Annotated in this window: 21 protein-coding genes (1 of these 21 running past the window's edge); 9 read left to right on the top strand and 12 right to left on the bottom strand. The window is 48.7% G+C overall.

Annotation, left to right across the window (positions count from 1 at the left end; translation table 11 throughout):
• The 5 genes from ACN0VA_RS15160 to ACN0VA_RS15180 form a co-directional block, all read left to right on the top strand.
• A partial coding sequence (locus ACN0VA_RS15160; protein ID WP_417821968.1) for a beta strand repeat-containing protein occupies positions 1-2,131 on the top strand: 2,131 nt, incomplete at its 5' end.
• 87 nt (positions 2,132-2,218) lie between these two features.
• Positions 2,219-3,856: a TolC family protein gene (locus tag ACN0VA_RS15165; protein WP_417821969.1), complete on the top strand. Its 1,638-nt coding sequence runs from the start codon at positions 2,219-2,221 to the stop codon at positions 3,854-3,856.
• A 6-nt stretch (positions 3,857-3,862) separates the two neighbouring features.
• The gene (locus ACN0VA_RS15170) at positions 3,863-4,627 is read left to right on the top strand and encodes an efflux RND transporter periplasmic adaptor subunit (RefSeq protein ID WP_417821970.1); all 765 of its coding nucleotides are present in this window, start codon (positions 3,863-3,865) and stop codon (positions 4,625-4,627) included.
• Positions 4,624-5,961, top strand: a complete 1,338-nt coding sequence (locus ACN0VA_RS15175; protein WP_417821971.1) for an efflux RND transporter periplasmic adaptor subunit — start codon at positions 4,624-4,626, stop codon at positions 5,959-5,961. Before ACN0VA_RS15170 ends, ACN0VA_RS15175 begins: the two co-directional genes overlap by 4 nt.
• Positions 5,962-5,970: 9 nt before the next feature.
• Entirely contained in the window at positions 5,971-8,094 is a 2,124-nt protein-coding gene (locus tag ACN0VA_RS15180) for a biotin/lipoyl-binding protein (protein WP_417821972.1), read from the top strand.
• A gap of 46 nt (positions 8,095-8,140) precedes the next feature.
• On the opposite strand, the gene ACN0VA_RS15185 is transcribed toward ACN0VA_RS15180, so the two are convergent.
• Together ACN0VA_RS15185 and ACN0VA_RS15190 are read right to left on the bottom strand one after the other, a co-directional pair.
• Entirely contained in the window at positions 8,141-9,754 is a 1,614-nt protein-coding gene (locus tag ACN0VA_RS15185) for a cyclic peptide export ABC transporter (RefSeq protein WP_417821973.1), read from the bottom strand.
• Positions 9,751-11,376, bottom strand: coding sequence for a cyclic peptide export ABC transporter (locus ACN0VA_RS15190; protein WP_417821974.1), 1,626 nt, complete (start codon positions 11,374-11,376; stop codon positions 9,751-9,753). The genes ACN0VA_RS15185 and ACN0VA_RS15190 overlap by 4 nt, the downstream gene beginning before the upstream one ends.
• 162 nt (positions 11,377-11,538) lie before the next feature.
• Between ACN0VA_RS15190 and ACN0VA_RS15195 the strand changes: the two genes are divergently transcribed.
• Together ACN0VA_RS15195 and ACN0VA_RS15200 are read left to right on the top strand one after the other, a co-directional pair.
• On the top strand, positions 11,539-12,324 hold the full coding sequence (locus ACN0VA_RS15195) for a thioesterase II family protein (RefSeq protein ID WP_417821975.1): 786 nt from the start codon (positions 11,539-11,541) through the stop codon (positions 12,322-12,324).
• On the top strand, positions 12,321-13,070 hold the full coding sequence (locus tag ACN0VA_RS15200) for a 4'-phosphopantetheinyl transferase family protein (RefSeq protein ID WP_417821976.1): 750 nt from the start codon (positions 12,321-12,323) through the stop codon (positions 13,068-13,070). Before ACN0VA_RS15195 ends, ACN0VA_RS15200 begins: the two co-directional genes overlap by 4 nt.
• Here the strand turns inward: ACN0VA_RS15200 and ectB are convergent.
• Positions 12,981-14,294 carry a diaminobutyrate--2-oxoglutarate transaminase gene (gene ectB, locus ACN0VA_RS15205; RefSeq protein ID WP_417821977.1) on the bottom strand — a complete coding sequence of 438 codons (1,314 nt, stop codon included), beginning with the start codon at positions 14,292-14,294 and terminating at the stop codon, positions 12,981-12,983. The genes ACN0VA_RS15200 and ectB overlap by 90 nt on opposite strands.
• A 173-nt stretch (positions 14,295-14,467) precedes the next feature.
• Between ectB and ACN0VA_RS15210 the strand changes: the two genes are divergently transcribed.
• The gene (locus ACN0VA_RS15210; RefSeq protein ID WP_417821978.1) at positions 14,468-16,279 is read left to right on the top strand and encodes a hypothetical protein; all 1,812 of its coding nucleotides are present in this window, start codon (positions 14,468-14,470) and stop codon (positions 16,277-16,279) included.
• A 273-nt stretch (positions 16,280-16,552) separates the two neighbouring features.
• Positions 16,553-20,233 carry a bifunctional proline dehydrogenase/L-glutamate gamma-semialdehyde dehydrogenase PutA gene (putA, locus tag ACN0VA_RS15215; protein ID WP_417821979.1) on the top strand — a complete coding sequence of 1,227 codons (3,681 nt, stop codon included), beginning with the start codon at positions 16,553-16,555 and terminating at the stop codon, positions 20,231-20,233.
• 64 nt (positions 20,234-20,297) lie between these two features.
• On the opposite strand, the gene ACN0VA_RS15220 is transcribed toward putA, so the two are convergent.
• The 9 genes in view from ACN0VA_RS15220 to ACN0VA_RS15260 are tightly spaced (at most 30 nt apart) and all read right to left on the bottom strand, a layout consistent with a single transcriptional unit that may run on beyond the window.
• Positions 20,298-25,994: an SDR family NAD(P)-dependent oxidoreductase gene (locus tag ACN0VA_RS15220; RefSeq protein WP_417821980.1), complete on the bottom strand. Its 5,697-nt coding sequence runs from the start codon at positions 25,992-25,994 to the stop codon at positions 20,298-20,300.
• Positions 25,995-26,024: 30 nt separating this feature from the next.
• A complete protein-coding gene (locus ACN0VA_RS15225; protein ID WP_417821981.1) occupies positions 26,025-26,669 on the bottom strand; it encodes a hypothetical protein in 645 nt (214 codons plus the stop codon).
• Entirely contained in the window at positions 26,666-27,883 is a 1,218-nt protein-coding gene (locus tag ACN0VA_RS15230) for a hypothetical protein (RefSeq protein ID WP_417821982.1), read from the bottom strand. The genes ACN0VA_RS15225 and ACN0VA_RS15230 overlap by 4 nt, the downstream gene beginning before the upstream one ends.
• Positions 27,880-32,640 carry an amino acid adenylation domain-containing protein gene (locus ACN0VA_RS15235; RefSeq protein ID WP_417821983.1) on the bottom strand — a complete coding sequence of 1,587 codons (4,761 nt, stop codon included), beginning with the start codon at positions 32,638-32,640 and terminating at the stop codon, positions 27,880-27,882. The genes ACN0VA_RS15230 and ACN0VA_RS15235 overlap by 4 nt, the downstream gene beginning before the upstream one ends.
• Before the next feature lies 1 nt (position 32,641).
• On the bottom strand, positions 32,642-38,296 hold the full coding sequence (locus ACN0VA_RS15240) for an SDR family NAD(P)-dependent oxidoreductase (protein ID WP_417821984.1): 5,655 nt from the start codon (positions 38,294-38,296) through the stop codon (positions 32,642-32,644).
• Positions 38,293-41,751 carry an amino acid adenylation domain-containing protein gene (locus ACN0VA_RS15245; RefSeq protein ID WP_417821985.1) on the bottom strand — a complete coding sequence of 1,153 codons (3,459 nt, stop codon included), beginning with the start codon at positions 41,749-41,751 and terminating at the stop codon, positions 38,293-38,295. The genes ACN0VA_RS15240 and ACN0VA_RS15245 overlap by 4 nt, the downstream gene beginning before the upstream one ends.
• Positions 41,748-53,504: an amino acid adenylation domain-containing protein gene (locus ACN0VA_RS15250; protein WP_417821986.1), complete on the bottom strand. Its 11,757-nt coding sequence runs from the start codon at positions 53,502-53,504 to the stop codon at positions 41,748-41,750. Before ACN0VA_RS15250 ends, ACN0VA_RS15245 begins: the two co-directional genes overlap by 4 nt.
• Positions 53,505-53,513: 9 nt before the next feature.
• Positions 53,514-56,819, bottom strand: a complete 3,306-nt coding sequence (locus ACN0VA_RS15255; protein WP_417821987.1) for a non-ribosomal peptide synthetase — start codon at positions 56,817-56,819, stop codon at positions 53,514-53,516.
• 15 nt (positions 56,820-56,834) lie between these two features.
• Positions 56,835-57,671, bottom strand: partial view of a PhpK family radical SAM P-methyltransferase gene (locus ACN0VA_RS15260; protein ID WP_417821988.1) — the 3' portion only. 870 nt of this gene lie beyond the right edge of the window; 837 of the gene's 1,707 nt are visible here — the last part of the coding sequence; the start codon falls outside the window, past its right edge; it ends in the stop codon at positions 56,835-56,837.

Genomic DNA, 57,671 nt, shown 5'->3' on the forward strand with positions numbered 1-57,671 from the left:
GACGGATACGGCGGATGTAGAACGCACGTCGGCAACCTCCTTTACGCTCACATTAAGTGCGACGGATAAGGCGGCGCTGAACCAGATTATGAATAAAAACGGTACGTCTTCAACGGGGGCAACGACCTATAATGTGGCGCTTGCCGATGATTGGAACACAAATGTCACGGCTGGTAATACGGCGGATTTAACCGGGAATGCGGTAACTGTTTCTAACGTGGCTGTACCGACGATTACATCTGCGACGTATGATATTGCAACCAATCAGTTGGTGGTGACGGGAACGAACTTCCTGAAACGCAGCGGTGCAATAAACGATATTGATGTCAGCAAGCTGACCATTACGGGTGAAGGTGGGGCGACTTATACCCTGACCTCGGCCTCTGATGTAGAAATTACCAACGGGACGACCTTTACTATTACCTTGTCGGCCACCGATGCCGCCGGGGTAGAAGCCTTGACATCCAAGAACGGTACCTCGGCTGCGAATGGCACGACCTATAATCTGGCGGCGGCCGAAGATTGGGCTGTTGGGGCCGACAGTGCGGTAACGACGGTTGATGGGACCAGCGGTGTAACCGTTTCTAACTATAATGCTCCGGCAATCACGTCTGTGGCCTATGATTATGCTACAGGGACATTGACCTTGACGGGAACGAACTTCGTTTCAAAAACAGGGGCTGCAAACGATATTGATGTGTCACTGTTAAGCCTGACAGGGCAGGGCAACACGGCTTATACGTTGACGGATAGCGCGGATGTGGAAATTACATCCGCAACCAGTGCGGTAATCACTTTGAGTGCAGCCGATAAACTGGCCGTCAATGGTTTGCTGAACAAAGATGGCACCACATCGGCAACTGGGGCGACAACGTTTAATCTTGGTGCGGCTGACAATTGGATGACAGGCGCGTTTGCAAGTGTGGATATTGCCGATGCGACAAACGCTGTGACCGTATCTAATTATGCGGCGCCGGAAATTACATCGGCAACCTATGACAGGACAACAAAAACATTGGTGGTGAGCGGAACTAATTTTGTGAATAAAACAGGGGTTGCAAATGATGTCGATGTTTCGCAGTTGACCTTGACGGGTAAGGGAGGTGCAGGCAGTTCCTATACCTTGACCTCAGCCACAGATGTTGAAATTACTTCAGCCACTGAATTTACAATTGTTTTGAATGATACGGATGCCGCCGGTGTGGCGGCGTTACTGGATGCAAATGGAACAACAGCAACGGATGGGCAAACATATAACTTGGCCGCTGCGGGCAGTTGGCTTGCTCAGGTTCCCGTCGATATTTCGGATAACACTGGAAATGGTATCACGGTTTCCAATGTCCCTGAGAATTCTTCCGGCCTGAATGTCAGCCAAATTGGCGGCGACGAAGGATCGTCTGAAGATACAGCTGGTAACGAGGGGAATACAAATGGCAATGACGGTAATGGAGCAGATGATAATGGTGCGGGGAATGTGAATACCCCTGCCGGTGAAGTGAACTTCGGTAACGGCGGGGACCGGACAACATGGAATGAGGTTGTTAATCGTGGTGGATCCAGTTCGTCTGTTATTGATGACCCAAGTGCCGGTGTTGAAGGGATGACCATTGTACGTAATGCGGTTACCGGAAATGACGCGGCCTTAAATAGTTTTTATGGCACAGGCCGTGTTTCTTCCTCCAATAGTGGCGGCGCGGCAGGTGGTCGTGCTGCAGGAGGTATAGCAGGTCTTGGTGGTGCTAATTCTGGATTGTCTGGTTTAGCAGGCTCCGGCGGTGGCTTGAATGGCCTCGCCAATGGAGGCGGCTTTGGAGGCGGCCTTGGAGGCGGCCTTGGTGGTGGTTTCGCCGGTGGCCTTGGCGGCGGATTTGGTGGTTCGGGTGCGGGCGATCCCGGTTTGGGTGGTGTTGGTGATGGTGGTGCCTCAGGAAATGATGTCGGTGAACCCAGTGGGGTTGGAAATGGTGCACCAGTTGGGGAAGATCAACCTATCGGTGATGAGCGTCTGCCTGGTGGAGAGCAGGCGTCACAAGCGCCACAAGGGGGCCGGATGAATTTCTCGGCTCAGTTGGCAAATGCTTCTGGCGCAAATGATCTCAAAGTTGTAAAAGCACTTCTTGAAGCAGGTTAATATAAATGACGATTGTGCAGAAAAATTGGTTGAAGGAACAGTCCTGTGAATGACGTTCAAATGGGATCTCTTGAGGGGAAACAAAAAGTGAAAAAGTTTAAAAAGGTATTTTCCAGCACATTGTTAATGTCCAGTGCGTTGGTCTTGGCGGGATGTTCTGTGACGCCGGAACCGTTGACGATGGAAGATCATCTTCAACGGATTGAACGGGATTCAAAAGCCCTGTTTGCCAATCAGGAACAGATCGAAGCACCGATTACGCTTTATGATGCGATGGCGCGGGCATTAAAGTACAATTTGGACCAACGCTTAAAACTGATGGAAACAGTCTTAAGCCGTAAAAACCTGACAATGGCCAATTTCAGCCTTCTGCCTCAGATGACTGTCGAAGCGGGTTATACTGGGCGTGATAACCATATGGGATCCAACAGCCAGTCGTTAAGCACCGGGCAGGAATCACTTGAAAGTTCCACGTCTTCGGATCGTGAATTAAAATCGGCGAGTTTGGGATTTACCTGGAATGTTCTTGATTTTGGACTGAGCTATGTTCGGGCAAAACAACTGTCTGATCGTGTTTTAATTTCTGAAGAACGCCGCCGCAAAGTCGTTCACAATATCATTCAGGATGTTCGGGCGGCCTTTTGGGATGCGGCATCTGCCCAGCGTTTGCTGGATCGGATTGCGCCCTTAACACAAACGGTCCAAAAAGCATTACAAGATGCGAAAAAAGCCGAACGGAGCGGTCAGGAAACGCCATTAGCCGCCTTGCGCTATCAGCGTGAATTACTGGATAGTTTACGTCAGCTAAAAATTATGCGCAGGGAACTGCATACGGCGAAAACCCGCCTGAGCACCTTGATGAACCTGAAGCCGGGAACGGATTTCAAACTGGATACGGGTAATGTTGGTTTTGAGGTTCCCGACCTTCAGCTTCAAGATGTTGAGCGTCTGGAGAAAATTGCCCTGTTACATCGCCCGGAATTACGTGAAGAGGCTTATCAAGCACGGATCAGTCATAACGATGTCCGCAAAGCTTATCTGCGCATGCTGCCGGGGCTGGAATTGAACACAGCTTGGAACTTTGACAGCAATTCTTACGCGTGGGAACAGACATGGTGGTCATGGGGGACGTCTATTAACAAAAACCTGTTTGAAGTCTTTACAGGACCAGAAGCCATTGAACAGGCCGAAGGTCAGGTCGATGTTGTCGATTATCGTCGTTATGCACTCAGCATGGCGGTGATGAGTCAGGTTCATGTGGCTTTGGCAGGATATATGCAGTCGGTTGATGAGTTTAAAACGGTTTCCGACCTATATCGCGTTGAAGATAGTATCAAAGGTAAAATTCAGGCGAACGTTCGTGCCGGTAGCGCTGGTAACCGCGAAGCAATTCGGGCAGAACTGCAAGCGGTATTATCCGAACTGCGCCGGGATTTGGCCTTTACCGACATGCGCAATTCTGTTGGGCGTTTGTATTTGACCTTGGGGGCCGATCCTTTGCCGGATACCATTGAAAATACGGACGTTCGCACGTTGGCTGGGGCACTTAAAAAGATCAATGAAGATTGGTATAGTGGTCGTATCGCCATTAGCGATGGTTCCGAAGTTAAAAAGGCAAAAGAAGCCGCGGACAATGGAGCCAAAAAGCAGGTTGAACAGGTGAAAAAGTCTGAACAGGATGACGGCGATTTTTTTAATGCGTTGGCGTCTTGGTTTGCCGGATAAACAGGCATGAATTTGACAAAGTCTTTAAGTCTGTGTGTCTTTTGGGCGGGGGTAGTGTTTTTAAGCGCTGCCCCCGTTTATGCGCAGGAGTTTTTACAGGCACGCGCCCTTTTGCAAGCCGTTCATCAGGTTAAAATTTCCAGTGAAATTCAGGCGAAAATTAATCATTTGGATTTGCTGGAAGGAGATCGTTTTCAAAAAGGCGATGTCTTGGTCGGTTTTGAATGCAGTTTGCTCAAGGCACACGTCAGGGTAAAACAGGCGATCTTAAAGGGTGAAAAAAAGACATTAGCCAATAAAAAACAACTGATGACATTGCAATCGGTTGGTGAACTGGAAGTCGCACTTGCCAGTGCTTCGGTCGAGAAAGCGCAAGGTGAGTTGGACATTGTGCGATATGCGACCCGACAATGTGAAATTGCAGCACCGTTTAATGGGCGTGTCGTCAAAAAAAATGTGAACCCGTTTGAGATAGTCGCACCCGGTGATGTTTTATTAGAGATACTAGATGACAATACGTTGGAAGTTGCCTTGGTTGTGCCGTCCAATTGGCTCTCTTGGTTAAAGCCGGGAACACCGTTTAAATTGAAAATAGATGAAACGGGGGAACAAATTGCAGCAAAAATCGTTCGAACAGGGGCGTGGATTGATCCGGTAAGCCAGTCTATCAGTGTTTTTGGCGAAATTAATAATGTTGAGGCGACCAAAAACTTACTTGCGGGTATGAGCGGAAGCGCTGTTTTTGAAAATACAGGCACGACGACACAATGACCAATACGACGGGTAATTTCCAAAATACCTTAATGACCTTGTTTCAGTTGGAACGGGAATTACGACAGGCAAAACAAACATCCGAGCTATTTTATATTTTGGTCAATCGGGTCCGTAGTTTAAGCCCGTTTGATAGTGGTGTTGTCTTTTCAATTGATGGTGGGAAAGCGCGTGCTGAAATGGTTTCCGATGTGGCGGTTCTGGATCGCAACGCGCCGTTCATCCATTGGATGGAACGCATTGCCACGATGTGTGCCCAAAAAGACGATGCGGCGACCCCTCATGTACTGGACCTGAATGCCTTGGGGGTCGCGCAGGATGAGGATATGCAGGAATGGGGGCATCCACAAAACGTTTGGTTTCCCTTGCGCACCGGTGAGGGACATTTGATCGGCGCTTTGTGGTATATGCGTGCACAGCCGTTTATGGAAAATGAATTGGCTTTGTTGGAGAAACTTTCAGATGTTGCGGCTCATGCCTGGAATGCGTTGATCCCTAAATCTGCGTTTTCATGGCACCGTCTGAAAAATAAAAAGATTGTGACGGCAATTGCGGTTCTTTTAATTGCGGCCCAATTCATTCCGGTTTCCCAATCTGTCTTGGCCCCTGCGGAAGTGGTGGCGCGTGCTCCGTCTGTTGTGAGTGCACCGATCAACGGTGTCTTGAAAGAAGTTTTGGTCAATCCGAATGCAGAGGTGAGTAAAAATCAGCTTTTAATCCGATATGAAGCGACCGAATTTCAAGGGCGTTTGGATATTGCACAAGAAGAATTGCTGGTGGCGCAAAGCGAGTTGTTAAGTGCGCAGCAAGCCGCTTTTGGCGATATACGGATCAAAGGGGAACTTGCCGTTTTGCGATCTCGTTTGCAATTGCGCGAAGCCGAACGCGATTATGCCCGCACACAATTGGAAAAAATTGAAATTCGCAGCCCGCGTAAGGGTGTTGTTGTTTTTCGTGATGTCGCTGATTTAGAAGGCATTCCTGTAAAAACAGGAGAGCGTCTGATGCAGATTGCCGATGCGCGCGATACGCAGTTGCGCATTGAATTGCCGGTTGGGGATGCGCTTTACTTTGACAGTGGGGCACGTGTTCGCTTGTTTCTGGATAAAGCCCCGCTCCATCCTGTTGATGCCACGTTACTGCGTTCCAGTTATGAAGCGGCCCCGACACCATCTGGTGTCTTGAGCTATCGTTTGGTTGCGGCTTTTGAAGAAACGGATAAACCGAGATTGGGTTTACGCGGTACAGCCAAGATCACGGGGGAAGATGTCCCGCTTTTTGTTTATTTATTCCGTCGACCGATGGCAAAACTACGCCAATATTTCGGTTTGTAGGGGGCAGACATGCTGGAGCAGGCATTAGACAAATTGCCGCCATTGCGTGAAGACTTAAGCCTTTTCCCCGGACCCGTGATGGGCAACGGTGCCCCCAGTTGGACCATCCATGATCCTGTGCGCAACCGTTATCATCGGATCGGACAGGAAGCGTTTGATATGCTCAGTTATTGGCATCTGGGTAGTGCAAAACAACTCATTGGGAACCTGTCGCACATGAAGGGTGTTTATTCACCAACACAGGAAGATGTTCAATGGATGGCGCACTTTCTTCACAGCAATCTGTTGGTGCAACGTGAAAGCCCGGAAGACATTGCGGGACTGCGCCGTATTGCACAAATGAGCAAATCCAGTTGGTATCGCCAGCTTTTGCATAATTATCTGTTTTTCCGTATTCCTTTGGTGCGCCCGCAACGTTTTTTGAAAGCGACACGACCATTTGCAGATAAAATATTTTCAAAAACTTTTTTGATTATCTTGTTGGTGCTGGGTGTCATTGGTGGATATTTGGTAACTCGCCAATGGGATGGCTTCTTAACGACTTTCATGCATTTCTTCACTTGGGAAGGAATGTTCTTTTATGGCCTTGCCCTTTTGTTTGCCAAAGTCTTGCACGAATTGGGGCACGCTTATACGGCGCAACGTGCGGGCTGTCGGGTTCCCAGTATGGGGGTTGCCTTTTTGGTCATGTGGCCGGTGCTATATACCGATACAACAGATGCATGGCGTTTGACGGACAAGAAAAAGCGCTTGCAAATTGGGGCGGCAGGCATGTTGGCCGAACTGGGATTGGCATTGGTGGCGACCTTTGTCTGGAATTTTCTTCCCGAAGGGTCGTTGAAAAGTGCGGCCTTTTTAATCGCCACCGTGACATGGCTGATGACTTTGGCGATCAATTTAAACCCTTTTATGCGCTTTGACGGTTATTATTTATTATCGGATTGGCTGGAGGTTGAAAACCTGCAAGATCGGGCATTTGCACGGGGAAAGTGGTGGTTGCGGGAGAAATTGTTCGGCCTTGGTGATCCTCCACCAGAACCTTTTAATGAACCGTTGGGCAAGGTGTTGCTGGTTTATGCCTTTGGCACATGGGTTTATCGCTTTTTCCTGTTTTTGGGGATTGCGGTTTTGGTCTATGCGTATTTTTTCAAGGTCTTGGGCATATTCCTGTTTTTGGTTGAAATTATCTGGTTTGTCGGCCTGCCCATTTGGCGCGAAATTCATGCATGGTGGAAAAGAAAAAACGATATGAAATGGAATGTGCAAAGTTTGCGTACGATGGGTGTCTTCGCGATGGTTGCGATTGCCCTGTTTTTTCCGTGGCAAGGGTCCGTTAGACTGCCTGCCATTGTAGATGCGCAAAATTCGGTTCGCGTTTTTGCCCCGTTTAGTGCGCGTCTGGAAACAATCCGGGTTAAACCGGGGGACGTGGTCAAACAAGGTGACGTGTTATTTACCCTGACCTCGGATGAGTTGGATTTTCAAATTTCACAGGCGCAACGCAAAATAGATCTGCGCAAAGAACTGGTGAAACGTGAGGCAGCAGGTGGTGCGGAACGTCAACGGATCCGTATTTTACGTCAAGATTTGGAAAGTGAACAAACACGCCTGCATAGCCTGATAAAAGGGCGGGACCTGTTGACCATCCGCAGTGAAATAGATGGCCGTATAACCGATTTTGATGACCTGCTATCCGTGGGAATGTGGATCAATCAGGATCATGTGCTGGCACGTGTCGTGTCATCGAAACAGGCGCGCATGATTGCTTATGTGGATGAAGTGCAGGTTGATCGTTTGATCAAAGGGGAAAATGCGACCTTTTTCCCGGATAATCTGCAAGGAGACAAGATTAAAGGCGTTTTGCAGTCGGTTGCGAACGTGAATACGGCTTTTATGGATCAGGCTTATCTGGCATCTGTTTTTGGCGGGGATATTGCGGTTGAACCGGATCGTCAAAAAAGGTTGGTGCCGACGCAAGGGATATATCGTGTAACGTTTGACGTGGCTGGGGATATGCCTGCACCGTCACATGTGATGCGTGGGTCGATCAAGGTTCCGTCCCATCGTGAAAGTCTGTTTGGCGCGATTGTCCGTTCTGTTTGGGCAGTTCTTATCCGGGAAAGTGCGTTTTAACAAATCCTCTTAACCCGTGAAGATGCCTTTGCGTTAAGTCACGAAGTCATTGCACAATTTTGCCGAAATCCATTTTTACCACACGATCAGCACAATCGAAATATCGGTCATCGTGGCTGATGATAATCAAAGTTTTACCTTGGGCCTTTAATTGCGGCAGTAACGTTTTATAGAAATAGTCTTTAAAATGCGGGTCTTGGTCGGCGGCCCATTCATCAAAAATGAAAATGGGTTTGTCTTCCAGTAATGTGACGATCAGGCCGAGGCGTTTTCGTTGGCCTTGCGATAATTTAACGGCACTGAAACGTCCATCAATACAGCTTGTTTTTTCACTGAGTTCCATTTGATCAATCAAGGCGTTGACCTGTTCATCGTCTATTGCGTCAATCCCGTAAAGGCGATCAAATAAATGATAATCGGCAAAAACACCGCTGAATAATTGTCGATAAGATGAAATCCTGTTCGTGCCAATCAATCGACCATCGACAAGAATTTTCCCGGCGCTGCGTTTGTACAACCCGGTTAAGACTTTTAACAATGTGGTTTTCCCACTGCCGTTTCCGCCCACGATAAATAAGGTTTCTCCGCGATACAGGCTCAAGTCAATTTCACCGATTTGAAATGGTTTTTCTTCATATGGGGTTTGTGGAAATCGGAAAAGCAGGTTCTGGAATTCGATTTTTTCAAATGTTGAATAATCGATCTGCACTTGATTGGCGTTTTTTTCACGCATCATGCCTTCCAGTTCCGTTTCCATGCGGTACAGGTTTGAAATGGCCATATTGGCGCGTGAGAGTTCAGGAAAGGCAGACAGGCACATCAACAACGGGGCCACCATAAAAAGGGTGGCAATTGTGACGCTCATCGCTGTTTCTTTTTGGAGGTCGGCATAACCGGGCAAGATGAAAACGATAACACCGATCAGAAGATAGAAATAAGTCTGCGTATAAACCATGTGACCGGAAAAAAGCTTTCCAGCCTGTAAATTCAACAGTTTTAGTCGCCGTACAACACTGCTGTAGGTACGAAAGACAGCTTTGTTTTTACGCGCGTGTAGTTTTATTTCTTTAAAGCCGTTCAATATATGACCAAGGGTGCGAAAGAAGGCTGCATCTTCACGCATCAAACGATGGAGCAACGCATCAGTATCTTTGCGGATCGTCATATAAGTGACAGCCCCCAGAACAAAGGCGACAAGCATGATCAAAAGGGCAGGAAGTGAATTTAACCCCACATAGATCATGCAGAAAAATACTATGACACTGGATTGAAAGGCGTTGACCAAGGCATTAACGGATTGGGAAAGGGTGGAAACTTCTTGTGTCAACAAGCTGTAAATATTAGCGCGTTCAACTTGTTCAAAGGCGACAAGGTCGGCCCGGCGTAATTTGGTGATGACGCGTTTGCGTATGGAATTAATCATTTCTTCCATCGTGGTCATCGACGTCAGTAATGTGTATTTTTTAGTGTAATAATAAAGCGCCATTGTGGTCAGGATCAGCAAAATGGCATGTAAATCGGGACCGTCTTTACCGGCAGAAGAGATATTGCTGAACGCGCTGAGCAAAATGGCGTTGATCAATCCCCCTAACGTTGCCATGACAAGTAAGGGAACGGGTGATTTTCGCATCTCTTTGGTTAAAAAGGCGAACAGGTTCATGGCTGGCTATCCTCTACAATGCGGCCCTGTTCCAGCTTGACAATATGGTCGCAGCACGAAAAGTATCGATCATCATGGGTGACCACCACAATGGTTTTGCCCTGTGCGCGCAATTCAGGCAGAAATTCTTCATAAAAATATTGTCGAAAGACGGGATCAAAACCGGCGGCGGGCTCGTCTAACAGATAGAGGGGGCGATCTTCCAAAAGGGCTGCAATAATCGCCAGACGTTTGCGTTGGCCAAAGGATAATCGGGTTGTGCTGAAACTGTTTTGGGTAAAGGTTGTTTTGTCCTGTAGGGCGAGTTTTATGAGCAGCTCATTGACCTTTGTTGTTTTGATGTCTTGCAAACCATAAAGCTTATCAAAAAGATGATAATCGGCGAAAACAGCGCTGAAGGTTTCGCGAAAGGCCGTTCGTTCTGCCAATGTGATTTCGATATCATCAAGAATGAGTTTGCCCGCACTTTGTGGATAAAGGCTGCAAATCACCTTCATCAATGTGGTTTTCCCGCTGCCATTGCCCCCGCAAATAAAAATAATTTGTCCGCAGTTTAGTCGTAAATCTAAGGGACCGATGGAAAAGACAGGCGTGCCATCTTCCTCGCGGTGGCTATATTCCACTTGTTCCAGTCGAAGCTGGTCTGTTGCGCTCATGGTGAGATGGGCTGGGGTGGGGCGTGGGGCGGTATCTTCAATTTCTGCTAAGCGGGTTTCCAGCATGCGGATATGGTTGGTGGCGGCGACGACTTTAAAATAGTCCGGGATCGCCGCGACCACATTTTCCAATGATGTCCAAAAAAAGAGAATGGCAACAATTAATTGTGGAACCGTTTCTTGCGGGGTGAGTTTGAAATAAGGAAAGACAATGACCAAAAGCGCAATCAAGCCATACATATAGGCTTGGGAGAACATGACCGTATCGGTCAATTTGGAACTGGTGGCGACTTTCAGGGCGGTTGTATCGTCCGATAGACGGTCAAAGTCGCTGAAAATATGCTGACTTTTGCGGCGACACAGGACCAGTTCCTTAAATCCATCCAGAATATGATTCAGGAGTGCGAAAAACTGATTTTCTTTTTGAGCCGCTTCATAAAGGTCGGGTTGAAGCTCGCTATCCTTAAATTGATAAACGCCAACGCCAAAGACAATAAAAACTAAAATCGCCAGCAGGGAGGGAAGAGAGAGCCAACCGATATAACCAATGCAAGCGATAATAATAACGACGGATTGCGAGGCATTGATCAAGGAAAGACTGGCATTTGAAATCATTGTGGTTTGCTGTGTTAGCGCCACATAAAAATTTTCTTTACCCATTGCCTCGAATGCAATGAGACTGGATTTGCGAATTTTATCAGCAATGCGGATGCGAACACCGCGCAGGATGTTCTGGACAATAGATTGTGTGCGATCAACGGATATTTTCTTACTGTAAGAAGACACCAACAATGCAATGGAAAAAAGCAGGAAACCGCGCACGTTCATTTCGCCAGATTGTACCTCGCCTGCCGCTTTATTTAAAATGGCGAGCATGGCCGAACTGGAAAGCCCGGAAATAATACCGAGAAGGGCAATTCGTTTAAAAGTGCTACGGGTTTCTTGACGCAGGAGGTTGAATATCATCGCTTATGAATCGATTGGCATGAATGGACTGGTCTTGGTGTAATGTTGATTATCTTACTCGTATAGGTGTATTGACACCTTCGCGAAAACCACTCTAAAATGCAACCAATAAAAAATTAATCGCATAAAATTCACCAATAAATAGTAATAAGAGCTTTATTCATGTCCATGACATCGACGAACGGCATGCGACCTTTTGTTCGCAAACATGACAATAAATCCAGTACGAACAAATGGATTATGGAATTTCAAGCCCATCATGCGACAGCGCAAAAGGTGATTTGCTTGCCCCATGCCGGGTGTGGGGCTGCGGCATTTAAAACGTTGACGGGGAATTTTTTCCACAATCGGGATATGGTCGTGGTGCAATATCCGGGCCGTGAAACCCGCATGAAAGACCCTTTCGTGTCTGATATGCACGATTTGGTCGATGATATCGTGCAGGCGTTGATCCCGCATATGACTGATCCTTATATCCTGTTTGGTCATAGCATGGGGTCCAAGGTTGCTTATGAAGTGGTGCTACGTCTTCAGGTCCATAAAGAACGTATGCCTGATAAAATGGTGGTCTCCTGTAGTCCGGCCCCGCATCGCCCGTCCGGTTTGAATAATGCCTTTCAGGAAAGCGATGATTTGTTTTTAGGTTACCTGAAACGTCTTGGTGGTGTGCCGGATGAATTGTTGGCAATCCCGGACTTATTAAATATGGTGCTGCCTATTTTACGGGCGGATTTTGAATTACTGTACCGTTATCAGGCCCCGGCTAATGCCGAAAAAATTAAGTGTGCGCTTTCGGCTATCGGCAGCGCGCAAGATGTTTCCGTAAGGGTGCAGGATGTGGCCCACTGGCAGGACCTTTGTGCAGAAAAGTTTGACTTGATCCCGGTCGAAGGCGGGCATTTCTATTTTCCGAATTTGAATGTCGGGATGGATGATCTTATCCCATGATGACACCGGGTGACGTGCATGTTTGGACTTTCTCCTTGATGCAAGGTTCAAGACAGATTCGTGAACTTACCTTGTGTTTGGATCCATCGGAACGAAGCCGTAGCGAGCGGTTTTATTTTGATCATTTGAAACGGCGCTTTATCGTGCGGCATGCTTTCTTGCGCCATATTCTTGCAAGATATCTGTCTTTATCCGCGTCGGATTTGCAGTTTGATCAAAATGCGTATGGAAAGCCGCGGTTATCTGCACGATGCAATCACGCTGATTTGCGGTTTAATCTGTCTTCCAGCGGGGAATGGGGCGTACTTGCCTGCATGTATGGCCAAGACCTTGGCATCGACATAGAAGAACAGCGTTTGATGGTGGAACGGGACCAGCTTGTTGGTGATTTCTTTTCCGCACAAGAAATTATACAATGGGAAAAACTGTCTGATTACGACAAAGATAATGCATTTTTTATCGGTTGGACGCGTAAGGAGGCTTATATCAAAGCCCTTGGGCTTGGTCTTTCTCTTGATCTCAAAAGTTTTAGTGTTTCGTTTGATGAAAATGAGGATCACCTGTTATCCGGCGATAATGATAAGTGGCGGTTGGTTCCTTTTTTAACCGCCCCTAATTATCGGGCGTGTGTCGCCTGTCCACAACAAGCAAAAACGTTATCCTTTTTCCATATCCCTGAGTTGGGCGGTGATGACATGTTCAAGAATGTCCAATCCCTGAACAAGGTCGTCTTCCTCGATCGTTAAAGGTGGCATAATTTTTATAATCTGGCTTTTGGGACCACAGGTTTCCAAAATGACACCTTGGGTGAACATGTCATTCTGGATGTGTCGGGCCAACAGGGGATCATGGACATCGACCCCTTTCATCAGGCCCAGTCCTTTGACCAAAAGTCCGTGTTTGGTATGGGACTGGGCGATATGATCTAACCTGTCTCGCAAAATCTGGATATTGTTTTCCAGATGATTGACGAATGCTGCATCATTCCAGAAATCAAGTGCACGGCGCGCGGTAATGAAAGCAAGGTTATTGCCGCGAAATGTGCCGCTATGCTCCCCGGGGGTTTGTGTATCCAGATCGGGCTTAATCAATACCATTGCCATCGGCAGGCCAAATCCGCCAATGGATTTGGAAAGGCAGACCAGATCAGGTTCAATACTGGCCCGTTCGAAGCTGAAGAATGAACCTGTACGACCACAACCTGTTTGAACTTCGTCCACGATCAGCAGGATATTTTCCCGTTTGGCAAAATTGGATAAATCGCGCAACCATTGGCGGGATGCCACATTCAGGCCGCCTTCGCCTTGTACGGTTTCCAAAACAATGGCAGCCGGTTTGTCGATACCACCTGCCGGGTCACTGATGATTTTGTCCAGATAGGTAACGGTGTCGACCCCTTCACCGAAATATTCGCAATAAGGCATGCGGACCGTATCCGACAGGCCTGCACCGCCCGATTTACGATCCTCCCCATTCGCGGTAAGGGCGAGGGAACCAAGAGTCATGCCGTGAAAGCCGTTGGTAAAGGCTACAACATTGGATCGTCCGGTAGCTTTGCGGGCGACTTTTAAGGCCGCCTCAATGGCATTTGTACCTGTCGGCCCGGTGAATTGAATTTTATATTTCAATCCCCGTGGGCGGAGAATTTGCCGATTGAAGATTTCCAAAAAATCAGCCTTGGCCGATGTGTGCATATCCAATGAGGTGGTTACGCCATCACTTTGTAAATAATCAATTAAAACTGACTTTAAGACCGGATGGTTATGACCGTAATTGAGTGCCCCGGCGCAGGATAGAAAATCAAGATAGGATTTCCCCGTGTCGTCCCAAAGCGTTGCGTTACGGGCTTTGGTGAATTTTACCGGAAACTTGCGACAATAGGTGCGTACCGAAGATTCCAGTTCCTCAAACACATTCAGGAAAGGCAGGTCGCAAGGGGTCGTTATTGTCTTGTTGGTCATATGTGTCATGTCATCCACCACAGGCTGATTGTTACCATGTGTAGGGATTTACTCATACATATTTAAAGTTGTCAAATATATAAAATACACCTTAAAATAATATACTTTAATGCACTTATCAGTGTATAAAATAATATATTCATCTAGAAGGTGTTGTTTGTTTTATGGTATCGGATCGGTAAATGAGAATTAAATCACTGAAGTTTATGGCCTTTGTTTCCAGTTGTGCGCTCTTGTCCGCCTGTGGTTCCCTTGATCAGTTCTCTCATCAAGGGAATGAGGTGGAACCGTCTTCCCGACAGTTATCCGGGGACCGATTAAGAGATCCTTTTGTGCGCGCAGGGGTGCAAGCCTTGGCGCAAAAGGATTATGTTCAGGCTTTAAAATCGTTTAACCGGGCCTTGAAGTTTGAGCCCAGTAATTCCCGCCTGCATTTCTTGGCGGCCTTAAGTTATCATTTGCAGGCAGAGCAAGGAGACAGCAGTCAGCTTGCGCTTGCAAAGGTGGGCTATGATCTGGCTTTGCGGCATGATCCTGCAAATTTCTGGGCGGCCTCTCAACTGGGATATATTGCTTTTTCAGAAGGGGATTATGAAGGGGCGCAAAATGCTTTTGCCTATGCTTTGATTTATGCACCGGATCAAGCCGATTTCTGGCATGGATTGGCTGTTTCGTCTTATGGAGCCCATGATATAGAAACGGCCCTGCATGCCGTTCAATATCTTGAAGAAAAGGCAAGCCCTGACTTGAGCCAGCTTGACGATCTGGCCATGATCGAAGCTGCGGCGGGTCGCTTTGCGGCGGCTGATAAATATTATGCGACTTATATGACGCAAGCAGCCAATAGATCGAGTTTTCGAACAAGTTTGCTGACAAATCGTTTGGCAGCGTGGAAGGACCTCCACCAGGCAGGGTTTGAGTTTGCTCAAAACGAAATTATCCCGAATACCGACGAAGAAATCTCCACCACAACAATGCAGAACAAAACAGCCGCTCAGGCGACAAATACGCCTGTGCAGACCGGTAAAGATATGACCTTGGTTGATGTGGTGATTATCCGTTCGGAAGAAAGCCATAGCACATCCAAAGGCGTGAACTTGTTGAATGGGTTGTCGTCAACCTTATCTGGGACGTTATGGAGCATGAGCGATACCCGCACTGTCAATAAATATGGGGCCAATAGCGGTGCAACGACTTATACCATCAGTCCATCCTTTTCTTTATCGGCGACTTATTCGTTAAATATCTTCAATGATAATTATGATCGTAACGAAGTTTTGGCCCGTCCCACTTTGGTTGCCCTTGATAACACCACGTCCGAATTTTTCACGGGATCGGTTTTTCATGTGGAACTGCCCGGTGCCGCAGGCAGTGTCGGTGCGGTTGAGAAAGTACCCGTCGGTGTCCGTTTGGAAGTCACCCCCAAATTTTTAAACACACAAGAGGTTCAGTTGAAAGTTGCTGCCGGTCGCGCCTTTATCGAAGGGCAATCTGCCAATGCAGGGTTTAATAATTTCACGCAAGTAACCCAAAATTCAGTTTCTGCCAATGTGGTGATGAAGTTTGGTGATACGTTGGTTTTAAGTGGATTAAGCGAGAAAGAAACCCAGAACTTGCGCGACGGCGTTCCTTTGTTGCAAGATATTCCGGTGGTGCAATATCTGTTTTCAAATGAAAATACGCTAGACTATACCAAGTCTGTGATTGTTTTGATCACACCGCGCAAACCCCATTTTACGCAACACAGTACGAACGCTGATGTTGGGCAAAAGAACGACCCGGAACTGGCACTGGAACAAAACTTTCTGGAGCGTCTAAAAGAAAACACGGATTGGATCCGGCCAGAAGATAATTTGGCGGCGGTGTTTCATCATCTTAAATCCAGCAAGCTGTTTAACGCGTTTCGGCGCGGTGATGTCACGTTGGAAGACTGGTATAGCCCGCAACGTTTGGATCGTATAATGAAAGAAACCCTTGGTTTTCTGTATTTCTAAGAAATATCATTATTGTTTTTTACAAGGGTGATCACAACATAAAGAATCGTAAACATTAGAGGGTGTTTTGACTTTGTTCAGCCTTGAATCTATTGCACGTCTTGTCAAAAGGTCGTTTTCACTATTAAATGTACAAAAATAATAAAAAATGACCTTACGAGGTTAATAATATAGTAAAAATATAAAAATTTTTAAAAATATTAGTCAGATTTACTTTTCGTGTTTTGCTAGATTTCAGGCGTAAAAGAAACAGTCGAAAACAAGGAATTTGATATGACCGCAAACCAAAGCATGCAACTGCGCAGCACGATCCAGTCGGCCTATCTTGGCGACGAAACAGATGTTGTTCAACGTTTGATCAAGGAACTGGCATTGGATGAACAGACGCGTGCGCGCATTTGTGGTGAGGCGGTCAAAATTGTTGAACAACTGCGCACAAGCGCAACGCCGGGGATGATGGAAGTTTTTCTGGCGGAATACGGTTTGACCACACAGGAAGGCGTCGCCTTGATGTGTATGGCCGAGGCCCTGTTGCGTGTGCCCGATGACATCACCATTGATGCCCTTATTCAGGATAAAATCGCGCCTGCGGATTGGAGCAGCCATTTGGGGCATTCCAGTTCCCCGCTTGTGAACAGTTCCACTTGGGCCTTGTTGCTGACAGGGAAGATCATTCAGGACCAAGAATCTGATAAATGGGATATTACAGGCACCATTCGTGGCCTGATCAAACGTGCTGGTGAGCCCGTTATCCGAAAAGCGGTTGCCCAATCGATGAAAATTTTGGGACACCAGTTCGTCTTAGGCCGCAATATTGATGATGCGATGGAACGTGCCGAAGGTATGGAAAAGAAAGGTTATACCTATTCTTATGACATGTTGGGTGAAGCGGCGCGCACCGCAGAAGATGCCAAACGTTATTTCATGGCCTATTCCAAGGCGATTTCAAATATATCGGACAAATGCAACGCTGATGATATCCGCGATAATCCCGGCATTTCAGTAAAACTGTCGGCCCTGCACCCGCGTTATGAGTTTGCCAAACATGACCGGGTAATGAACGAACTGGTCCCGCGCCTTTCCAGTCTGGTTCATCAGGCGAAAAACGCCAATATGGGCTTCAATATCGATGCGGAAGAAGCCGATCGTCTGGATATTTCCCTTGATGTCATTGAAGCCGTCTTGTCCAACCCGGATTTAAAAGGTTGGGATGGTTTTGGTGTGGTCGTGCAGGCCTATGGCCCGCGCGCCGGATATACAATTGACTGGCTTTACGACCTTGCCAGCCGACTGGATCGTAAAATTATGGTTCGTTTGGTGAAAGGGGCTTATTGGGATGCGGAAGTCAAGCTGTCTCAGGTCAATGGTCTGGATGCTTATCCCGTCTTCACCCGTAAATCTTCCACCGATATCAGCTATATGGCGAATGCCAAAAAACTGTTGAGTATGACAGACCGGATTTATCCGCAATTTGCCACACACAACGCCCATAGCGTAGCCACCATTTTAGAACTGGCAGGCACCGAAGATAATTATGAATTCCAACGCCTGCATGGTATGGGCGAGGCTTTGCACCGCGTGGTCAAGGAAGCCCATAAGGGGCGTTGTCGCATTTATGCGCCGGTCGGTATTCACGAAGATTTGCTGGCCTATCTTGTGCGTCGTCTTTTGGAAAACGGGGCAAACAGTTCATTTGTGAATCAGGTGTTGGATGAAAATGTTCCGGCGGCTGAAGTTGTAAAAGATCCGGTGGCTTATGTTCTGGCACAAGACACAATTCCAAATCCGAAAATTCCCAACCCATTAAAAATTTACGCGGAAGGCCGTACCAATTCCAAAGGGATCAATATTGCAAACCCGCCGGTTTTGGCAGAATTGGAAGAAAAACGCGGCATTTATCGCACGACCAAATGGCAAGCTGGCCCGATTGTCGGTGGTGTTCTGTTGGAGGGAACGAAAATTCCGGTCTTCAATCCATCCAACCGCGAAGATATGGTCGGTGAAGTGATTGAAGCAAACGCCGAACAGGTCGAAATCGCTATTGCAAAAGCTCAGGCAGCTCAGGCTTCATGGGCGCAGACACCAGCAAAAGAACGTGCGGCTTGTTTGAACCGAATTGCCGATTTATACGAAGACAATACCGCAGAACTGATGGCGATGGTTTCACGCGAAGCCGGGAAATCCATTCTGGATGGAATTGCGGAAATTCGTGAGGCCGTTGATTTTTGCCGTTTCTATGCGTTGCGTGCGATAGAGATAGAAGAAAGTACCGATTTGGCAGCCCGTGGTCTGTTTACCTGTATTTCCCCGTGGAACTTCCCGTTGGCGATTTTCACAGGTCAGATTGTGGCGGCCTTGGCAACCGGGAACGCAGTTTTGGCAAAACCGGCGGAACAAACACCGCTGGTCGCCAGCAAGGCCGTTGAACTGATGCATAAAGCGGGCATTCCGGGTGATGTACTGGCCTTGTTACCGGGCCAAGGTCATAGTGTCGGTGCAAAACTGACATCGGATAGCCGTATCAGCGGGGTCTGTTTTACAGGCTCTACACAAACAGCCCAGTTGATCCATAAGGCTATGGCGGAAAATATGGCCCCGCAAGCTCCGTTAATCGCTGAAACAGGCGGTATGAACGCGATGATCGTCGATTCCACCGCACTGCCGGAACAAGCCATTCGCGATATTCTGGCCTCTTCCTTCCAAAGTGCGGGGCAGCGTTGTTCAGCCCTTCGTATGCTATACGTTCAGGAAGATGTGGCAGATAAAGTGATCCATATGTTGAAAGGCGCAATGGATGAGCTGGAAATCAACGACCCGTGGTCCATACAAACAGATGTTGGTCCGGTCATTGATGAGGAAGCGCGCAAAACCATCGAAGACCATTGTCAGAAGATGGAAGCCGAAGGCCGCCTGATTAAAAAACTGGACATAGCAGCTGTGAAAGATAAGGGCACATATGTTGCCCCGGCGGTTTATCGTGTGAACGGTATTGAAGATCTGGAACAGGAAATCTTTGGCCCCATCCTGCACGTGGCGACCTTTAAGGCGGCGGATTTGCTGAAAGTGGTCGATAATGTCAATGCGATGAAATATGGCCTGACCTTTGGGATCCATACCCGTGTGAACCGTCGCGTTCAAAAAGTCTGTGAACGTGCCCGCGTTGGTAACTTGTATGTGAACCGCAACCAGATCGGTGCGGTCGTTGGGGTGCAGCCTTTTGGCGGGGAAGGATTATCCGGGACGGGACCCAAAGCGGGTGGCCCCCTTTATCTGCGTCGTTTTGTCGCTCCTCAACCCCTTGTTAATAATGCCCCGGTTACATTGACGGATGGCAGCAAGGCAACAGCTGATGTCGCAGCCATTAACGCGGTCTTGCCGGAATTGGCGGATAAGCAGGTTGCATGGGATAGCCGCGATGACCGTTTGCTACAATTGAACAAACTGGCAGATGCGGATGGGAACATCTTGTGCGAAGTTGCCCAACAGGTGCGCAAGAACCTGATCGGGTATCATTTCGATACCGAAGAATTGATGGGGCCGACCGGGGAAAGCAACAAATTGGCCAATCACGGGCGTGGTGTGATGATCTGTTGCGGCCAGGATGCGGCTTATTATGCCCTGATGGCATTGGCTTGTGGCAATACCGCCTTGTTGGTGGATGCGCCAGCCGATCAGGCCAACGCACTGGCGAAAGCTTTTGGGGATGTTGTCAAGGTTGCCAATGGTTCCTTAAACGGACTTGATTTATCCGGGCTCGGCTGGTTTGCCGGTGTTGCCTTTAATCCTTCTGAATATGACGTGCGGGCCATTCGCAAACAACTGGCGGCACGCGAGGGGGCAATCCTGTCCGTTTTATGTGACAAACAGGACTGGCCGGGCTTTGTAACCGAACGGACCTTGTGTGTCGACACAACAGCATCCGGCGGGAATGCGGCCCTGCTGGCTTCTGCTTAAGTATTAAATTTTTCTCCCCGACTGTAAGCCCTGTTTGCTATTTGGCGAACAGGGCCTTTTTTTGTTAGCTGGCGAGTGTCTGTTCCAACAAGTTGGCGAGTTCTTCCAAACTTTGTTCATTTTCATCACTCATCGTTTCATCACTGAAACGATCGGCCAACAAGTCGTCTAGTAAATAATCGGCCAGTTTTTCAATGGTGGGATAGAGAAAAATCAACGTTGCGGGCAAACTGCAATCATATGTTTTTTGCAATCGGTTGCGAAATTCAACGGACAACATAGAATCCATCCCCAGATCGGCAAACCCTTGATGAAGACCGGGCCATTTTGATTTTGCCAGTCCAAGGATGGTGGCGACTTGTTTGGTCAATTGTTCTTGCAAAACGGTTTTACGGCTGTCTGGGGTCGCCTCGACCAATATTGTCAACAAAGAAGACCGTGTTTTATCTTCAGGATTGTTTGTTGCGGATTTGGTTGGAAGGACAGGTTCAAAGAGTAAGGCGGTACGGGATGGAATTTTATCCGCCCAACGGGCCCAATCCACATCGGCCAATGTGATTTCACAGATATCTTTATCCAGCAAAGCGCCCATTGCATTTAGGGCGGCCTCTGGATCAATGGGGGAAATCCCGGTTTGTTTGAGCTGATCTTCCACAGCTTCATTTTGTGCAAGATAACCTACATCGGCAATGGCGCCCCAGTTGATGCACAGGCTGTTTAACCCTTGGACGTGACGGTTGTAAGATAATCGGCGCAAATAATTGTTGCCTGCCACATAGTTGGCTTGACCGGGATTACCGATCACGACGGAGATGGACGAAAACAGGACAAACAGGTCAAGGTCGATATCTTGCGTACAATCGTGCAGATTTTTTGCCCCAATCGCCTTTGTCTTGAAGACTTTTTCAAAATCAACAGGTGTCAGTTGATTAAGATATCCATCGGCATAGATATTGGCGGCATGGATGATACCTGCCAAGGGAATGTCAGCCTCGCCTTTGTAAGGGGTGATTATATCGCGCAACGCGGCGGCATCGGTTACATCACAGGCTTTGATTTCGACTGTTATGCCCTGATTGCGCAAGTCCTGAATATCTGTGTTTGAGGTCTCCGGGATCGTTTGACTACGCCCTAGCAAGATCAAATGCCCGGCCCCGTTTGCGGCCATCCATTTGGCGACACTCAAACCAAAACCGCGCACACCACCGGTGATTAAATAGGCAGCGTCTTTTTTGAAACGCGTCAATTTAGTATCGGATTGTGTTGTAAAATGAGATGGATTGACAGGGATATAGGTTAAAGAACGTTCTCTTATTTTATCGAAGTAAGAGGCGGGCATCCCCATCAAATCAATAAAGCGGCCCGCAGGTTTGATCAGATTGATTTGACGTTGATAATCATGTGCGGGCGTTGTGTAAACCATCAGGTCTACGCCGTTGCTGCCTGTGATTTCCATAACGTGACGTTCAAGGTCGGGGGATGTTGCGCAGAGGGCAAGATCAGCCTGTTCAAACGTCTTTGTATCGTAGGTTATGACGATCACTTGTGCACCGGATTTCTGGACGTGCTGACATAATAAGGGCGTGAGGGCACTTTGATCATGCAAAATAACCCAATCGCCTTTTTGAAACGGGGGAACCTGTTTCAGGATATGTTGGACGGTCTCTTTGACGTTGATGTCATGGTGGATCGTTTGGTGTGATTTATCCGGTAAGGTCCTCGGGTCAAGGTGATGGAGCCTTTTGGCGAAAATAGCCGTGCCGTTCAGGGCGATTTCGGGACCAAGGGTGTCTTCTTCCAGAATGTCCAGTAACGTTGGAATATCGTTTTGATCCTGAAGGTCAACTTGTTGGCAGTTGATATTGGGATATTCATTGGCGATGACACGCCCCATTCCCCATAGCCCGGCACTCTCTAAGTCACCGTCACGATAACCTTGGGTGACAAGACAAATGTGACGGGGGATTTTTTGTTGGCTTCCCAGTGTTTGCAGGATACGGAGCAATTCAAGCTCCGCTTTATCTTGACCACAGAAGATTACCCCCCATTTTTCTGACGTAAAGTCAGGTAGATGATCCCCATCAAATAAAATGGCTTGTGCGCCTTTTTCAACGAAACCCGTTTGAATATCCTGTGCAAAATTATGATTGCCGCAGATCAACCAGTTTTGTGTCTGAAATTGGTCTGATCGCTTGGCGGGGAGAGACGTTTCGTCCCATTGGAAATTATAAAAATCACCTTCAAAATGTTGTAAAGGGTCTTCTTGGAAGGTGCTTAAAGCCTGACAAGTGAAACCGGATAGATGAGCGAGAATAAGGCCCTGTTCATCGCATAAGGTGATATTGCCTTTAACAAAGCTGTTATCAAACAGAACCAGTTCCGTGCAAGCAAACAGACGACGGGGTATTTTACCCGTTAAGATCAGGTGATCAAGATGAACGGGTAAATAAAGACCATCCAGCCCGTTTTCATCCAATAAGGACAGAAACGTTTGGAAAGCGCTATCCAGTAAACTGGGATGCAAGTGATAATCTGCATTGTCCAATTCATCAGGAAGGACCAGTTCTGCCAAGGCACGGGTGGGGGCGAGGTATAGGTTGTCAATCGCCTGAAAAGCCGGGCCGTAGGTCAATCCCCGGTGCTGAAAGGATTGGTAAAGGTCATCACGCCCGATTGTTTTTGTGGCTTGGGTACGCCAGTTTTGCAGGTCGATGGGGGCAATGTCGGGGGAGAAGGTGTCTGTGAACAGATAGCCACTGGCATGGTTCTGCCATTGCCCTGCGATTTGGGAGTGAATATTGAATTGACCTGTTTTTGGGGTGTAGCTGAATTGTATAGGTGTTGCTTCATCCTTGTTTAGGTATAAGGCTTTCTTAAACGACACATCATCGATCTGGACCGGAAAATCTGTTGTAGGGGACGCTGCCAATGCCATTTCAAGATAGGCGGCACCGGGGTAGACGATATCTGCGCCCACCTTGTGATCTTGTAAATAAGTATGGGTTTTCAAATCGATATCCATATCCCATAGGGGGGATGCACTGGGCAGGCGGCTGCCCAACAGGGGATGGACAGTTTGGGCATTGAAATGTTTGGTGCGCATCCCGCCTTTACGGTAATTTTCCGACTGTTCACTTTCCAGCCAATAACGTTCGCTTTGCCAAGGATAAAGCGGTAGATCAAGCGGGCGGGGCTTGTCAGGATAAAGCGTGATCCAATCCTCGAACATGCCCTGTTCAAACAGACGGGCGAGAACGTTCATCACGCTTTCGACCTCGTCTTGTTTGCGTCGCAGGCAACTGACGACAAAACAATCAGGCAGGGTTTCACTGATAGATGTCGCCAAAACCGGATGTGGGGCAAGTTCCACAAATGCATTACATCCAAAATCATTTAGGGACTGAATGGCATCGGCAAACAAGACGGGTTTGCGAATGTTGTCAAACCAGTACTCTGCGTTGATGGTGCGCCCGTCCCTTAAGGCCCCGCTGACGGTGGAAAAAAGCGGTGTATGTGTGGCTTGGGGGGTAAGAGACTGCAAAGCACTGACAAGTTCGTCTTTTAACGGGTCCATTTTGGGGCTGTGGTAGGGGACCTTGCCATTGATCATTTTGCAAAAAATATTGTTGTTCTTTAACTCCCTTACGATGTCGTTCAAGGCAATCTCACCGCCTGCCAAGGCTGTTGCAAAGGGGCTGTTGACGGCTCCAAGCGAGACTTCACTTTCTCGCCCTTTCAGGTAAAACGCCGTGTCTTCCTGCGATAATGCGGTGGCAAGAATGCGCCCCTGTCCTTCGGTTTGATGTTGCAGGCGGCTGCGGTGGTAAATCACAAGGCAGGCATCTTCAAGGCTAAGGGCACCGCTGACATGGGCGGCGGCAACTTCACCTGCGCTGTGTCCGACAATAGCATCGGGGGTAACGCCTTTGGACTTCAACAGCTCTGCCAAGGCGACTTGCAAGGCGAAAATACCGGGCTGGGCAATCTGGGTTTCTTCAATCCGGCTGTTGTCTTCGGCTCGGTTCAGTTCTTCCCATAGGGACCAGTCGGCATGATGGGATAAAAATTGATCAATCTCTTTAATCTTATGGGCAAAGAGCGGTTCTTCTTCCATAAGTTGACGTCCCATTGCCCACCATTGCGGTCCCATACCGGAAAAGACAAAAGCGATTTTTCCGGTATTTGTTGCAACGGATGCCGGTTCCCCATCTTGTTCCAGATATAAATCCAGTTTTTCCTTCAAATCAAAGCGGTCTTTGGCGACAAAGCCTGCGCGGAAATCATGGTGTTGACGCAGCCGGGCCAAGTTGGTCGCGATGTCACAAAGATCAACGTCTTTTTGATCCAGAAAACCCTTCAGGGAATGAACGGTTGCTTTCAATGCCTGATCATTTCGGGCGGACAAAGCGATAAGATGCGCGGGGTGCATGTCATTTTCTGTTGCGTGGGGTTGTGTCTGGTAATGGTCGGCACCTTCCAGGGCGACATGCACATTGGTCCCGCCGAAACCAAAGGAATTCACCCCGATGTAACGGGCCTGCTCACTTGCTTTAAAAGGTGTGTTTTCTGTGACGACACGCAGGTTCCAGTCCTCAAACGGGATGTTTTCATTTGGGGTGTTGAAATGAATGTTGGGTGGAATTTGTTCATAATGCAGGCTGAGGGCGGCTTTCATCAATCCGGCCATGCCCGATGCGGCCTCCAGATGGCCGATATTGGATTTGACCGATCCGATTTTACAGGGGGTATCTGTGGGGCGACCTTTGGCGAAAACATCGCTGATTGCGCCTGTTTCGATGGGATCCCCTGTTGGGGTGCCTGTGCCGTGGGCTTCCACATAAGCGACCTGTAGCGGGTCGATTTGCGCATGTTGATAGACGGTGCGCATCAACTCGGACTGGGATTGTCGACTGGGGACGGTGACGCTTTTAGTATGTCCGTCCTGATTAGACCCAGTGGCGTGAATAACGGCGTAAATACGGTTGTTATCGATGAGAGCTTGGGAAAGCGGTTTTAACAAAACAGCACCAACCCCTTCGCTACGGACATAGCCGTTTGCGCTGGCATCAAAAACCTTGCATCGTCCGTCCGGGGATAGAAAACCGCCTTTTGAAGTCGAAATCGTCCATTCCGGCTTAAAGATCATATTCACCCCACCGACAACGGCGCGGGTAATCTCGCCATTTTTAAGGGCGGTGCAGGCAAGATGCAGGGCAACCATAGAGGATGAACAAGCCGTATCGACGCTTAAACTCGGCCCCTTGAAATCGTAATAATGTGAAATCCGGTTGGATAGTAACGTTGCGCTGGACCCGATGGAAGTATGTGCCCCCAATAAGTCGCGTTGCATGGTGTCGTGGGATAACAGATTGTAATCCACGGCAAAACATCCGACATAAACCCCGGTTGAGCTGCCTTTTAAATGCGCGGGGATTTCACCGGCATCTTCAAACATTTCCCATGTGACTTGCAAAAGTTGACGTTGTTGGGGGTCCATTGCATTGGCTTCGCGCGGGGAAATACCGAAAAAGGCAGCATCGAATTTATCGAAATCGTCTATGAAACCGGCACAACGTGTACGAATGGTGCCGGGCTCACTCATATCATCGTTATAAAAATGATCAAGGTTCCAGCGATCTTCGGGAACTTCGGTAATGGCATCATATTTGTTGCAAATCAGGTCCCAGAACTGGCGCGGGCTGTTGGCACCGTGGGGGAAACGGCAGCCAAGGCCAATGATGGCAATCGGATCGTTTTTCATAGGCTTGTTCTCTTTCTTAATCTTATCCGTTTATTGGGCAACCATGCGGTATTGATCGGGGATGTAACCGTTGTTCAGCGCATATTGGATCAGGCGTTTACCGGGATAGATCACATCAATGGGGGATCGGGCGAGGTCGCAATCCTCAAAATGTGTGCAGCCAAGAACGAAGGCTTCGGCCTTTAGATGCGCGCTGGTTTCAATCAATTGATGCAGGATATCTTCGACAAAGGGTTCATTGTTTTCGACCGCTTCGACCAGCGAAACCATTGCATAGGACAAGGTCGTGGTCGTACGGTTGTTTTGGTCGCAAAATAGTCGAATATTGTTGATGGTATCTTCAAAACAGGCCACCACACCGACGGAAGAATATTGGGCTAGAAAATCGTTGTACACGAGGCTCAGACTTAAAATAGGGGTGCGGATTTTGTTGGCGAGACGATCCCAATCCACTGAAAAAGAAAGGGTATTGCAAAAGACAAGAAAGACATCAGCCTGTATGGGACGCAGCTTTTCCAGAATATAATCATCGATTAAGGGAACGCGTGCCAGAATGTCACGATAATCACTGGGGGAATTGGAAATAGGTAATCCCTGGGCCGCAATGCCCATGCGCGCCAACAGATCTATGCCGATTTGTGCATCACATCCATCACCGCCGATAACGTAAATCATATTGTTTCCTCCTTCTGGAAAAGGCCGAGTTCTTTTAATGTGTTGAAAACCAATTTGCTTTTGTCACCCAAGGCGCCGTTTTGAACGGCAAGGCGGTTTTCGTCTTGTGCCTCTTGCCAGCTGATCAAGGGGCTTATGGTCTGATTAATCTCTTGTGCGCGTTCAACCAGGTTGACAAAAACCTGATAGATTTTGCGTAGTTCCATCATGTTTTGCGGGGTGCCGATATGTCGGAGTTCCACATATAATTTGTCTGATTTTTCAATTGCGCGGGTGATTGTGCCAACGTCGCCATCAATGGTTCCGACCCCGGCATCAAAGACCAGTCGGCAATGCCAGAACGGCAGGGACAGGGCGTAAAAGTTGGCGAGGCTACCATTCACATGGGTTTTGTTATAACCGATTTTATCGGTGCGCATCTGCGAGGTTGTCGGAATATGATGAACGCGAAAAGCTGTTGCACCATTAAAGACCACGTCGGACACACGGGGGCGCCCATTTTGTGTATCAAAAAAAGCAAGTTCACCGTTTTTAACCGAATTGGACACGATAAAGGCGGGCAGGTCCAACAGGTTCGCAACATAATCGTCAAGGCTGTTAATTTCGCGCATTGGCAAGCCTGTGCGTTGTGCGCTGTAAGGGATGGCGTGCAGCCAGTTTTGCAAACGGGGTGTCTTTTTTATATCATGTCCGCCGTAAAGGTACACAAACAGGGGGGCGGTTAGATAAAGGGTGCGTAAAACAGCAGGAATTTCGGGCGTGGAAATATCAATCGCGGGCTGAAAAGCCAGTGAATTCATTAAATGCCAATGCCCCCAGTTTTGATGACGTACAATGCTGTAAAGGCCGGTGGAAACGGTGCGGTTCCAGTATTCGTCTTCGTTGGGTGGGGCATATTGGGATACCCAATGCAGGCGATATTCCGGCGTTATGGATTCAAAAAAGACAAGCAGCTTTTCCAGATTATCAATGGTCGCATCCAGATCGCAGAAGGGCAGGCTGACCAGTTCAACAATGGCGCAATTGTTATCCAGAATAAACCAGCCATTTTTGCCCGAAGCTCCCAGGGCCAGCCCGTTGTAGGGTTCTGTAATGGCGCTGTATCCGGCAGAAACGGCGCGATTAACGATTATGGCCCAGTCTTTTGGGGTGGCGGGTATGTCGTCTTTGGTCAGGAACAATTCCAGTTCCGCCCCTAACTTTCGCGATTTCATGCGAGGTGTCCTTCTTCCTGAACATTATGCGGTGTTGCGGGCAGGCTCAGTCCGTCAATAAACCGGTCCAGTTCGTCCTGATTGAAACCGTCATAATCGATGTCGGACGGGGTGAGTTCCCGTTCGGTTTTTTGGTCAATTTCGATGATCAGATGTTGCAGTTCTTCCTTGAAACGATGCAGTAAACCTTCAAGGGTCTGAGAACGATAATGGCGGGTGCTGTAGCCAATTTTGATGTTTAGTTTGCCCTTTGTGATCAGAGCAATCACTTCAATAAGAAAGGGTTGCGGGGCGTTGGGGGAAATATTGGGGGCAACATCACGGTCTGACAGGCTGAAAAGGTCACCTTCTTCAAATTCATCAAATTGACCGAGATAGTTAAAACTGATTTTCGGTGCAGCCGTTAAGGACTGTTTGGCAAGGTAACGTAACAGCCCGTATCCCATCCCTTTATCGGGAATGTTGCGCAAAACTTCCTTCACTTGTTTCAAATTTGTACTCCTGTCCGGGCTGGGTGTTGGCAGTAACACGGGGTACATGCTGGTTAGCCATCCGACATTTGCCCCGATGTTCAGGCCGTTATCCAGCGCTTCGCGACCATGACTTTCCAGCATAATGGCGGGAGGGGTCGTATCAACAAGGGGGCCGAAGGCACGTGACAGGGCACACAGCAGGAAATCATCAATTCGACTGTTAAACGTTTCGTGGATATCGCCAAGCAGGCGGGCGGTTTCCGTTTCAGGCAATGATGTTTCAACGATTTGGCAATCGGCGTGGGTACAGATGTCCTTTACAAAATCAAGGAATAACGGGCGCTTATGGGCCTGTTGGTCGATCATTTGCCAATAGGGTAATTGGTCGATTGCTGTCTTGCCTGCATAAGTATTGACGGCTTTTGCCCAATGGGAAAAAGAAACGACAGGCGGGGAGAGAGAAACGTTCAAGCTGTGATAAGTCGTTTCCAATTCTTCAAATAAGGTGCGCCAGGATACGGCATCAATAATCAGGTGAGGGGCTGTGATAAACAGGTAATCCTTTTCTTCAGCGCGAAACCAGCCAACCTGAACGCTTGGCCCCATCAGATCGACTTTTTCTTGTAAGGCCTGTGTCGTTGGGTGGTCGGGCGCAGAATTAAAGGATGTAAAACCGAAATCGACAGTCCCGATATATTGAATGAATTGATCCCCGTCGCGGCGAAATTTCAGCCGGAAAGCATCATGATTTGCCAAGACGGTTTGTAAGGATTGCTTGAGGCGATCTTCATCCAAACGGGATTTTGAAGTTAATAAAACCGACTGGTTAAAATGGTGTTTGGGGTCTGGATAAGTTTCAAAAAACCAATGTTGAATGGCGGTTAACGGGATCATATCCCCTGTTTTTAAGGGAGAATAAATCTGTTTGGGGTCATCAATTTTATGCAGTTTTTTAGCGAGTTCGGCAATAATGGGGTGATTGAAAAGGTCGCGCACATCCAATTTGTAATGTCTTTGATGTAAACGTGCGACAATTTGCAAGGCTTTGATGGAATCGCCACCCAAATAAAAGAAATTATCGGTGATGGAAACCTGATCACGGCCTAAAATATCGCATAACATATCACATATAAGGCGCTGTTCTTCTGTTTGTGGGGCGGTAAATGCATGAGTTGTATGAACCGCCTTTGCATCCATATGGGCCAAGGCTTTGCGATCAACCTTGCCGCTTTTGTTGACGGGTAGTTCTTTCAAATGAAAGAAATGTGCTGGGATCATATAATCAGCGATGCAGGTCTTTAAATGTCGATGAAGTTCTGCAATGTCGGGTGTGTGATCCATTTCAACAAAGGCATGAAGTTCCTGCCCGTTTGCCCCCATGTCTTTGGCAATGACGCAGGCTTTTTTTACACCGTCACAGGTCGCCAAATTGGCTTCGATATCGCCCAGTTCAATCCGGTAGCCACGAATTTTAACCTGATCATCATTGCGTCGTACAAAAACAATATTGCCGTCTTTTAAGCGATGGCAGATATCCCCGGTGCGATACATGAACTGATGGGTGGTATCGTCGGGGTGGGTAAACGGGTTGGGGATAAGGACGGCGCGTGTACGTGTATCCAGATTGACATAACCACGAAACAAGGCACTGCCACTGATATATAGTTCCCCATCGATCCCGCAAGGAACAGGGTTACCCCCGGGATCAAGGATATAGGCACGACAATCCCCAAGAACAGTGCCGATGGGGACTGAGGCGGTGCGATTATTGATGATATAATCTTGCGATTGCGTGAAGGCCAGAACATCGACACAACATTCCGTCGGACCATAAATATTGGTGATATCGATGGTGCTATCTTGCAAGCGTTGGGCCTGATGTTGGGGCAATGCCTCCCCGCCGATCAACAGGTGGCGAAGGGGTAAATCTTCAGCTTCGCCAAGGCCCGCCTCCAGCATGATATTGAGCAACGTTGGTGTGCCATCGCTGAGCTGGATCTGATGATCTTTCAGGAACGTCAGAAGGCGGTGACCATCCTGTTTGGTTTCCCTATCACACAGATGCAGGCTATGACCTTGCAGCAAGGCACCAAAGACCTGTTGAACGGAGGCATCAAAGACCAAAGCCGCCATCAAGGCCACATTCATATGTTTAGGCAAGTTGTGATAAAGACGTTCTTGTAACCCCTGTACCAGGTCGATGACGCTTTGATGTTCAATCATCACCCCTTTTGGGGTTCCGGTCGACCCGGACGTATAGATGATATAGGCTAATTGATCGGATTGAAGGGCGCGTTTGGGCTTACTGTCAGCTTGCAGGTCGATCTGGGGCTGTGCGTCTGTTAAGGAAATCCAGTGCAGGTCCTCGCCCAAATCGCTTTCGCTGTTTGCGCTTAAGATAAAACGGACGTTGGCGTCGGTGAGGATATAGCGCAATCGATCAACGGGTTGGGTGGTATCCAGCGGTAAATAACAGCCACCCGCCTTTAAAATGGCGAGGATGGAGACAATCGCCTCCGCGCTATTGTCCATATAAAGGGCAACGACATCTTCTTTTTGCAATCCGTGAGCCAGCAGAAAATGGGCAAGCTTGTTGGCTTTTATGTTCAGTTCACGGTAACTCATCGCCTTGTCGTTATGGACGAGGGCCGTATGGATGGGGAAGGCCGCAACCTGTTTTTCGAAAAGCTCAACAATCGTTGTTTTTATGATCGGTTTCTTACTCGGCGGTGTGATGTTTTGATCCTGTAAGCCGATTTCTGTTATGGCCTTGTCCGGTGTTGCCAGCATCTTTTCTAACAATGTGAAGAAATGATCGGCCATGTTCTGAATCGTTTTTTCGTCAAACAGATCGGCATTATATTCAAATTCGCAATGAAGGGTGCCGTCAGCTTGTTCTTCGGCCAAGAGGCTGAGATCGAATTTGGCAGTATCGCGGGCAAGGGTAACGCCTTCGATTTCAATACCTTGGAAACTGTCATTGGAAATAGGCATGTTTTGCAGCACACACATGACTTGCACAAGGGGGGCATAGCTCATATCGCGTTCGGGCTGAACCAGATCGACCAGTTTTTCAAACGGGACATCTTGGTGGCTGAAAGCTCCGCGTGCGCTTTGGGCTGTGCGTTTTAAAATTTCACGAAAACCCGGATTACCCGACAGGTCGGTGCGTAATGGCAACGTATTAATGAAAAAGCCGATCAAAGCTTCTTGTTCGCGTCGGGTACGCCCGGCGGTGTGGGTGCCGATTACAAGATCGTCATGGCCCATATATTTATGGATTAAGCTGTTCAGCGTTGCGCATAATCCCATGTAAAGACTGGCGTTTTCCTGCTTACAAAAACTGTCTAAACGATCTTTTAAGTCGGTTTTCATATAGGTATTAATGAGCCCACCGCGATAGCTTTGTTGTTTGGGGCGTGCCCGGTCATAGGGCAGTTCCAGCAATGGCGGTATGTTGGCAAGGGCCTGTTTCCAATAATCAAGTTGGCGGTCCAGTCCGCCTTGTTCCGCCCAAAGACGTTGCCACAAGGCAAAGTCAGCGTATTGGATATCCAGTGCGGGTAAATCGGGGGCGCAATTGTTCAAATAAGCATCGTAAAGCTGACTGAGTTCGCGAATAAGGATTTCCAGTGACCAGCCATCCCCGATGATATGATGTAAGACAAGGCAAAGCAGATAGGCATTGTCGTCTGTTTGAACGAGGCTGAGACGCAGCAATGGATCCTTTTCTAAATCAAAGGCATATCCGGTTTCTGTCTGGATATGATGATCAAGGAAGCTTTGTTGTGCGATCTTATCCAGATGACGAATGTCATGTCTGTCTATGGTGAATACACGGTTTTGAGAAATGACCTGTTCCCCGCGTTCTTTGACCGTGGTGAAATTGGTGCGCAGAATTTCATGGCGCGTTGCCAAGCTGTTCAGGGCACGTTCCAGACAGTCAAGATCCAGATGTCCGCTCAGGCGGCGGCAGGCGGGGATGTTATAGGCCGCGCTTTTTCCTTCTAAATTATACAGAAACCAAAGTCGTTGCTGGGCAAAAGACAGCGGTAGGCCTTTGCTGCGATCCATTGGTGTCAGTGCTAGATCGGTTTTGTTTCTGCTTTGTTGATTTTTCTTTAAAAAGGCAATGAGTTCGGTCTTGTTCGCTTTGATTTCATCGCGCAAAGCAGGGGTGATGGCCCCTTTTGGGGCTTCGAATTTCAATTGGTCATCTGGTCCATCAACCCGCAGGCGAATGGCCGATTTTTTGAGTTTAAGAAGCAGGGTTTCCATCGACATATCAGAGAACCCCCTCTTCCATATCGTCACAGTCGGAGGTATCTTCGTCTTGTGCCCAGTTTATGACCTCCAGACGTTCACATAATTGTTTGACCGTGGGGCGTTCAAACAGGTCGTTGACGCTTAATTCGACCTGAAATACATCACGCAGACGCGATAGAACCTTAATGGCGATGAGGGAGTCGCCGCCAAGGTCGTAGAAATTATCTTCAATTCCGATTTGGGGAATGGCGAGAACCTCTTGCCAGACGGCGATCATTTGTTTTTGGCTATCTGTTTGCGGGGCGATGTAGTCCCCAAGCAAGGATGACCGGCTGTGTACGCCGTCTGTTATTTCTACAGAACTTTGTTCTTGTGTGTTCTGGTGTAAAATATCTTTATGAGCGGTGCGTTCGTTAAAATCAGAGGTCGAAATTACGACTTGTGACGGTAGGGTGTGCAGCGATAAAATACGTTTGAAGGTCTCGCAACCTTGTGCGGTACTCATGCCGCCAACGGGGATATGGCCGAGGCGTTTTTTCATCATGGTTTCATATGCTTGTGCCATGCCGACACCGCGCCAACGATCCCAATTGACGGCAATCACAGATGTCTTTACTTCGCGGGCCTGTTGGGCAGCGAAATGATCGACAAAGGCGTTGGAACTGCAATATTCCACATCCCCGGCCCCTACGTCATAAGCACTGTGGGAGGAAGACAGCAGGATAAAATCCAGCGCCTTGTCCCCTAAAAGGTCCATGACATTGCGGCTGCCTTGTACCTTGGGCAAAAATTCGTTTGCGTGGGGGGATTTGGTTTTGGACAGGATCGGACCGCGATTTTCAAAGGCGGCGGTCTGGATAAACCCATGCAAGGGACCGAAGGTTTCTTCGGTTTTGGAAATTGCGGATTTCATGGCTGCTTTGTCAGAAATATCAGCACAGAGGGGCAAGACATGAGCCCCGAAACTTTCCAGTTCCTGAATGTTGTGGATTTTTTGGGCAATGGGATCCGTGTGGGCACTAGATGTGACCTTTTCCCCGACAATCAGGCCGCAATCAGCGTGGTCGCGTCGTTGCCCCGATTGTGGGTAGGTTGCGACTTTAAAACCGCAATCGCGAAACAGGCTTTCCCACTTTTCCAATGTCAGAAGCGGGGAGTCCTGGCGTAAGTCTTCGTCCTGAAAATACCACCAGCCTTCCAATAGTCCCAGCGGCAGGTTCATCCAGCGTTGCGTGACAACTGATTCAACAAATAAAACCATGCCGTCAGGGGCCAGTATCTTTTTGACCTGTGCCATTGTTTCGCGCATTTGATGGGTGGCATGGACGCAATCAAGTTCTAAAATAATGTCGTAGCTGTTGGCCTCAAACCCTTGGGCAATCGGGTCTTGGGAAATATCCAGCAACCCGAATTTCATAAAATCCAGCCCGTTTTCACGTGCGTTGCGTTCTGCCTTCAAAACAAAGGATTTACCGATATCGGTGAAGGTATATTCGACATTTTTACCTGTCAGGGCAGGTAAAACCACATCGCTAAAGACGCCTGCTCCAGCCCCGAGTTCCAGAATACGAAGGGTCTTGTTTGGATTTTTGGCAATTTTGTCCAGAACAAGATCGCGCGCCATTTCGGTATAGACACGGTGGCGGGTATGTTCGGGAATGGCCTTGGTTGCTTTGTCCCAAATGCTTTCCCCACCGCCGGGGAACAGGACGCCGACGGCTTCGATCTCGCCACTCAGGGCCTTGGCGTAATCTTTCATGCAATGTTCAAACACATCAAAGATCGGTTTGAAATCGGGGAATTGTGTGATCAGTTCGTTATGTAAAGGTCGTGGATCATCCGCATCTATCGGGTTTTTCAAGAAGGTGATCTGATCATCATGTCGGGCAATGATATCGTCCTGAATCAGTACTTTCAGGATATAGTTGAACAGTTTGACGAATTTATCCTGAATGGCAAAATGATGGATCAAATCTGTGTGGCAGTAACTTTGTCCTTTTGTCATATCAAGGCCGCTTTGGCCAAAGAAACGGCAAATATAGAGGGAGCATAACCGATCAACTTTTTCAACAAAACCGTCATAAGTTTCAATGCCGTGAATGCCAAGGGACTGATCAATCCGATGTTCGATTTCAATAGGATCAAGCCCACCAAGGTTAAGCAAATTTTCAGACGTTGTTTGTTGGTTGCTCAGGTAAGCATCCCAATCCGTCCGATCCGGGATACTTGCGGTACCGCACAGGGCGAGATTGGCATGATGGGTCTGGGCGAGATGACGCGCGAGTTCCAGCCCGATCCCGTTTAATCCACCGGCAATCATATAGGTGCCGCCGTCACGTAAATGGGTGGTGTTGTTATCGTCGATCAGGATTTGTTCAAAACAAGGTGACCAACGGTGTGATCCGCGCAGGGCAATTAATTGACCGTTGGCATAGTGGGTACGGGGCTGATGAATTTCCGCTATGATTTGGGCGATGGGCGTTTCGTCACACAGATCAATGGCTTTACATTGAATATGGGGATGTTCCACCGGAATGACCCGCAGCGGTCCTAAAATAAGGGCCTGTTCGGCACAAATCGGTTCTTGCCCGTTCACATCGTTCAGGTTTTTGCACAGGATATACAGACTTAGGGGATCTTCGCGCAAGCCAAGGGCTTGAACGAGGCTAATCAGGCTGTAAAAACCGTGATCCAGTGTGTGTTCAAGGGATTGATTGTCCCTTATATCAAGTGACCAGCCATGAATGATTGTGTCCGGCAATTTTTCCAGATCATTCAATAAGGCGAGATAGTCGTCCTTTTCCGCTGGGCGGATTTCATAAGAACGGGCTGTCAGCTTGCGATATTCAAGGCCTGCATAAACACAAATGGTATTTTCAACCTGTTGGGCAATTTGCGTTCCGATCCCTGTTTGATCCATGAAAACAAGCGTTAATCCGTCAGTTGCAGATGTTGTGCAAAGCGGGGCTTCACGTTTCCATGACGGGATATAAAACCAATCTTGAACATGGGCGCTATGGGTGCTTGTGGGGTTTTGATCCGTCGCAGAAATCCAGTAGGGTTTATGCTGAAACGGATAAGGGGGCAGGCCAATACGTTGCGCATTTGGGGCAATGATTTCAGACCAATCAGCCGGGCAACCCTTTTCCCAACATGCCGTGATTGCGTTTAAAAAAGCATGACTGTCAGGTTTGTCATCACGGATATGGCGCATCGTGGAAAGGGGGGGGACTTGTAAGGTAAGCTTGGCAAAACTTGCAAGTGCGGTTCCCGGTCCAACTTCGATAAACAGGTGTTGGCCCTGTTCCTGCAATGTCTGTAATCCATTGGCAAACTGTACGGTGTAGCGCAAATGATCAACCCAGTAGTCAACCGATTGTGCCTGTTCATCCGTTATAAATTTTCCGGTTAAATTGGCGATAAAAGGCAGGGTGGGGGCGTGACGTTCAAGACGTGAAATCGCCTTGGCAAATTCATCCAGCACCGGGTCCATCGCAGCACTGTGAAAGGCGTGACTGGTGTGCAGGTGGGTGTGTTCAATGCCTTTTGCGCTCAGTTTGTTGGCCAATTCTGTGATGTTTTGACTTGGTCCTGAAATGACGCAACGATCCGGTGCATTATGGGCGGCAAGGCTGAGATTATCGCCCAGATCATCAACGATTTTTTCGAAGGGAACGGCAACGCCGAGCATGTCGCCTTTTGCCATCTTTTGCATCAATTCCCCACGAATGGCGACCAGTTCAAGCGCATCTTTTAAAGAGAAAACACCGGACAAGGCGGCGCAGACATATTCGCCCAGACTATGCCCGATCATCTTATCCGGCGTGATGCCGAAGCTTTTCAGCAATTGTGCCAAGGCATATTCGATAGAAAACAGCAACGGTTGGGCAATATCGGTGCGTTTGATATCGCCTTTTGCACTTCCGTTTATATAGTCGCGAATGTCCCATAATATTTTTGGCAACAAAATATCAGCGCATTTAGTTATGCTCTGACGGAAAACAGGGAAATCGGCATAAAGACCTTTTCCCATTTCCAGATATTGCGCACCTTGTCCGGGAAACATGAAAACGGTTTGAACAGGGCGGGCAGCTTGTGCAGGATGGTTCAAGACTTTTTGCAAGGCATCAATGGCACTGGGGATGTCGTGGCAGACAACGCCTTTGCGATAATCAAATATTTTGCGCCCCTGTTGCAGGGTAAAGGCCACATCGTTGAGATTTGTATCGGGATTATTTTTTAAATAGCTGGCGAGATTGTCGCAGGCTTGGTGCAAGGCGTTTTCGTTTTTTGCCGATAGGGGCAGAATGACCGGGTGGTCAGTTGATGCTTTTTCGCGTGGCAGGGGTGGGGCTTCTTCCACAATGACATGGGCATTTGTGCCGCCAATCCCAAAGGAACTGACCCCGGCGCGTCGTGGCGTGTTGTCCGGGGTGGGCCAGTCACATAGGGTGGTGTTGACGTGGAAGGGGCTGCTTTCAAAATCTATTTCCGGGTTTGGGCGTTCAAAATGCAGGCTTGGCGGAATTTGACGGTGGTGGAGGGATAAAACCGTTTTAATCAAACCCGCAATTCCGGCCGCACTGTCCAGATGGCCCATATTGCTTTTAACCGATCCAATTTTGCAAAAACCTGTTTTGTCGGTCTTGGCGCGAAAGGCTTTACTTAACGCCTTGATCTCGATCGGGTCGCCCAGTCGGGTTCCGGTGCCGTGAGCTTCGATATACTGGATGGTTTCAGGGTGAACGTCTGCATTGGCCTGTGCTTCGGCGATGACTTCTGCCTGACCTTCTACGCTGGGGGAAGTATATCCGGCCTTTAGCGCACCATCGTTATTGGTTGCGCTGCCTTTGATAATGGCGAGAATGCGGTCTTGGTCGCGCATGGCATCACCCAGTCGTTTTAAGACGATCAAGCCAACCCCACTGCCACCGACCAAACCGCTGGAATTGGCATCAAAGGCGCGGCAATGTCCGTCCTTGGATTGTGTGCCGCCTTCTTCATACAGATATCCGCTGATATGGGGGACTTGCAGGGTGACACCACCAGCAAGCACCATATCGTTTTGATAAGACAGCAGGCTTTGACACGCCAAATCCACCGCGACGAGGGAGGTTGAACAAGCCGTTGACACACTTAAACTTGTGCCCTTCAAATTCATTTTATAGGACACCCGCGTACACATATAATCTTTGTCGCTGGAAGCCAGAACCAGATAGGGTCCTTTGTCCATGACGGCTTGCGGGTTTTCCATCATGGCGCGCAGCAGGTAACTGTTCAGGCCCGATCCCCCATAAACCCCAATGCGCCCGTCAAATTGATCGGGGTCGTATCCGGCATCTTCCAGTGCCGCCCAGGATTGTTCTAGGAATAGACGGTGTTGCGGATCAATAATCTCTGCCTCGGTTGGGGAAATCCCGAAAAATTCCGCATCAAATCCTTTGATATCATCCAGTACCCCTTGCGCTTTCACATAGTCGGGATGGCTTAAAAGGTCTGGATCAACGCCAGCAGCCAAGAGTTCCTCGTCACTGAACTGGCGTACGGTTTCGGTGCCTGAAATCAGATTTTGCCAGTATTCATGATAATTCTGTGCGCCGGGAAAACGGCACGACAGGCCGATAACGGCAATATCGTTTGTGTCGTTTGCAAACTGTGTGTCCATGTTGTTCATGTGTTTGATACCTTTTGTTCTGTTTGCAGGGGGCGACCCCGGCGAAGCCGTCCTTGACGACGTTTGGCTGCGCGTTGTTCCAGTTGATCGGTGTTGATTTGATTGTCGGTTTGATCTGTGTCGATAAATTCAGCGATGGCACGGATGGTGGGATATTGAAAAAGATCGACCACATTGATGTCGCGTTGGAATGTGTCACGCAGACGGTTACAGACCTTGACCAGCAAGAAGGAATAACCGCCCACATCAAAGAAATTGTCATCCAAACCGACCTGAGTTAGCCCGAGTTCCGCACACCAGATGTGATGAACAGCTTGTTCACTGGCGTTTAGGGTTTGTGTGGAAGGGGTTGTTTGAACAAGTTGTCGGGTATCGTCCGGTTGGGGCAGGTTTTTTCGATCGATTTTGCCATTGGGCGTCAGGGGCAGTCGGTCCAACGCGATAAAGATCAAGGGCACCATATAGGCGGGTAGGCGCGCTTTTAAAAATCCACGAATATCGTTTATGGGGGGCAGGTTTCCAACCAGATAGGCACAGAGGCGTTGATCACCCGGTTGGTCTTCACGCACGACAACGACGTTGTGTGTAATCCCGTCAATGAGTGACAAGGTTTGTTCAATTTCGCCCAATTCAATGCGATAACCCCGCATTTTAACTTGCGTGTCCATACGTGCGACATAATCAAAATCGCCATTGGGCAGGCGGCGCACCAGATCCCCGGTTTTATATAATCTACCAAAAGCACTGGTGATAAAACGCTCATGGCTGAGGTCGGGTCGTTTGAAATAGCCAACAGCCAAACCTTGCCCGCCCAGATGCAATTCCCCCACTGCACCAATTGGCACCGGGGTTAAATCACTGTCCAGTATCAAGGCCGTCGTGTTGGCTATCGGTTGACCGATGGTGACATTACCACTGGGACTGGAGGCGGACTGAACCTGTTTAATCAGGGACCAGACTGTGGCCTCGGTCGGACCATAGAAATTCCAGAGATCAATATTCAGTTCCAGTAATTGTTCGCCTAGTTCCTGTGGCAGAGCTTCGCCGCCGCAGATGATGACGCGCAAGGTTTGGGCCGCCCCTTCTTTAAAATCAGGCAGGCTTAACAATTGACGCATGAAAGACGGGGTCTGGTTTAGAACCGTGACCTTTTCATCGAGGAGTAATTGGTGAAAATTTTGGGCGTCCTGTGTCAGGGTATTGGAAACGACGACCAGCTTACCACCGCTGTAAAGCGGGCTCCAAATCTCCCACACAGACAAGTCAAAGGCGTAGGAATGAAAGACGGTCCAGACATCTTTGGTTGAGGCCTTTAATCGGGGATGTACACCGTGTAATAGATTGATGACACTGTGATGCTGAATTTGCACGCCCTTTGGTTTTCCCGTGGACCCGGATGTGTAGATGACATAGGCAAGATCACGAGATGAAACACTTATTGATATATTTTTTAAGCTTTCCTGCTTGATTAAGTTGTGTTCATGGTCAAGCAAATAACAGGGGACGTTGAGGGTGATTTCCTCCAGTTTGATATCTTGGGCAACTTTACTTTCACACAGCAACAGGGTGGCGTCTGAATCTTCCATCAAAAACTTCAGGCGTTCGCGCGGATAAATCGGGTCAATCGGCACATATGCCGCCCCGGTCTTTAAAATTGCCAGAAGCGAGACGATTAAATCAAGGCCGCGATCTAGGCAAACGCCGACACGATCCCCTTTGCAGACACCTTTGGCGATCAACCAATGGGCCAGTTGATTGGCGCGTTCGTTTAGTTCCTTGTAAGATAAAGAGTGTCCATCATAAGTTAGGGCTGTTGTGTCGGGTGTGTTTTGGGCATGTTGGGCAATGACATCATGCAGGCAGAGATCGTCTGGATAAGGTTGACTTGTTGCGTTTGCGTCTGTCACCAGTTGTTTAAATTCTGTATCCGACAGGGTATGGATGTGACACAAGGGCGCATCGTGTTTGGCGCAAACTGACAATAAGACGGCTTCAAAATTTGCAGCCATTCGGGCAATGGTTTCCGGGGCGAACAGGTCGGTATTATAGATATATTCGACTTTCAGACCGCTTCTTTCTTCCCAGACGTGGACTTCCAAATCCAAACGCACCGTTCCGGTTTCAAACGCGATGGGTTCCAGTGTCAGTCCGTCCAGTGCGGCAGTTGTACTGCCGGAGGCATGCAAAGGCGCGTTTTGTAAAACAAAGACGACTTGGGCCAAGGGACTGCGGCTGAGGTCGCGTTCAATATTCAGATTTTCAACAATTTTTTCAAATGGAACGTCCTGATTTTCATAAGCCTTCAGGGTTTCGCGTTGAACCTGTTTTAACAAATCGGTAAATGTTTCCGTCGTGTTGATTTGAAGGCGCAAGGGCAGGGTATTGGCAAAAAAACCGATCAGGTCTTCGACTTCGGGGCGGTTGCGGTTTGCAATCGGACTGCCAATAATTAAATCGTTTTGTGCGCTGTAGCTTCTGATATGCAAGGCAAAGGCCGCCAGCAAGGGCATAAACAGGGTGCCGCCAGCCTCGCGGGCGATTTGATGCAGCGTTTTTTGCACATTGCCCGACAGATAGGTCGTATGGGTTTTACCGTGATAGGTTTGCAAGGCGGGACGTGCGTAATCGGTGGGCAGGTCCAGAATGTGCGGGGCATCTTTCAGATGTGTTGTCCAATAGTCAAGTTGTTGGCGGTAATCTGTCCCTTCCATCCAGCTTTTCTGCCATTGTGAAAAATCGCCATATTGGATATCCAGTTCCGGCAAGTCGGCGGATTTATTATTGGAAAACGCCTTATAAAGGACGGAAAGTTCCCGCCCGATGATCCCGATAGACCAACCGTCTGAAACGATGTGATGCATGCTCAGTAACAAGATATGTTCTTCGTCACTGACCTTTAAGAGTTGTCCGCGAATTAACGGTGCGGTTTGCAGGTCAAAGGGGTTGAGACATTCGGTTTCAATGGTGTTCTGGATATGAAGTTCGCGCGTGTCTGTATCCATTGCGCTTAGATCGGATTTTTCCAGAACAAGGGATAGATCAGCATGAATTTTTTGAACGGGGGTGCCGTCTTTCAAGGGAAAGCTGGTGCGTAAAATTTCATGGCGACGCACGATTTCGTTTAAGCTGCGTTCCAATGCATTTATGTTAAGCCTCCCTTTTAGACGCAGGGCTGCGGGCATGTTATAGGCGGGACTATCCTTTTCCAGTTGATCGACAAACCACAGACGTTGTTGGGCAAAGGACAGGGGCAAGTCTTGATCCCGTGGTGTTGTGGTGATCGTTTGATGGTTCAGAAAATGCGCAAGCAATTCTTCTTTGCGCTGGGAAAGCTGGGCACTGAGTTCCTGTGTCATTACGCCTTTGGGGGCGTTGATGCGCAGTTTGTCATTTTCGCAGGAAAGGCGGATGTCTTGATTTTCCAGCTCTTTCAACCAGTTTATCAGGTTTGTCACAGTAAAAATTCCTCTCTTTCCTCTTGCATGGCTTCTTGCCGGGCGGCGAGTTCCCGTATGGTGGGGTTTTCAAACAGGGTGGTAATGTTCATTTCCCCACCAAAGGTCTGGCGCAGGCGGGTAATCATTTGCGTGCCCAGCAGGGAATGCCCGCCCAGTTCAAAGAAATTGTCGTCAATTCCGATATCACGCAGGCCCAGTAAATTTTGCCAAATCACCACAATCGTTTGTTCGATTTGCGTCGCCGCCCCGATGTAATCCGTTTCCAGATCGGGACGTTCATAAAGGGTGTCGGGTGTTTCGTTTTTATCCTTGTTTATCGACCAGGACGGGGTGATCCATTTTTCAATGCGGGTGGGCAGATCGGTCACAGAAATAATGGATTGATCGGGCCAAGCGGTGGATTGCATCAGGTGATCAAAGGCAGCAAGGCCTTCTGTTTCCAAAATCGTGTTTTCATCGCGTGCTTTCAGGTTTAGGACCGGGTCGTCATCCCCTTTCCAGCCATCCCAGCAAATGCTCAACCACGGTGTTTGATTGTCGCGGTTTTTAAGCTGGCAAAAGCTGTCCATAAAAGCATTGACCGCTGCATAAGGACCAAATCGTATTCCGCCAAGGACGGAAGACAGGGACGAAAATAAACAGACAAAATCCAGTTCTCGGTCTTTGAGGACTTGTTCCAAAACAAGGGTCCCACGGATTTTGGGTTCTAAATGTTGATGATAGATATCCGGTGTGAGTTCCTCCAACGGATAATCCTGATCGGTGATACCGGCGGTATGGATCACACCGTCCAGGGTGGCAAAATGTTCCACCGTCTGGGCAATTGCCGTTTGCATCTCATCAAGGTTGGCAACATTGGCGGGGATGGCCAGAACTTCTGCCCCCAACTTTTTCAGTTCAGTGACTTTTTCCAACTTATCCTGTGTCATCTTGCGGGTGACAAGGGCGAGCTTGGCTTTGAAATTGAGCGCCAAATGTTTGGCGAAGATAAACCCAAGATGCCCCAAGCCCCCGGTAATTAGAAGGGTGGCGCCTTCTTTTAAGGGCTTGTTCCCTGTTGGTGGGGCGGGCTCAAATGTTTGCACCCAACGATAACGCCCGCGATAGGAAACAAGCGGGTCGGATGTGCAGGTTAAAACTTCCGCCCTTAATTGATCAACCATGCGTGGCGTGATGTTTTGGGTGGTGGCGAAGTCGACGCATTGGCACAGAATACCGGGAAATTCCTGTGCGATAACTTTCAGCAGGGCACTCGCGCTGTAGGTGGTCGGGTTTAAGGCTTCTTCACCGTTGATGTCTTGGGTCTGGTTCAAGATGGTTTTTAAAACGGTGCTTTCTGCATTGTAACGCCGCCCGATGTTTTGGGCGATATGTAACAGGCTGATAAATCCGTGATCCAGATCGGTTTCAAGGTTGTCTTGCCATTGGGCAGCCGGGCCTTGAAAAGACCAGAAATGCAGGATGCCTTTTGGTGTCAGGTTGTTGCGTTCCAGTTGGTCGAACAATTGATTATAATCTGTGACTTCAACCGGATTCAGGGTGAAACCTGTGTCGATATTTCCACTGAAGGCATCTCCTTTACGAACGGTGATACCTTGCAGGCCCAATTGGTTAGCAAATCCCAGATCATCGACAAAGATCAGCCACGGTCCAAACGTATCGTCCAGATTAGGGCCTTTTATGGGCGCGCGCTGCCATGTAGAGACATTGAACCAGTCGTCCAGATTACGAAGCTTGCCTTGCGGGCGTTTCTTATGGGATTTGGTTTGGTTGGGGGCAATCCAGTAACGTTTGCGTTCAAACGGGTAAGTGGGCAACGCGATACGGCGAGCTTGTTTTTTGTGCCAGAATGCCGTCCAGTCGATGTTGACACCATTGGTCCAAAGCCGTGCGAGGCTATGCAGGAGATAATCATGCCCATTCTGTTTGCCATAAACCCCTTGATGGCATGCCAGAATGAGATGATCGGCTTGTTTGGCGTTATGTTGCTGGGCAAAGGTCGCAAGGGTATTGCCGGGGCCAAGTTCCAACAAGATCGCCTTGTTGTTTTCCAGCAAAACGCCAAGACCGTCGCTGAATTGAACGGATTGTCGTAAATGTTGATACCAGTAAACCGGATTACAGGCTTGATCATCGCTTATCCACGTCCCGCTAAGATTGGAAAGAAACGGGCGTGTCGGGGCGTTTAGTTTAATCTGGTTAAAGGCCATTAGAAAATCATGTTCCAACGCTTCCATCGATGCGGAATGAAACGCGTGGGAAGTATGAAGGCGACGATAAGAAATTCCGTCTTTTTCAAGTTTTTGTTCCAGATCATCAATGGCGTCAAACGGACCGGACAGAACACTGAGGTTTGAGCTATTGCTTGCTGCTAAATCCAGACCATTGGTGAGATATCCTTGGGCCTGATCGGACGGAACATGCAGGGCGCACATGGCACCTGATGGCATGGATTGCATCAATTTGGCACGTGTGGCGACCAGAAGGCAGGCATCTTGCAGGCTGAATACACAGGACAGGCAAGCCGCCCCATATTCCCCGATGCTGTGCCCGATCAGATAATCAGGGTGAATGCCCCAGCTTTCCAGCAACTTGGCACTGGCATATTCAAAGGCAAACAGCAATGGCTGGGTATAAACAGTCTGATTGATCCGTTCCTTATCCCCCCATATGGCATGCAGGTCTGTCTCCAGATGTGTGTTGAAATAGCCAAGTGTTTCATCAAAGGTGTCTTTAAAAACAGGTTCTTGGCGATAAAGGTCTTTGCCCATATCTGCAAATTGTGCCCCTTGACCGGAAAACATAAATGTCAGGGGGCGTTGTTCGCTTTCCGCCTTGCCTGTTATCGTTTTGACGATTTCTTGGCTGTCATGGACAAGTACGCAACGATGGGCAAAGGCTTTACGGCCCACATTTAATGTGTAGGCGACATCGGTGATGTTTATATCTGCGTGGGTGTTGAGATAATTTTCCAAATCTTTTTGTTGCGCTGCCAATGCCTGTTTCGTTTGCGCGGACAGGGTCAGAAGATGCGTTGTTTTGTCTATCTGTTGAGGGGCGGAAATATGCGGGGCTTCTTCCACAATGACATGGGCGTTTGTACCGCCAATCCCCAATGAACTGATCCCGGCACGGCGCGGTTGCCCGTCGTTGTCCCAATTCTGCGCTTTGGTCGGGATAAAGAACGGCGATTGGGTTAAGTCCATTGCCGGGTTCAGGGTATTGAAATGTAATTGTGGAGGGATGGTTTTATGTTTCATGGCCATCACTGCGCAAATCAAGCTGGCGACACCGGCGGCTGTATCGGTATGGCCGATATTGGCCTTGACGGACCCGATGGCACAGGTCGATGGTTTTCCGGGTCCAAAGGCAGTGCTGAGGGCTGCGATTTCAATGGGGTCCCCCATCGGGGTGCCAGTGCCGTGGGCGCAGATATAACCAATGGATTGTGGATCAATACCTGCATTGTCATAGGCTTTTTTGATGACGCCAACCTGACCGTCCACAGATGGGGCGGTATATCCGGCCTTTAGGGCCCCATCATTGTTAATGGCGGACCCTTTGATAACCGCATGGATGATATCATTATCATTTATGGCCTTATCCAGCGGTTTTAACAGGACAATGCCCATGCCACTTCCCGGGATGGTGCCTTTGGCGGTTTCATCAAACGGGCGGCAATGTCCATCGGGGGACAGGATCATACCATCCTGATAAAGATAGCCCGCCTGATGCAATACATTGGCCGATATGCTGCCTGCCAATGCCATATCACATTCCCCTGATTGCAGGCTTTGACATGCCATATGAACGGCAACCAAGGATGTTGAACACGCCGTTTGTACCGACACACAAGGCCCTTGCAGATTAAGCTTATAGCCCGCAGACGTGGCAATATAATCTTTATCGTTGCTAATCTCGACTTGGTAGAGTTGGGCGGTGCCGTCTTCGTCCAATGTGGGTTCGACGTGATGGCTTAAATAAGTCGTTGCGCCTTGCCCGGCAAAGCAACCAATGACCGGGCGATTGACCGGATCACCCGCATATCCGGCTTGTTCCAGTGTTTCCCACGCCCCTTCCAAAAACAGGCGTTGTTGCGGGTCCATCAATTCGGCTTCGCGTGCGTTAAACCCGAAAAACGGGGCATCAAATTGATCGAGATCGTCCAGAACAGCACAACCGGGTACATAGTCGGGATGATGAATTTGTTCCCCATCGGCCCCGCGTTTTAAAAGGGTGTCTGTATCAAAAAATGTAACGGATTCCACCTTGTTGTGCAGGTTGTTCCAATATTCCTCGACCGTGCGGGCGCCGGGGAAACGACACGTCATGGCGATAATGGCAATATCCTGATTATGCATTTTGTCTTGTTTTACAACGCGTTGAGTTGTTTGTTCTGAGACCTCTTGCGGGTTTAAGAATTGGGCAAGTGAAGCAATGGTGGGATATTGGAACATGGTCACAAGCGGGAAATCGCGCGCAAACCTGTCTTGAACACGACGATGCAGGCGCGCCATTAACAGGGAATGCCCACCAAGTTCAAAGAAATTATCATGCACGCCAATGGCGTCATGCCCCAACAGGTCTTTCCATAAGGCGATGAGTTTCTGTTGCGTGGCGGTCTGCCCTGCTTGCCGGACAGGGGGTGAGGATTTGATTTGTGGGGCGATTAAGGATTTTTTATCGACCTTGCCGTTGGGCAGTTGCGGGAAGTTGTCCACAAAAACAAAGGCTGCGGGCACCATGTGGGGCGGCAGGCTTTCCCCAAGGAAAGTGCGCAGATGGGTGATATCGGGTTGTGTGTTTTCACATCTCAAATAGGCAGCAAGGTTTTTGCCGGTTTGCGGATCCTCAAACGTGATGACAAGGGCTTGGCGAACAGCAGGGTGGGCCATAAGACGGGCTTCGATCTCGCCCAGTTCAATGCGATAACCGCGAATTTTGACCTGATCATCAAAACGTCCCAGATATTCCAGATTACCGCACGCCAACCAGCGCCCCGTATCCCCGGTGCGATAAAGGACTTGATGATGTTTGTCTGTGCTGTGTGGGTTTGCGACAAAGGCCTGTTCGGTTTTTTGTGGATTTTGCCAATATCCTTCGCCAACCCCGATACCGGACACACAAATTTCGCCGGATAACCCAATGGGGACCGGGTTTAAGACATCGTCCAACACATACATGCGCATATTGCCGATGGGGGTTCCAATGGGCACATTGTGGATTGTTTCTGGTAGTTTTTCACGTAAGACATATTGGCAGACATCGTCTGCGGCCTCACTTGGGCCATAGGCATTGATCAAAGGCACATGGGGCAACACATTCAGCCAGCGATTAACCAACGCGACCGAGGCTGCCTCCCCCGTCACCATTCCCCATTCCAACTTGTTTGTTGACGCTGTATCTGTTTCTTCAATCAAGGCGATGAGTTCATCCAGCACAACGGGCACCAGTTCAATGACCGTGACGTTTTCATCACAAATCAGTTGATAAAGGGCTTTTGGCGTACAAACGGTGTGGAAATCAGCGACCACACACGTTCCGCCAATTAACACAGGGCCGAGGAATTGCCAGATGGAAATATCGGATGAGGACGGCGCACTTTGTAAAAAGACACTGTCTTCGTGAAAGGACATGGCCTCAAATTCAGCAAAGATATGATTAAGCGCCCCGTTATGACGCACAATCGCGCCTTTGGGTTGCCCGGTTGACCCGGATGTATAGATCATATAGGCGCGATCGGTTGGCCTGTTGACAAGATCAATATCGTCTGCGCTTTGGCCTTCTAAAACAGTACTTTCCAGTCGTAGGGCCTGTACACCGTCTGCTAGCATACCTTCAAATTCTTGGCGGGTGATAACCGTAGCGGCCTGTGCATTTTCCAGCATGTAGGAAATGCGCTCTTGCGGGTATTCCGGGTCAATCGGCACATAAGCCGCCCCCGCCTTCATAATGCCGAGAATGGCCGCCAAAAAATCTGCGCTGCGGTGATCAAGGATTGCGACGAAATCGTTGGGTTGGATACCGGATTGACGCAACCAATGGGCAATGCGATTTGCCTGTTCATTCAGTTGTTGGTACGTCCAACGTTGCGTACCAGACACCACCGCGATTTTTTCCGGTGTGCGCGCGACTTGCTGCTTGAAATGATGCGCAACCGTGCTGTCGCTAGGATAGACAGCATCAGTTTGATTAAATCCGACCAGAACTTGATGACGTTCTGTTTCATCCATCATATCCATGTGGGATAAGGGGGCCGATAGATCGTTCAGGGCGCAATGGGCGAGGTTTTCAAAATGTTTGCCCATGCGTTCCATTGTTGTCGCGTCGAACAGGTCGGTGCTGTATTTCAAGGAACAATGGAATTGCCCGTTGCTTTCGATAATTTCAAAGGAAATATCAAATTGCCCTTCCTGTTGGTTGATCTCATGCGGCAGAACATCCAACGTCCCCCAATGTAAGGGGTGATCGCCGCCTTCGATTAATTTGGCAACTAGATCTTTAGCCTTTTGCGGTTGTTGGAAGGTGAAATCAGTCTGGAAGATTGGGGTGACACCGGCCTCCCGACTGGGGTGCAGTTTTTCCACCAAACGGGCAAAAGGATAATCCTGATGGGTTAGGGCCGACAACACGACGGTCTTTGTCTGTTGGAGAAAATCCGCCCATGACAGGTCGTGGGACAGATTTTGACGCATGACGACTGGATTGACGAAATGTCCGACGACCCCGTCATAATCTGATTTGTTGCGCCCGGTTGTCGGGCAACCGATCAGGATATCGTCCTGTTGGCTATAACGATGTAATAACAGGGAATAAAGCGATAACAAGGTAACGTAGTCGCTCACCCCGGATTGTTGAGATAGATGTTTGAGGGCGTGTGTCGTGTCTTTATCCAGCACGAAGGTATGGGTTGCCCCGTTATAGGATTGTACAGATGGTCGTGGTCGGTCTGTCGGCAGGGTCAAAACGGGTAAGGGGCCACTTAATGTATCTTGCCAAAATTTCCAGTCTTGCGTGGCCCGCTCACTGTTCAGGTATGCGGTCTGCGCCTGCGCGTAATCCTGATAACAAATGGGCAAGTCGGGCAGGACATTGCCGTTATTGAGTTGCGCAAATTCATCCAGCAACACCCATAAGGACCAGCCATCACAGACGATATGATGGGCGACCAATAATAAAGCAGTGCCCTGATCTATTGTACGGATCAGATGGGCCCGAAAGAGAGGACCGGTTTTCAGATCGAACGGTTGGCGGTAAGCCTCTCCCAATGCCGTTTGCAGATCGTCAACATTTTGCACATCTATTTCAAAGGGAATATCGGCTTGTACATGTTGAAGAATTTCGTCACCTGATACAGATAGACATGTGTTCAAAGACGGATGGCGCGCAACAATGGTTTGCCAATCCTGCATCATTTTCTCAAAGTCGATGTCACCTTGCAGGTCTAAGGCGAAGGCCACGTTATAGGCAGGTGTTTCACCATCCATTTCATGGATCAGCCATAAGGATTGCTGACCGGGGGTCAGGGGAAAGGCCTTTTCCTGTTCCTGTTTGGCAGGTCCAGACGTGGTGTTTATATGTTGGTTGTTTGTAAGTTGTTGGGCAAGTTCCGTAATATTCATCCCGCCCATCAAATCGACGATTTGCAGGGTTGCGTTTGTGCGCTCCTCCACCACGTTTTTGATTTCCAACGCCATTAAGGAGTCCATCCCCAGCAGGCTGAGCGGTTCGTCCTGTGGGAAATTTGCGGCCTCCAGCTTGAAAATGGGGGCCAAGGTGGCGCATAGGAAATCTGAAATTTTTTGAACGTCCAAGTCTGCCAGATTAAGTTTGGACGTTTCTTGTGAGGCAATGAGTTCCTGACAGATAGGCATGGTGCCAAGGGCCGCGCGGCGTTGCCCGAAAGGGAGAATGGCGAGGTAATCTTGTGAACTGCCTAAAAGACGGTCCATTAAAGCAATGGCATCCTGCGAACGGACAGGATGAAGCAATTGTGTCGCCGGATCAAAATGGTCTGCGGCCATGCCCGCCTCTTTCCACGGGCCCCATGCAAGGCTTAATCCTTTTTTACCGTGTCTGCGACGTTGTGCCATGAAAGCATCCATTGTGGCATTGGCACTTGCATATGCCCCCAGCTCAGGTGAATTTAACACTGCAGAAGCCGAGGAGAGAGCGATAAAAAAATCAAGCTCGTCGTCATCCAATACCTGATCCAAGGCTTGAAGACCCCGTATTTTCGGGCTGAATTGTTGGGCGAAGGCTTTAAAATCCAACTGACAAGCCGGGGCACGTGTGGCCACGCCCGCGGCGTGAATCACCCCCTTGATCGGTTTTGGGGCCTGATCATGATACCAGTGTTCAAAGGCTTCCAAGTTTGAAATATCAAGGGCAACGGGGATGATATTTATATCTTTTTTTTCAAATTCCCCCAGGTCGGAAGGCACATTGCGGCCTATCAAGATGATGTTTTTTGCCCCTTTACGGGCCAGCATTTTGGCGCATTCGCGGCCAATGGCCCCAAAACCACCTGTAATCAAATAACTTGCATCTTCATCCAAATCGATGGCTGTGGGGGATATGTCCGCAGGTGTTAATCTGGGAACCTGAACTCTGTTTTCTGTCAGGCGGAACTGATCTTCCTTATGGACTGTATCAATCAGATGACATAGGGTTTGAGGGACCGGATGTGTCCCTAGATCAATCAATCCACCCCAATGGTGACTTTCTTCGACGGCCAAGGTTCGCCCCAATCCCCAGAAAGCAGCTTGATGAGGGGCTTCTGTCCATGCGTTTTGGGTCATCAGCCACAAATCAACCGCGTGGTCTTTAATGTCAGTCAGGGTAGAAATGATTTGTGTACTGAGAGGCGCGATACGGTCTGCATCTGCATGCAGCAGTGAAAAATCAAGGAGATGAACGGGTGAGTCCTCTCCCTCCAGACGGGGGAGGAGCTGATCGCGTGTTATTTTTTCAGCTTGTTCCCCGGTTTCCAATAAGTGAACCAAATAAGGGTCGGCACGATCATCTTCGTCATTCAGCAAAAGCCACAGGGCATCCGGTTTGTGAGAAGCCTTTGACAGGTCAAAGTCGCGCCATGTGATGTGATAGAGGTCATCGTCTAATCGGTGCAGGGATTGTTCGTTGTCAACAAAGGTGAAGGTGCAGTCTTCCACAGAAACAAGCAGCTCTTTAGCATCGTTGAAGATATATAAGGAACCAATGAGGTGACGATCATTTTGGGTGGTCAGGGTTGCGTGGCTCCAAAACCGTTTACCGATAAACGGGCGATGGAAAACAACGCCTTTAATCGATTGCGCAACAAAACGCCCTTGTTGGTCAAACTGTTCGGCAAAATCAGCCAGCAGATGTCCACAGGCATCCAGTATGGCTGGGTGGGCAAAATAACCGTCAGTTTGCAGGTTGGGATGTTGGATTTTGGCAATCAAAGTGTGATCGTGGCGTTGGTAATTTGCAATGCCTTGAAAAGCCCCTTGCCAATCGTTTCCGCGTGCTTGCCATGTTTGATAAAAAGACGAACCGGAACAAGTCGGCCCTTCTTTTAAATCAGGAAAGGTGATGTTGATATGATCTGTGGTCGCAACGATCACGCCTTCGGCATATGCTGTCCATGAGCTGGAATCAACCTGCGCCGTGATAATGAAACGATAGCCACGTTCATGGGGGCTAAATTCAGTTTTAAGGGTGTAAGCCTTCTTTTCGTCCAGCAATAAGGGACGTTTTAAATCCATCTGTTTGATCGAGGCGCGTGCGTCAGGCATAAGTTGATGAAAGGCAGCGCATGCCATTTCAAGATAGGCAACGCCGGGAAAGACGCTTTGACCCCCGATTTTATGATCTAATAACCAGTTATGTGCGGGGAACAAGTTGGGGTTTATCCAGACAAGTGTGTCACCGTCGCGCTGGCCTAAAATATGCGTGTTTTTTTTCGTTTCCAGCTTGTATCTGCTACGTTGAAAAGGATATGGAGGTAAAGTGACCAAGGTGTAATCGCGTTCTTGATAGAGGCTGTCCCAATCAATATTGGCACCCTCCAAATATGCTTGGGGCAGGTCGGTGAAATCCGGTGTTTGCGGTGTCTCTGTTTTCAATTTGACCTTAATAGGCATGTCTTTTGCAGGTTTTAGCTTTTCAATAGCTTCTTTTAAGCTCGTAACAGGGCAAGCAAAACGATATTCAAAATGATCACGCGCGATATTGCTGCTGTAACAAATGTTTTCCAGGGCCGTTTCAGGTTGGTTCTGCAAAAAATCGATGTAATGTTCAATTTGTTGTACAAATGCCGCCTTTGTTTTGGCAGATATCGCCAGCATATGTGGTGCGTCAAACGGTGCTTTTTTCGCTATATGTTCAGTTTTTTGGACTTCACCCAAAATAATATGAGCGTTTGTGCCACTAAAGCCGAAAGAACTGATTGCACCAATGCGTTTGTTTTCGTTTGCGGGCCAGTTTTGTGATTGTGTCGGTACGTTTAAGGCCAGCTTGTCCCAATCAATATGCGGGTTTGGGGTGGTGAAAGAGGCATGAGCAGGGATTATACCGTGATGCAGGGACAGGGCGGTTTTGATCAATCCAGCAATGCCAGCGGCCCCTTCCAGATGGCCGATATTAGCTTTGACGGAGGCAACGATTAACGGGTTGTCCTGATTGCGCGTGCGCGCATAAACACGATTTAACCCTTCGATCTCAATCGGATCACCAAGGGGCGTGCCTGTTCCGTGGGCTTCCACATAAGAAATATCTGTGGGGTCCAGTGTAGCATTGTTCAGGGCGGCTTCCATCACGGCGATTTGTGCGCTGCTGTTGGGTACGGTCAGGGCGCTGGATTGCCCGTCATGGTTTACGGCGCTACCTTGCACCACGGCGATAATTTTATCGTTATCGCGTTGGGCATCACTCAGACGTTTGAGCAGGATAAACCCGCAACCTTCGCCCCGACCATAACCATCCGCATCGGCATCAAACGTTTTACAGGTACCGTCCGGGGACAACATATTGGCAGCACATTCAGCAACTGCCATGTAAGGGGATGTCATAACATTGACGCCGCCAGCCAAGGCCAAATCACATTCCCCGCGTCGAATGGCATTGCAGGCCAAATGGACAGCAACCAGCGAGGATGAACAGGCGGTATCCAATGTCAAACTGGGGCCATTTAGATCAAAGAAATGCGAAATACGCCCGGCAGCGGCACTTAAGGCAAGGCCGGTTGCACTGTGAACATCAACATCGTCGGGGGTGTTTGTGGTTTGCAGGAAATCGTAACTCATCGTACCGACAAAAACGCCGGTGCGGCTTTGTTTGATTTTGCGAGCGGCTAAGCCTGCATTTTCTATAGTCTGCCAGGCGGTTTCCAGTAAAAGACGTTGTTGCGGGTCCATCAGTTGGGCTTCGCGGGGGCTGATGGCGAAAAAGGGGGCATCAAACCCGAAGATGTCACCGTCTAGAAAACTGGCTCTTTTACAATATGTTTTGCCTTTTTGTGTCGGGTCTGGATCGAAAAAGACAGAATTTTCCCAACGTTCTGCGGGAATGTCACATGCTGTGTTTTGTCCGTTACATAATAAATCCCAAAATTTTTGCGGATTGTCCGCCCCACCGGGGAAATGGCACCCCATCGCGACAATGGCGATCGGTTCGTTTTGGTCGCGTTTGGCCTGTTCCAGCTCATGACGCAGTTCCCCGATGGTTTTCATGGCGTTTGCCATTAATTCTTTGTAACGGTTTTCCATGGTTTATGCTTAATCCAGATAGTCGCTGAGATGGGAAACAAGGGTCGAAACGAAAGGTGGTTCCATCATGGTGTTATGATTGCCCGGTGTGATGTGCACCTTGATGTCGCCTGTGGCAAAGCCTTGCCAGCCCAATGCAGGGTCATCAGGGCAGTATTTTTGCTGCATGGATTGTTCGCCTTCTGCCCGGATCAGATGGATTGATCCCTTGAAGGATGGGGACAAAACTGCGTGGGCAAGGGCGCAATTGGTTTTATAAACCTCAAAAAACCGCGCGACATCGTCATAGGTATAATCGGCGGGGATGATGTCGGCTTTGATCAGTGCGTCGCGCAGATAATCAATTAATTTATTTTCTGAAAATTGACGTAATTGGTCACTCGTGGTGTCGCGTAATTCATCGCTAAGCAAGGCTTTGACCAAGGCCGCGTTATCCATGTTTTTTAACTCTTCAGGTAACGCAGGTGGGGCGTAGGCATCGATCAGGAAAAGTCTGGAAACTTCGGCGCCTTCCTTTTGCAGAATGCAGGCCATTTCATAGGCAATGACCGCCCCGCCGGACCAGCCCAGTAATTGATAGGGGCCTTCGCCTTGATGCTGTTTCAATGCATCGACGTAGGTTTGTGCACATTCCTTCAGGTTTTTAAAGGGGGACTGATGGGGGGATAAACCACGGGCCTGAAATCCATGAACGGGGATGTCTTGTGCCAATTCACGTGCAAAAGGCAGGTAACAGAGAACGCGCCCACCCGCCGGGTGGACACAATAAATCGGATTTTTTGGGGAATTGGGGGCGGGGCGTACCGGGATCAGCGGAGACCATTTTTCTTTTAGGTCTTTATTTTGACGCAGCCGTTGCGCGAAATCGGCGACAGTTGTGTGTTGGAAAATAAGATCCAAATCCAGTTTTTGATTAAACGCGCGTTCAATGCGGCTCAATAAACGTACGGCTAACAGAGAATGTCCGCCGCTGGCAAAAAAATCATCATGGATGCCGAGGTCTGAATTGTTGAGAACCTCTTGCCAGATTTGTAACAGCGCCAGTTCAATATTGTCGCGTGCCATATGACGTTCCGGTAAATGGCTGGTGGCACGTTGCAGGTCCACAAGGGCCTTGCGATTGATTTTACCGTTGGGCAGTTTGGGGAAATCGTCCAAAATGCTGATATGGGCCGGACACATATATTCCGGGAGCTTATTCAGAATAAAACGACGCAAATCATCCGTTTCAATGGATGTGGCAAGGACAAAGGCGAGGATTTGTAATCCTGCCTTGTTATCGTCATGGGCGATAACGATGGCATTTTCGACGTGTTGATGACGGCATAGAACATGGGCGATTTCATCCAGTTCAATACGAAATCCGCGCAGTTTTATTTGATGATCCATGCGACCGAGAAATTCAACTTCGCCATGAGTTTGCCAACGCGCCAGATCTCCGGTGCGATAAATCCGGTTTGAAAAAACAGGGGAGAAGGGATTCGTCAGAAATTTTTCCTGAGTCAGATCATCCCTGTTTAAATACTCACGGGCCAGTCCGGCACTTTCGATATAAAGCTCGCCTGCCACACCAACCGGAACGGGGTGCATGTGGTCGTCCAGAATATGAATCTTTGTGTTTTCAATGGGTTTTCCGATTAAGGGCTTTCCGGTTCCTGCATAGCGGGAAAAAGTGGCACAAACGGTACTTTCCGTTGGGCCATAGCCATTCAGAAATGCGCGCCCCACAGACCATTTCTGTGCAATGTCATCCGGGCAGCTTTCCCCGGCAACGATCAGACAAGTTAGATCGGGCAGGTCTGTTTGCGGCAAGACCCCTAACAAGGAAGGTGGGACGGTCAGGTGCGTGATCTTCTGTGTTTGTAACAGGTTTAATAATGGATCGACTGGTGACATATCGGCGCGCGTTGCCACATGAAGGGCCGCGCCATGACATAGGGTAACGAAAATTTCAGAAATGGATGCATCAAAACTAAGCGACGCAAACTGCAACACCCGGCTGTTAGGTGTCATGTCAAACAGGCGACCTTGGGCATTGATGAAGTTACAGAGCCCGCGATGTTCCAGCAAGGCCCCTTTGGGTTTGCCGGTTGAACCTGATGTGTAGATGACATAGGCAAGATTGTTTGCTGTGCTTGTATTGGGGGCTGCGGTTTTGGTCGTGGGGGTGCATAAGGCATCCATAGATAAAATAGGCAGATCGTGATTGGCCATGCGTTTACCAATGGCATCATCCCCGATGACAAGGGTGCAGGTACTGTCTTTGATCATGTAGGACAGGCGATCATCGGGATAATTGGGATCAAGAGGCAGAAATGCGGCCCCGCTGCGTAAAATGCCCAAAAAGGCAAGGATGGACTGAAAAGGGTTTTCAAGACAGACACCGACCAGTTGTTCCGGTCCCACGGCGTTTTCTTGTAGATGGGCGGCAATGGTATTGACCTGCTGCATCATTTCTTCATAAGAAATTGAGGTCTTGCGATAGATCAAAGCAGGGTTTTGCGGGTAGGTCTGTGCCATGTTGGTCAAGAGTTCCATGACATTGATATCATCGGGGAAATCATGCGCGGTATTGTTCCAAACCTCGGTTTGTGCCCAGATGTTTTCTTGCGTGTCTAATGCAAGGGTATCGATTGATTGCATCGGATCGGACAAGGCTTGTGTCAGGATATGTTGATAATATCGCGCTAACAGTTGCACAGTTTCAGGACGATAAAGGGTATCGTCATAATAAAAAGTAGCAATTAATGTCGCATTTTCCCCTTCTTCGACCTTCAAGGACAAGGCGCTTTGATCTGGGTGCGTGAAAGACGAATGAATTTCATCATAAGCAAAGGACACATCAAATAAACGGTCTGTTTCAAGACTTAAATCTTCGATCAATTTGTGCTGGGGGTAGTTTTGATGTGCATAACAATTGAGAAGTTTTTCGCGTAACTTCAAAAGGAAATCACGAAAGCTGTCTGTCTCGTCGATTTCGTGGCGAATGGCCAGCATGTTGTCATTTGTTGGTGTCGCTGGTTTGCGGGTCGGGGTACCAATGGTGATGGTTGGCAAATGATTATATTTATGCAGGCAGACCATCAGGGCGGAAAGTAAAACGGTGCCGCATAAAAAGGGTCCTTGTGCGATTTTTTTAATCCGTTGGGTTAGGCCTTGATCCAGTGCGAAGGTAACCTGCGCCGGGGTGGAATCCGTTTGTGCGAAGACCGGACTGTCCGCCTTTGGGGCACAGAAAATAGGACCTTCAGCCAGCAAGTCCATCCAGAACTGTTTTTCGTCCAAGGTCTTTCGATCGAAAATCATGGTGTTCATCGTGTCTTTCCACTCCTAAAAAGCAAAGGCTTCAAATTGATCATTATTGTGTAATGCGGTGTTGGTTGGCGGTGTGCGGGGAGCATAAAGCGGGGGATGGTTGTTTATGCCCCTTAAATGATCAAAGCCATCGCGCCGCCCCCAATAGGACAGGTTTTTTAAAATCTGTTCGGATGGTTCTTGTTGATCCGGGATTAAGAGTTTTTCGCGAATACCGTCGTTAAAAGCGCGAAGGAAGCCTTTAATCTGTTCACGCGAAAACCCGTTTCGTTGCAGGTAGAACAGGCTCCACATTTCAAACCCCTGTTGGGGGAGCCAAATGGAATTTTGGACTTCCAGAAACATCTGTTCGACAAAGGCCGTGGCCTGTTGGCAATTCATGGTATTGTGTGACCAATTGAACGCAAAGTTTTCGATGCCCAGTTCCTCTTTTTGTTTCCAAACAGGGGTGATGGGGTCGCAGAACCACAATTGGGCGCGGTAAAAATCACTTTTGCTTTCTTCTAAAAATGACATGCTCTCAGCAACCGTGTCCGGGGTTTCGCCAGGGAAACCGATGATGAGGTTGCAATGGGTCAAGATGTCACGTTCGCGAAACATTTTAATCGCGCTCAGGTAATCTTTGCGCCGCGATTTCTTGTTCATTTTTTCAAGAATGGCGTCACTGCCGGACTCAACGCCCAGAAAGACCCCTTCGCATCCGGCGCGCTGCATCAGATCAATGGTTGCTTCATCGCCATGATCGGATCGGTAAAAGGAATTCCATTTAAATCCGTACCCCTTGTCGATCATCAATTGCATGATTTCGCGAAATCGTTTTTTAGGCACGTTGAAGGTATCGTCCAAAAAGGT

This window comes from Terasakiella sp. (genome assembly GCF_048267425.1).
Taxonomy (GTDB): domain Bacteria; phylum Pseudomonadota; class Alphaproteobacteria; order Rhodospirillales; family Terasakiellaceae; genus Terasakiella.

Bases quoted from the DNA above. Each gene is read 5' to 3' on its own strand.
- ACN0VA_RS15170 (WP_417821970.1), top strand. From the start codon at position 3,863: ATGAATTTGACAAAGTCTTTAAGTCTGTGTGTCTTTTGGGCGGGGGTA.
- ACN0VA_RS15175 (WP_417821971.1), top strand. From the start codon at position 4,624: ATGACCAATACGACGGGTAATTTCCAAAATACCTTAATGACCTTGTTT.
- ACN0VA_RS15180 (WP_417821972.1), top strand. From the start codon at position 5,971: ATGCTGGAGCAGGCATTAGACAAATTGCCGCCATTGCGTGAAGACTTA.
- ACN0VA_RS15185 (WP_417821973.1), bottom strand. From the start codon at position 9,754: ATGAACCTGTTCGCCTTTTTAACCAAAGAGATGCGAAAATCACCCGTT.
- ACN0VA_RS15190 (WP_417821974.1), bottom strand. From the start codon at position 11,376: ATGATATTCAACCTCCTGCGTCAAGAAACCCGTAGCACTTTTAAACGA.
- ACN0VA_RS15195 (WP_417821975.1), top strand. From the start codon at position 11,539: ATGTCCATGACATCGACGAACGGCATGCGACCTTTTGTTCGCAAACAT.
- ACN0VA_RS15200 (WP_417821976.1), top strand. From the start codon at position 12,321: ATGATGACACCGGGTGACGTGCATGTTTGGACTTTCTCCTTGATGCAA.
- ectB (WP_417821977.1), bottom strand. From the start codon at position 14,294: ATGACACATATGACCAACAAGACAATAACGACCCCTTGCGACCTGCCT.
- ACN0VA_RS15210 (WP_417821978.1), top strand. From the start codon at position 14,468: ATGAGAATTAAATCACTGAAGTTTATGGCCTTTGTTTCCAGTTGTGCG.
- putA (WP_417821979.1), top strand. From the start codon at position 16,553: ATGACCGCAAACCAAAGCATGCAACTGCGCAGCACGATCCAGTCGGCC.
- ACN0VA_RS15220 (WP_417821980.1), bottom strand. From the start codon at position 25,994: ATGAAAAACGATCCGATTGCCATCATTGGCCTTGGCTGCCGTTTCCCC.
- ACN0VA_RS15225 (WP_417821981.1), bottom strand. From the start codon at position 26,669: ATGATTTACGTTATCGGCGGTGATGGATGTGATGCACAAATCGGCATA.
- ACN0VA_RS15230 (WP_417821982.1), bottom strand. From the start codon at position 27,883: ATGAAATCGCGAAAGTTAGGGGCGGAACTGGAATTGTTCCTGACCAAA.
- ACN0VA_RS15235 (WP_417821983.1), bottom strand. From the start codon at position 32,640: ATGTCGATGGAAACCCTGCTTCTTAAACTCAAAAAATCGGCCATTCGC.
- ACN0VA_RS15240 (WP_417821984.1), bottom strand. From the start codon at position 38,296: ATGAACAACATGGACACACAGTTTGCAAACGACACAAACGATATTGCC.
- ACN0VA_RS15250 (WP_417821986.1), bottom strand. From the start codon at position 53,504: ATGGAAAACCGTTACAAAGAATTAATGGCAAACGCCATGAAAACCATC.
- ACN0VA_RS15255 (WP_417821987.1), bottom strand. From the start codon at position 56,819: ATGAACACCATGATTTTCGATCGAAAGACCTTGGACGAAAAACAGTTC.